The following is a 57671-nucleotide window of genomic DNA, read 5'->3' on the forward strand; positions in this document are numbered from 1 at the left end:
CTCTTCCACTGCTGGTTTCGCTTCTTTCTTCGGAACAAACAGTTTCAGAATGCCATGTTTAAACTCAGCCTTAATATCCTCCTGCTGAACATCCTCGCCTACATAAAAGCTTCTGCTGCAGGCTCCTGCGTAACGCTCCCTGCGGATGTAATGACCGGATTCTTTCTCCTGCTCATCTTTGTCCAGACCTTTCTCAGCGCTGATGGTCAGGTAGCCATTCTCCAGGGAAGCCTTAATCTCATCTTTGGTAAATCCTGGAAGATCGACTACCAGCTGATAACCGTTATCCATTTCCTTAATATCAGTCTTCATAACGTGGCTGGCTCTCTTGCCATAAAGCTTCTTCTCGGTATCTTTCATTGCTTTATCATCATAATAGAATGGAAAATCATTAAAGAAATCATCAAATAAGTTCTCTCCAAAAATACTAGGCATTAACATAAGTCATCTCTCCTTTTTATATATGCTGTTTACCTTGTTTCTTGGAACTCGGGTGGTAGGGAATTCATAAAGCCTTTCGCTTTTGCTTTCTTTTTATCCCCTTCCTTTGTTCTAGTTGTAATATAGCACATATTGTTAGCACTGTCAATAGACGAGTGCTAATTTCACATTTTTTTCACATTCTAACATTTTTCTCTTTTCCTACAGCATCTCCCTCAGCTGATAATTTGTATACACCTGTTCATAATCATATTCCGAATCATACCTGGTAAGTGTCACCATCGGATCTGCACCTGGAATGATCTGGTAGCTATAGGAAACTTCGTAATCCTCATCTATAAATTTCACAGCCCCCTGGTTTTCAGAGCCTTCTGTGATTTCCGTCCTGTAAGCTGCGAAAACACGTCCGCTGTTTATATCGTTTGCTATGGCTGTCATAACTTCGGCCAGATTTCCAAGATCCTCATTTATCGTAAACTGGTTCCAGCGGTCTACCAGAACCGCACCATAGCATTTATCGCCATACTCACTGGTGGCCTCTCTCCAGCAAATGTTGATATAGTTATCATCCGTTATTCTGTAGCTTCCAACATAGTCCCTGGGATCATAATATTCATCTCCTGCCCAATGAGCTGTAAAGGTTCCATTGTCCTCATCCAGGGAAACTTCATAACCTTTTTCCAAATTCGCAGCCCCAAGATAGCGGGCAATGATCTCCTCCAGATTGTCTGTTTCCGGATGATAAATATAGGGATTCTCCTTTGGAATCTTAGCCTTTTCACTATCTTCCAGATCGTCCAGATTATCCAGACTCTGAGATTCTCCTGTCTGCACCAGTTCACGTCCAAAAATTACCTGGGTATCCTCATCCAAGCTCCCCACAAACTCTCCGTCCACCGTATCAAGATAAATGTCTCCTTCCTCCAGGGAAACAAGTATTTTCCCATCCTCCAGTTTCCATGAGACCTTCAGAATTTCTGCCGAGTCTGGCTCCTCACTATTGTAGGACATTTCCATGTAAGCACTTCCGTCTTCCATCAGCCTCATTTCCAAGTATTGGTTCAAATATTCTGCTACATTGTGGCGTTCGCTGCTTTCGTCAGAATATATTACATAATTGGCATACCAGATGCCCATATAGTCCTCCGGATTTTCGATTTCTGCATAGGCAATAGCTGGAAACGATGCAGTGATCAGCATTCCGGTAAATATTGCAGCAATTATTCTTCTTTTCATAAGCACCCTCCCTGGATCATATAATTTTTCTGAAAAATATAGTTTCAGCTTTGGTCACTGTTCACAGGGAATGTTTCGCGAGGTGTTTTTTGTGAGCAAAGCTCACAGAAAACCCGAGACTTGCGGCGCGAAATCATGCAAATGCATGATTTCTGTGCATCGCGGAGCGTGTTGCTGTAAACGGAGTGAACAGTAACCAGCTTTGCAGCCAGATACAAAACAGTAACCAGAAATTTTTTCTACAACTGTATCATTCTGCTGTAACTATATTATAAGAAATTCACCCAGGAAAAAGCACTATACTCTGGTTAGTATTTTTCTCATTTCCCATATAAAAAGAATCCTGCTTGCAGGATTCTCCGCCTGCGGCGGGGCCGCCTCGAGCGACAGCTATCCTTCCGCCGCAGTGCGCTCCTGCCCGGTAGGACTTTTAATATAATAGGCAATTCCAATAGAATTTCCTATTACATTAAAAAGGCGTCCCTTGCAAGCTGAACCACTTACAAGAACGCCCTGTACATCGAATATTAAATAACTGCCATATTAACTTGTCAGATTTTCAGACACGCTCTACCACTCTATACCATATTCTATCTCTCTAAAAGCTTCCCAACCAGGCTTGTCACCAGAAACGCCGCAATATCTACAGCCACAATAGTAGACCCTACCGGCGTTCCGCCAAGAATGGAAACAATAATTCCAAGAAATGCACACAACACGGATAAAATCGCCGAACAGATAATTACAGCGCTGAATCGTTTATAGATTCTCATTGCCGACAGTGCCGGGAAAATGATCAGAGCTGAGATCAACAAGGATCCCACCAGGTTCATAGCCAGCACAATGATCACTGCTGTGATCACCGCAATCAGAAGATTGTACATATCCGTCCTGGTTCCAGTGGCTTTTGCAAAATTTTCATCAAAGGTAACCGCAAATATCTTATGATAAAATACTGTAAACAGTGCCACAACAATAACAGACACCACCACACACAGCCACACCTCAGCTGTGGTCAGGGTCAGGATTGACGTAGAACCAAACAGGCTGCTGCACACATCTCCGGAAATATTAGAGCCTGTGGAAAACACATTCATCAGCAGATAGCCAACTGCCAGGGCTCCGACCGAAATCATAGCGATTGCCGCATCTCCTTTGATCTTTGTACTCTGTCCTGTACGAAGAAGCAGCACCGCACAGATCACAGTTACCGGCATAACGAACAGCATATTGTTGCTGAAATTCAGCACTGATGCAATGGCCATAGCGCCGAATGCCACATGGGACAGTCCGTCCCCAATAAAGGAAAATCGCTTCAGCACCAACGTTACCCCCAGAAGAGAGGAGCAAAGTGCAATAAGCACGCCTACGATCAAAGCATACCACACAAATGGATACTGGAAATAAAATGCCAGTTTTTCAAAAATTCCGCTCATGCTTTTCCCTCCTCTCCAGCATCCACAAGCCTCTTTCCAATCTTGCTTTCCAGATATTCCTCTTTTGTTCCGAAGAAAACCTTCTGTCCAATATGCAGCACATGACTTGCATAAGTCGCTACTTCACTGATATCGTGGGAAATCATGATGATGGTTACTTGGTCTTCTTTATTTAATTCGTTGATAATCTGGTACATATCCGCAGTTGCAACCGGATCCAGGCCAGAAACAGGCTCATCCAGAAGGAGGATTTTCCTTGTGGCGCAGAGAGCTCTGGTCAGAAGCACTCTCTGCTGCTGCCCGCCGGACAATTGTCGATAACAACGGTCAGCCAGATCCGTAATCCTGGTTTTCTCCATCAATTCATGGGCTTCTTTTTTCTCTGCTTTATTGTAAAAAGGACGAAGCCCCATTCTTCCCAGGAAACCGGACATCACAATTTCGTCTACCGAAGCAGGGAAGTCTCTCTGAAGCGCAGTCTGCTGTGGCAGATAGCCAATCTCGTTGATTTTTAAATCGTCTCCCAGAATGATGCTGCCGCTCATAGGGCTCTGAAGATGAAGAAGGGTTTTCATCAGTGTGGATTTCCCAGAGCCGTTTTCTCCTACGATACAAAGGTAATCACCGGAATTTACGCTGAAATTCAGCCCGGACAAAATCGCTTTTCCTTCATATCCCAATGTAAGGTTCTCACAAGTAATCAGACTCATAATGCCTCCTTCAGAATCTGGAGATTATTTTCCATGATGGAAAGGTATGTGGTTCCCTCTTCCACATCCTTTGTTGTTACGGACTGCATGGAATTTAATGTCAAAATCTTCTGATCCTTAGTATTTGTATTTTCAATTACTGCTTTCGCCACTTTCTGATCGGAATTCTCGATAGTGAGAACAGCCGGAAGGTTCAGCTCATCCAGCTTACCAGCCAGAAATGTGATGGTCTCGAAGCTGGCATCTGTTTCTGCGGAACAGCCGGCAAATGCAGCGTAATAGGTAAGATTATAGTCGTCAATTAAATAGCGGAACGGGAAACGATCCGCAAAAAGCAGGGTTTTTGACCGGGATTTCTCCACTGAAGTCTGGTATTCCTGATCCAGAGCTGCCAGTTTTTCTTCATAAGCCTCGGCGTTCTGCTGATAAAGCTGGGAATGCTCCGGATCAGCATCAGCAAGACTACTGGCAATGGTGTCGCAAAACAGAGACGCATTTTTCAAGGACAGCCAGACATGCTCATCGTATTCCAGATCATCATCGTGGGTATGCTCTTCTTCGTGAGTGTGGCCGTCTTCTTCCTGCATTCCCTCTACAAGCTCTTCCTCCTTCACCTGATCTCCCAGCACATCCATCAGGTTGATTGCTTTTCGGTCTGGGTTTCCGGCGCCCTTCAATGCATCGGCTACCCAGGAATCAGACTCACCGCCTACATAAATAAACAGGTCACAGGTGGATACCTTCAAAATATCTTCCATGGTAGGCTGGAAACTATGCATGTCTGTTCCGTTACCCAAAAGCAAGGTAAGATCCACATTCTCAGCCTGGTCACCCAGGATTTCCTTTACCCAGTCGTATTCTGGAAAAATAGTGGCTACAATCTGAAGCTTCTGACTATCTGTGCTGGCATTCTCCTGTTCGCTGCCATTTCCCCCGCTCTGGCTTTCCGTCACACCGGAATTGTCAGTTCCTGCCGCCGCACCTGCACCGCAGCCTGCCAAAAGGCAGGCCGTACCTATTGTGGCAGCTGACATGAGTAGCCTTTTGAATTTATTTTTTAATTTGTGCATGTTCAACCTCATTATTTTCCTCTACACTCCTCACAGATTCCATAAAACACCGTCCTGGTAAAATCCCACTGAAATCCATGGTCTTCCAGCATATGCTCGCCCAGATGTGTCATTTCCCCGCATTCCAGATGAATCACCTTTCCACACTTCTCGCATTTGCAATGAAAGCATATATGCTTATGACAATGCTCATCATGTCCCAGATACTCGAAGCATGCACTGCTAGTGCCGTCTACCACATATTTAGCAACCAGTCCCTGCTCCACCATCCGGTCAAGCTGGCGGTACACCGTTGTGGTTCCGATAGAAATCCCCTGACTTTTAAAGTATTTGCATATATCGCTGACTGTAACATGTTTTCCTTCCATAGAGCACAGATAATTCTCCAGCTCTGTAATCTGTCTGGTACGATATTGTGCTTTTTCGCTCATTTCCCGCGCCTCCAATTTGAAAATCATTTTCATATTATAGCAGATTCTTTTTCAAAGTCAATATGAAAATCGTTTTCATTTTTATCATTCCGTATTTTTTATAGTGCAATCCAAAATTCTCTTGTTTCTGCAGCACACAAGTGCTATTCTTATTCACAAAACAGACATGCCGTCTATCGGTGACATCACTATATATGAAAGTTTACATTTCTAAAGGAGCCTGACATCATGGAAAATATAAGTTATGGAAAAATTGTTCTGATCGGCGCAGGTCATGTGGGATCTGCAATTCTGGACTCTCTTCTGCGAATGAATCTTGCAGATGAGATCGTTGTCATAAACAGAAATGAAAAAAAAGCATTAGGAGTCGTACTGGATGCCAGCCACACCACCGCCTTTGCATACAGTGCCAACGCAAACATCCGGGTGGGTACCTACGAGGACTGTAAAGACGCCCAAATTATCATCAACACCGCAGGTCCCAGCATTCAGCCGGGTAACTCCCGTGACCGCATGGTGCTGCTGCAGACCAATGTGCAGGTGATGAAGGAGATCATGACACAGATTACCACTTACACCCGTTCTGCCATTATTATCAATGTTTCAAATCCAATGGACATTCTTACTTATATTGCACAGAAGGAATTCAACTATCCCCGAAATCTTCTGATCGGTACCGGTACTCTTCTGGACACCGCCCGCTTCAATAAAATGCTTGCCGACCTGTGCGGCGTAGATGCCAAAAATGTCACCGGATTCGTTCTGGGCGAACACGGCGGCACAAGCTTTATCCCATGGAATGCGGTTAATATTGTAGGAATTCCTTTCCATGATTTTCAGAAGCAGTTTGGTCTGAAAGAGCCTGTTGACTGTAAAAAGCTGCTTCACGAGGTGAAGGTCAGCGGTCTGGACATTGTAGAACTGAAGGGCTACACAAGCTCCGGCATCGCCCTCAGCGTCTGCCGTCTTGTAGGAGCCATTATGCGAAATGAACGTGCCGTTGTACCGGCTTCCGTTGTTCTGGAAGGGGAATACGGATTAGAAGGAATCGCAATGAGCCTTCCATGCGTTATTTCACGAAATGGCGTGGAACGCACACTGCAGATTCCGCTGGATAAAGAGGGTGAGAAAAATCTTAAGATCTGCTACGAGTATCTCCGTAATGTAATCGAGAGTATTTCCTGACACCATAAATAATAAAAGCTTACTACAACTTAGACATTTATTTTTTCAATGTCTAAATCGCAGTAAGCTTTTTTACTTATAAAGCATACATAAAGTTAATCCCCATAAAAATGGTAAAAACATTCCTGTTATCTCTTGCACCCACTTGCAATGGCGTGTACCGGACATGCCTGCTTACACCGTCCGCAACGGATACATTCCGGACTGTTGGGGTTTTCCACAGGGTTGACCACCATCTGGCAAGCCTTTGCACATTTTCCACAGTGAACGCATTTTTTCATATCTACACGGTAGCGGTAAATGGAGACCTTATTGAATACGGAATAAAATGCGCCAAGCGGACAAATATAACGGCAAAATGGTCTGTAAATAATAATGGAAAGAACAATTGTCACGATCAGAATTGTATTTTTCCATATGTACAGCCAGCCAATGGCACCGCGCATAGCCTTGTTCAAAAGTACCAGCGGCAATCCGCCCTCCAAAGTTCCGGCCGGACAGATCAGCTTACAGAAATAGGGTGCTCCCTGGCCCATTATATCTGTGAGAAACAGGGGAAGCAGAATTACAAACACCAGAAAAACCACGTATTTCAGCTTTCGAAGAAGCTTGTCCCCTTTGAAGGTACGGATTTTCTTTGGAAAAGGAATCTTGTTCAGCAAATCCTGGATCAATCCAAACGGGCAGAGAAAACCACACACCAGCCTTCCCAGGATCGCACCTACGAAAATCAGAAATCCGATTACGTAGTAGGCAAATTTAAAGTTCCAGCTTCCAACCACAGCCTGTAAGGAACCAATTGGACAGGCTCCTGCTGCCCCGGGACAGGAATAGCAATTCAGTCCCGGAACACAGGCATTTTTCAGCTTTCCTGTATATATTTTTCCAGTTACAAATCCGGATATATGGGAATTTGTAAGTGCCGCCCAGAGTGCCTGTATGGTATGTCTGGGCCAGTTTTTTATGTTCATTTTCTTATCATCCAATTCCAATACACTCCATACAGATATTTACAGCTTTTGTAAAAACAACTTCCATTTCACCCCGGTAAATACCAAAGGCCATCATCAGAATCCCCACCGCTGCAAGGGCGATTCCTGTCCATTTGGACTGGGTGATTTTATTTATATAATTTTTCATCCTACATTCCCTAACCACTTTTTATTTTCCGGAATTAATTTTTTCCAGTGCATCCTCTACAGCTGTTTTCCAGTCTTCCAGATTTTTGCTGCCCATGATCGGATCTCCTACAATGTTTCCATCTTTATCTACAAAGAAGGATTCCGGGAAGCTGCTGAGACCGCTGATACGTCCATTCATGTTTCCTGCATCCGGAATCAGAAGAGGATAGGTAACTCCTGTTTTTTCCTTGAGAATCTGCGCTTTTTTCACAGTATCTTCATCTGTAGTTCCGTCCTCGCCTACAGAATCGATAACCATTCCAACTACGCCCACACCCTTTTCCTTCATTTCCTGATAAAGCTTGTCAAGGTCTGGCATTTCATTTACACATGGAGAGCACCAGGTTGTAAAGCAGTTTACAAGTGTCAGGTCATAGTCACTGAATACTTTTTCTGTATAGGCATTTCCATCAATATCTGTTGTCTCAAATGCGCCTACATTTTCTGCATCTGGGTTGGCATTTTCTGCCGGCATATCAAATACGGATTTGCTTGGATCAAAGGCTGTCATTTCTGTGATCGTAGTCTCAATTTTTTCGATCTCGTCTGTCAGGTCAGACTCTGCATCTTTATTAATGCTGAGATAGTACTTATAATTTCCATCCTCACTTGTTCCCAGCTCTTTGTGCTCATTGCAGCCTGTGATGGAATCCAGATCATCGATCACGTCCTTGCTGTAAACACCAAGTGTGCCAACTCTTTCAATGCTCTTAAGCCAGTCCTCATAGCCGGTTCCAAGAAGGTTTACATCTTCGTTTTTCTGATCCTCAGTAAGCTTATTCCAGTGGAAAAAGGCATACTTGAAGCCAGTACTGTCATCATTCCATTCTTCCTCTGTGATCATAAGCATGTCGGAGTTTTCTATCTGTTTCTTCAGTTCTTCCGGAAGGACTGCCTTTAAGCCAAGGAATGGGAAATCGTAGGAATCCTGCACCTTCATATTAATATCTGCTGCTTTTACTGTTTTTTTCACAGGTGTGCCATCTTCAGAGAAAACAGCTGTCTCAGAACCATCACCGGCTACCACTGCGCCAGCTTTGTCTGCAGAAACTGCTGCTCCGGCCTCATCTGCAGAAACTGCTGCGCCAGCTGCATCCGCAGGTACGCTCATGCCTGCTGCATCTGCCGGAACTGCCATGCCAGCTTCTTCTGCTGATACGCTTTCAGCCTTAATCATAACCGGATTGAAAGATGTTGCTGTCAGAACTCCTGCTGCCAGAATTGCCATAAGTCTTTTTTTATTCATCATTTTTAATTTTCCTTTCAGCGTTTTTTATTTGTCTGAACGTATTTTAACATCTTTCCTATAAAATCTGTGTTAAGATTTTTATTTTTTTCAAAATATGATAATATTTAAATTATAAATACTCTCTTTTTTGCGAGTATCTGATCTGCGCAAAATCATATTACGAAAGGAGCAGTTATGCACATTTTAATTATAGAAGACGAAGAGCAGCTCTGCCGCTCTGTTGCGGAGGGACTTCGCATAGATGGTTATGAAACAGATATCTGTTTCGATGGAGACGAAGGGCTTTGCCTGTGTATGACAGAAAATTATGACCTGATTCTGCTGGATCTGAATCTTCCCGGCACGGACGGTCTGGAAATTCTCCGCCAGTTCCGGGAGCACAATACCAATACCCCGATTCTGATCCTGTCCGCCCGGGATCAGATTGAAGATAAAGTAAACGGTCTGGATCTGGGAGCCAATGATTATCTTACCAAACCCTTTCACTTCCAGGAGCTGGAAGCCAGAATCCGAAGCCTTACCCGGCGGAAATTTGTCCAGGAGGATGTATGCCTGAAATGGAATCAGCTTACCTTTGATACCAGAACAAGAGAAGCTTCTGTAAATGGAGTGCCGCTTTCCCTTACCAGAAAAGAAAGCAGCCTCCTGGAATATTTCCTGCTCCATCAGAACCGGGTGATTTCACCGGAAGAAATGATTGAACATATTTGGGATGGAAGTGTAAATACCTTCAGCAATTCCATCCGTGTGCACATTTCATCTCTGAGAAAAAAACTAAAGGCTGCAATTGGATTTGACCCTATTCAGAATAAAATTGGCCAGGGCTATATATTGGAGGAATACAGATGACAAAAAAACGTTTCCACACCTCACTTCAGCTGAAACTCACTTTATTGCTGTCCTTACTGATGATTGTCTCCTGTGTTCTTATGTACTTCTTCATCAGCCATTCTGCCGTATCGGGAATGGACGGATTGCAGAATTATATGATCAAGGTGGATCCACAGGATGGAGATTCCCCCATTACCTTTAATGTAGATCCCAAAGCTCTTTTTCCTCAGTTTGAACAGGAAATTCAGGAAACCAAGGAGGATTTTCTTCTCCGAAGTGTTATTGCCACCACGATCATTATTCTTCTTTCCAGCGTGTGTACTTATTTTCTTACAAAAAAGACCCTTACGCCGCTGCAAAAGCTAACCAGTGAAGTCAGTCAGATCCAGGCGCAGAACCTTTCCACCCAGCTGGCAGTTCCCAATTCAAAGGATGAAATTGCACAGCTGACCAGCTCTTTCAATGAAATGCTGGCCAGGCTGGACAATGCCTTCAGTACACAGAAACAGTTTTCTGCAAATGCAGCTCATGAGCTGCGGACACCACTTGCAGTATTGCAGACCAACCTGGAAGTTTTTGAGAAAAAGCAGGAACCGGAAATGGTTGAATACCAACAACTTTTCACTATGATCAAGGAACAGACAGCAAGGCTTTCCCAGCTGGTGGGAACCCTTCTTGACATGACGAATCTGAAGTCTGTTCCACGAACAGACCATGTTTCACTGGAAGAGCTTGTAGATGAGGTTTTCTGCGACCTGGATCCAGTTGCAGAAAAAGCAGGGATTTCAATTCATTTTGATGACAGCTCCAGTCAGGATTGGCATACTGATGTCCACACGCCTGATGCATCTGCACTTAATAACAATATTCGCAATATCACCGGCAGCTATGTACTTCTTTATCGTGCAGTCTACAATCTTGTGGAAAATGCCATTAAATACAACCGTCCCAATGGCTCTGTCACAGTTTCGGTGAAGGAGAAAAACGGTCAGGCTATGATCCTGGTAAAAGACACTGGCATCGGCATTTCACCTGAAAATCAGAAAAAAATCTTTGATCCTTTTTTCCGTGTAGACAAGTCCCGCAGCCGGGCCATGGGAGGTGCCGGACTGGGGCTGGCGCTGGTTGACTCTATTGCCCGGGAACACGGTGGCTCAGTGAAAGTATTAGAAAGTAATGAAAAAGGCAGCATAATCGCACTTATGCTGCCCGTTAGTAGTTTAAAAAATTAAATTTCATAATCCGAAAACGGCGCTGGATCCGTAGATACATCATAAAAATGCCACCATTCACATTCATATGCCTGGAAGCCTACGGATTCCATTACTTGTTTCAAATACTCGCCGTTTCTTCTTCCGGTTTCGGAATGACCGGAATAATTCAGTGAAGCGCGTTCATCCATAGCGTCAAACGGAGATGGCATTTCGATTTCATTGCCCTCTTTGTCAGTTAAGGTGACGTCAACGCACATTCCGTTCATATGTGTAGGACGGAATTTTTTGATCTTCGTCATGTCGGGCGGACGGGCGATGAAGTCGTCGTTTGGCATAATTTCCCAAAAACGCTTCTGGGCACGGATGGGGCGGTAGGCGTCCCATATCTTTACCCGATAACCATCCTTTTCGAAAATTTCTTTGGCTTTTATCAGGATCTGCGCTGTGTGCTCATCCAGCCAGCAATCCGCTGACTGGTACACCTGCACGCCAGTGAAATTATCCGGCGTGGCATATTTCAGGTCGATGATGAAATCGGAAGACAGGTCCGTAAGTTTAATTAAGTTTCCTTTTCTTTCCATTAGACTTACCTTTTCAGAACAGTTACCTTTATGTTTTTAAAGTTCACTGGTTATCAAACAATTAATGTTCTTGAAGCTTTTCCTTGAAGTTCCGGAGCGTGTTTGAAAAAGGCTCTAGAAACCAATTCCAGTTGCAATTCCCAACAAAATCGCCTGTGTCACAAACAAGATCAGAAACAGCGGTGTAAACCACTTATACCATTTCTGCAGGGAAATTCCACCAAGGCCACAGATGATAACGATATCTGCCGTCGGCCAGAAAATATTGGAAAGTCCATCGCCAAACTGGAATGCAAGAACTGCTGTCTGTCTGCTCACACCAATAATATCTGCCAGCTGTGCCATGATCGGCATGGTTGCAGAAGCCTGGCCTGTTGCAGATGGTATGAAGAAGTTGATCAGAGTCTGTACTACAAGCATTACCTGTGCAGAAACTGCATGAGGCGCATTTTTCAGCACATTTGACAAGCCGTAGATAACAGTATCCATAATTTGCGCATCTTGCATAACAACTGTGATAGCCTTCGCAATACCAGTAAGGATACATCCCCACATTGCAGTCTTTGCGCTGTCAATAAACTCACTGCACCATTTATTCGGAGACCACTTACAGATTGCTGCAGCAATCATAGACATAAGAAGGAACAAGCCACAAAGCTGCGGGAAATCCCATCCCCATTTGATCAGACCCAGCATAAGAACAACCAGCACTACAAGAACATCCAGAAGAACCAGACCATCTTTTAAGGTAAAGCTGTATTCATTTAACTCATCTCTGTCAAAGGCATGAATGTTTTTTTCGCCAAATACAACGGATGCACCTGGATTTTTCTTAATTTTCCGCCCGTAAACCATTACATAGATAATGGAAATTGCCATGAAGATCACGAAGCAGATCGCACGGTATCCGGTTCCGGAATAAAGCTCTACACCTGAAATTGTCTGGGCAATTCCTACAGAATATGGATTCAGTGTCGCTCCCATAAATCCAACAAACTCTCCAACTGCAATAATGGCAAATCCGAACATTGCATCATATCCAAGAGCAACTCCCAGACCTACGATCAATGGATAAAATCCGTAGAATTCACTTGCCATACCAAACACGGAACCGCCCAGTCCGAAGATCATCATGATGATTGGAACAAGCAGAATTTCTTTTCCCTTCAGTTTCTTTAAAATGGTTCCGATTCCTGCATGGAAAGCACCTGTTTTCACCACAACACCGAAAGTTCCGCAGCAGCAGAGGATCATGAAGATTACATCAGCAGCCTCCACGCAGCCTCGATACAGTACACTGAAAAATCCAAGGAATCCGGTTGTGGTAACTTCGGATTTATCAATTGTGTGATAAGTTCCATCAATAGCTACGTTTCGAATTCTTCCATTGATGTTCATTTCCTGATAATCGTAGGTTCCGGATGGAATGATCCATGAAAGAATCGCCACCAGAAGTACAACGGATGCTACGATGATCAGGGTGTCTGGCATTGCCAGTTTTCTTTTTCTCTTTCCCGTCATAAATGACTCCCCCTTTAGATAGATGGATTATAAAAACTATTCGCTTTGCCTGAAGAGTTTTACACTTTTTTCTTATGTATACCCCATACATGTATCCACTCCGCAAACAGCAATTATAAATTCATAATACACTGCATATACTATGGAGTCAATCAAAATTAACGTGTTAAAGCGTTATTTTTCAGACTAAGTTGACATATTGTTTCAAATTTATAGACAAATTTAACTAACATTCCAGTCAACACTGTAACGAGATTCGTATTTCAAATAATCAAAATGCCCCGCCGGGGAAATGATGAAGCTTCCCTTTGACGAGGCATTTAAAACCTTATATTGAACTTCTGGTTCACGTGTCTTTCTCTTCCTTTAAGACTACCGGATTATGTTTGAAACAGGCTCTATGTTATTATTTTAATGTAATCGTGTTATCCTTCAGATTATACCCGATCACATCATCCCAGTTTCTCCGAAGGGCAATTTCTGCGGTGAGATTGGTATCATCATAAACAATAGACCACTGGGTATTACTGGTAACTTCCTCCTCTGACGGCTCCTGTGATGCGGCCTTCAAAGCCTCCCATGCAACATCACTGGTGTAAACTTCCTCATAGTCAAAAATAGCTTCCATTTTGTCATACCGCTCTTTTCCGTGACCGTAAATGCCATTCTTCTGATTCGGAAGGACTTTATCCTTATAGAGTCCAAAGAAATTCGTGATGGAACGAATTGGTGTGGCAACCATTTCTCTGGTTTCGCTTTCACAGTCATACTCCACTACTCTGCCATCACCGGAAGCATCTGTGATATAAAAGTGATAATCTCTGCCGCTTGTAGCAAACATGTCATACTGGTTCAGAAGCTCTACGGCTTCTTCTGTAGTTGCCGCGCGGTCCAGAATCAAACGGATCACAAGCGTGGTTCCGATCACCGGCCTGCCTGTATTCTGGTGAACCGGTTCGCTGTCCAAAGTAAGGACTGCAATAGATACCCCTTTTTCATTCATGCCGTCCAGGCAGATAAATGGTGCTGTTAATGTGGCAAGCTTTTTCTTCATACTCGCATCCGGAATATTTGCAGAGATATTATCCAATGCTGCGAAAGCCACGGATTTGTAACCACCCTTCGGTTCACAGTAAACCAGCATTGCGGAAGTATCCCGTTTGAAATCATAGTTTCTGCCCATCAGCACATTTCCGTCTGCTTCCTGCAGGGTAAAAGCACTGCAACCAAAATCCGGTGCTTTAATATGTACTGGCAAGATAGGAAGTGCCTCTTTCACAATGGCATCAACAAAGCTCTGGTTATCTGTTATGCCGTATTCGATCAGTCGATCCAGATCATAATCATATTTCACATCCATGCGATACAGATTATACTCGTCGTAATCTGTCACTTTCTGAATACTGCTTATGGTTTGAAAGCGACCCTCATACACTGAAATAAAACCACCCGCAGCCACTATCAGAAGCAAAAGAATCACCAGTAAAACCGTACGGATTATCTTACGTTTCTTCGATTGTGTCTTCATCTGCATCCCCCCTCCTGTAATATTTTTGATATAATCATTATACTGGATTAAATAATAGGTATGCAAGATAATTATTGGATATGACTTGTTTTTCTGTTGAATTAACCTGTTTTATTCATAACCTAACCCCTAACCATGGCGCGTTTAAAAACTGAAATCAAACGCGTTCTATGAATTTGGCTCACTACCTTATAAACAACAAAGAGCCGGATTTCTCCGACTCTTCGTTTAACTATTTCTGATTTATTTAATTTCATATTTTCAAAAACATTTTCCTGTTTCATTCCAAAACTTCATAAACTATTGTCTCATACGGTTTCATGCAGATTTCACCATTTGCAATTACATTATCATATAAGGACCGCATCTGCTTTTTCAGCACAATTTTTTGTTCTGAACCCATATAGTTCAGGACAAAGAAGTATTTCTTATTTCCTTTCACACGCTGAATGACTTCCACCTCCTGTGGAGCTTCAAGCATAGCCTGGAATGGTTCCAGAATTCCTGTGTATTCTAACAGCACCTTCATGCTTTCTCTGGAAAAAGTACTGCCAAAATGAATTGCATATCCCTTTCCTGTATTCTTTCTGATTACGGCTGGTTTTCCTGCGTAATAGCTATTGTCGTAGAAAGCCAGAGTTTCTCCCTCCTCTACAGGCTCCATAATGTCGTTAAATATTGGCATGTCAATCGTCTGACCGTCCCAGTTGGCGGTGACAGACGGCTCTGCTGGACTTGTGAATGTAAAATCTCTCACATCTGAACCAGTAATTTTCTGCAAAAGTCCGGGCTGCGGAAGCATAACACATTTGCCATTTTCCTGCTTATATCCGGAACGGCAGCCTATGATCAGGATTCCGCCATTTGCTACATATTCTTTAAGTAAAGCAGCTCTTTTTCCCGTCATGATAACAGGATGTGCATAGATGAGCACCGGATATTTCTGCAATTCCTTTATATCTGTATCCTCGTTCAGATATAACGTATTATATGGGGTGTGATAAATTTCAGAAGCAATAAAGATTTCTTCTGAGCTCTGCGCTTCCACCCTTCTATGCCATACATCTACATTCGTATCCCACATATTGTCGTAGTCTTTTAATACTCCAAATGCAGCTGTATAATCCGCTCCGCAAACTTCATCCAGACACTTTAATTTATTATAAAAGTCTTTTACCTCTGCCAGCTTACGGTTATCCCGATTGTCATAATCCAAAATTCCATGCCAGTACATTTCTGTACTAAAAGTACAGGTTCTCCACCTGAAAAAAGAAATATAATCTGCGCCATGGGCTACACTCTGCATTGCCCAAAGTGTAAGCTGACCAGGTCTTGGTGCCGGACCTTCCATTCTTGTAGTCCATCCACCTGCCCCAGACTGCTGTTCCATAATACCAAAATGAGGACATATGGAACGTACTTCCGTTAGATTTTTACTCCAATGACGGTCATTCAAGTCTTTCGCGGTCTTCGGATCTCTGTTCAACCCAAATGCAAAACTTGGATAGGAATCATATGTATAAACATCCAGGCATTCCTCTGCCATCTTGTGATTATCCAGATTCCAGAACATACCATTTGTGGTGATATAGTCTCCGTCTTTCTTATATTTCGAGATTATTTCTGCCTGCATTTTACAGAAAGAAATTGTACTTTCTGAAATAAAGCGGTAATAATCCAGCCTGAGATGTGGATTGCAACCATTATTTAACACCGGTCGCGGAACATAAATCTGCTCCCAGTCTGTATAGGTCTGATTCCAGAAAACAGTTCCCCATGCTTCGTTGAGGTTATCCAGAGTTTTATACTTTTCTTTCACAAAATTACGAAAGGCAACAGAATCTGCCTCTGAATAAAATTCATCCACCTCACAATTCAGTTCATTGTCAATCTGCCATCCCACAATTGCCGGATGTTTGCCGTAATGCTGCGCCAGCTTTTCTACGATCCTTGCAGATAATTCTCTATATTTTGGTGAATTGTAATTGTAATGTCTTCTGGCTCCATGACGATATGGAACTCCATCTTGACGGCAATTTAAAACTTCCGGGTATTTTTCCGTAAGCCACGCTGGTGGTGTGGCAGTAGGTGTTCCAAAAATCACCTGCATTTCTTCCTGTTTACATAACTCCATAAATTCATCCCAGAAATCAAAGGTAAAAACGCCCTCTTCCGGCTCCACTTTGTTCCAGGCAAACTCTGCCACACGGATCACGGTAATCCCTACCGCCTTCATTCTCTGTAAATCATCCTGCCACAGTTCTCTACTCCAATGCTCCGGATAATAACAGGTTCCCATGGTCATTTCTTTCCATTGAAAATTTTGTGGTTTTCTCATATTCTGCTCCTTTTTAATTCAATTCTTTTGAAACAAAGAGTCGGAATTCTCCGACTCTTCGCTTCGCTTAATTCACTTTATTTTATTCCATATTCATCCATCAGTTTTTCACGATATCCAGGATCGTCCAACGCCAGTTGCAAGTCAGCCATTCTAGCAGCTTCCAAAAGCTTCTTGGTTAATGATGCCATTCTATCACTTCCTTCTACTCTTCCTTCACTTTTTCCAGCTTTTAATCCATCATCGTACAACATCTGACCTAATCTTGTCATCGCTACAACCTCCTTTAGCTCTTCCAAATCACTTCCCCGCAAAAACTTATCCGCCATTGTATATAATATTGCTACGGTCTTTTCTGCGGTTACTCTGGTATCCTGTTTTGCAAGTAATATAGCTATTTTTATAGTATCTTTCCGATCTTGTTCGCTACTTATCAACGGTGTTAATGAGTTCAATATAATACGGACAGATATCCTCATACTCCCCATTTTTCAATCTGAATCCTCCCGGAATCACACCCAGCTGGCGAAATCCAACTCTCTCATAAAGATGTCTTGCATGAACATTGCCCGCCACAACTGCGTTAAACTGCAGTACACGGAAACCATGCACTTTTCCCTGGGCTACGCAATCTTTTACCAGCTTTTCTCCAATATGAAGTCCGCGGTTACCGTGGGATACGGCGTAGCTGGCGTTGCAGATGTGTCCGCAGCGGCCTACATTGTTCGGATGAAGAATATATAATCCCAAGACCTGTCCGTTCTCCCTGTTCTCGGCTACCGCCGTATAAGTCTGCGCTGCGAAAAACTCCGCGCCGGTTTTCTCATCCAAACATTCTTCCTGTGGAAATGCCACGCCATCTTCCACAACCTCATTCCAGATGCGGATCATAGCTGGAAGATCTTTTTCCTCGTATTTTCTTACGATAATTTTGTTTTCCATAATGGTTCTCCTCAATTTCAGCTTATCTATCAGTGTACTCTTCTCTTTTTGTTGAAAAATCTGGCGAAGTTTTATTTCCATACATTGCAAATTACTTACCGTGAATGGAGTAACCGACAGCGACTCCTTATAGCAACATAAAAGACCACCACTTTATCTTATGATATATTTTGTACCTCTTCCTCTGCCCTCAACTGTTATAATGCCTTTTTGTCCCATACTCTTCAGCAACTGCGTTGTCTTGGATTTTCCAAAAGGAATATATGGTGCAATTTCACTAATTGATTTCATCAAATTCTTGCTCAAAATTTTATATACAATTCTTTCATCTTCCGTTAAGTCCACATCTTTTTCAAAATTCGGGAGTACAATCTTAATAGAATTTTCTGATACTTCAAAATCTGGTTTACTGAATCCATCTTCATATAGTTGTTTGATTCTCATAACTCCAGTTCCAAATATCTCAACAAACCCCAGCCGATAAAATACATTTGCAAGATTTCTATTTCTTAAAACAGATAATTTCCCAGCTAAATATTCCTCTTCTGTTATTCCAGATGGCAACCCGCCTGGAGAAACAATTTCTATCCTGTCATCAAACATTAAAATTCTGATTCTGGCCTCTATGTCCCAGGCTCTGTGGATCAACGCATTTGCAACCGCCTCTCTGAACGCAGCCTCTGGTATTTTTTCTACCTTTTTCCTGTCAGCCCCCTCAATTACTTCATATTGATAGTAATCTCTGAATATATCAATTGTCTTATCGTATACTTCAAGAATTGATATATTTTCAAAGGTTGCTCTCCTCTGAATAATGCTGATATTTTCGCCAAACTTCATAATGTCAATCCCTGGAAAATGGTTTTCGTCAGCCAGAAGACCTGCTGCATTATTATATCCATTCGTATTATTATATAAATTCAATGTTTTTAAAGTATCCTGATCAAAAGTCTCAAGCTGAATGCATTCTTTTAATTTATGATATAAGATTTCAAACGATAATTCCTGATCTTTGCACGGAAGCTCTTCAAATCTTATATTTTTCCCCTCCAGGATCAGTCTTGACAGTTCCAGCGTGTCTACTTCTATCGTAGCAGTATCGTTTCTTTTATACGCCTTGGATTTATACAAATAAGGCTTATGAACGCCACTTTTGACAACCAGTTTAATTATATGATCCTGCTGCACCTCAAGTGTATAGTCTGGTTGAGGGTAAATACTATCGTTAATTTTATTTTCAATATCCAGACATGATTGCTTTTCATCTGGTAACCCTTTGGCAACACCATTATCATCAACGCCAAAAAGAATCATGCCGCCATTGTAATTTGAAAAGGCACTAACAGTTTTCAAAAAAGTATTTGTGACAGTTTCTTTAAACTCCATTGTTCGTGTTTCCTTCATACGATTCAGCTCCTTTTCAATTATATTTCTATTATTATATGCAAAAACGCGCAAAAAAACAATCGTATTTTTTTACGATTGTTTTTTTGATTGATTTCAATTATTTCTATCATTATATCGAAGTAGCTTTATTGAGCCTCATCCCAGTAATCCTCCGCATCTCCATATTCGTCAAAATCATCTTCATGATCATAATAGAAATCCTCTGGATCATCATAATCATATACATCATATTCATCTTTTTTCTGTGACAATTTATTGTTGGAAGAGGATTTACTGCGTGACGAATATTTATTGGAAGAACTACTATAACTAGAAGAAGATTTCTGTACATATCGTATAAGGTCCGTAACTTTTCCATCCCGGCAGACTGCTCCATTTCTGTACGCGCCATCGCTTCCCTTCCACTTATACGTATTCTGCACTTTCACCTGTCCATTACTATCTCTGTAATTTTCTGACTCTTTTTTATCATAAAAACCCCAGATAGTACTTGTAATGTATTTCTCATCCATTCCTCTATACGGCTGATCTTGCTTGATTTTTTCTCGCTCTTTCTTTTCTTTCTCCTTCTTTAACCGCCGTTCTTCTGCTTCATTCTCCTTAGCTGCTGTTTCCCTGGCAATTTTCATTTCTTCTGCAAAATCTCCCGTATACATATCACCTTCATGAGGCAACTCCCACGTTATCCGATACTGCGTATGTATTGTTTCTCCATCGGCTACACTTTTACAATACTTTGCATAAACCAAAACATATTCCTTGTCCTTAAAGTTCTCTGGCAAATTCTCCAATAGCTCTACTGCGGTATTATAATCCTGCATCAGAATAGCATTCTCCGCCTTTTCATACTTCTCCAAATACTCCTCCTGCTGTCGTTGCAGTTCTTCCTGCTTACGTTTCTCTGCCTCAGCTTCCATATAAACTGAGGCACCTATAACTGTAAATAGCGCAGCGAGAATAAGAAATGGGGTAATAGGTATTCTCTTCATTTTGAAGTCTCCCTCAGTTTTAATAGAATTATTACACCGTAAATGGATATTACAATTACAGCCTCATATTGCTTTAAACGTTATCATAATTCATCTAGCAGCTTTATAATATGAGTATTCATTTTATCATATGAATTCCAATTTTCCTCTCTGATATTAATCTTCACTCGCGAACAAATGTATTTTATAAGCCACATAATTTCTGATACACTTTTTCCGGTCTGTTCTTTGACCCATTTCTCTGTCACAGATACAATATTATGAGCGGCAATATTTCGTGTGTTTTGTTCCACTGTAACCAACTCTCTTGCTCGTTGTTTCAATAAGTCATCAGAACACTTCGCTTCTATTAAATTAACTAATTGAATAGAATATACTGGTCCAAAATTAAACCGAGAAAAATCACCTTGCAAAAGCGGCAATATTTCACTACTTTCCAGTTTTCTCTGATTCCACTGCTTAGCAGAATTCTTTCCCTTATAATAATCCGAAATGTTCACTTCACAATATTGCTCAATTACAGATTCCATTAGATCAACACCCAAAGGCGTAAACGCTCGAATAAAATCCGCATATTCTCCTCTTTTTAGCTTCAAATCCAAAATTAAAGTATATTCAAAGAGGGAGCGTTTAACATCATCTGTTTTCACTGGCGTAACAATACCATTTCCCTTTGGAAGCGCTTTGTTCATTTTATTCCAATCTAATACCGATCTTGCCGCCGCTGCTTCTAGCCAGTTATAAATTTCTGGACTAATATCATCCTTTATATCTTTTCCCACTTCTAAAGCAGCACGATAATCATAAGAAAGCAAATGCTTTTTTATAATATCAATCTTTAACAAGCGCATTAAGTTCATACACTTTATTTCATGGCATCGATTTTCCGCCTCGCTTCTATTATCTTCGTTCAGTTCCCAGTTTGTTTCAACATCATAATCGTCTCTGTCTTCGTATTCCAGATTTCCTTTTTTCTTTGGTGTGGAAACCTGTATTGGAATAAATCTATATTCAGCTAATGTTGCCATAACCAGGAGAGCACTTTTCATTGCCGGTGTTCCCGATGCCATATTTACCAACAATATATCTTCGTTGTTCTTCTGTTTTTCAATTTCTCCTATAATTTTTCGAAATTCAGTAAAGAATACATCATATTGCTGAACGTCAATCATATCACTGTTTTCAATCACATGGACTTCAATGTTATGGTTGATTTTTTCACTCAATAACTCCACTGATCTTACATATCGATTATCTTTTTTATGATTCTCAATCATTTCTTTAGACAAATACAAATAAACAACATCTGGCTGGTAATGTCTACATATGTGCAGTAATGAACCATCATGAAAATACTTAATTGGATCCGTATTTCCTACTGGTGAAAATAAATACTTCTTTCCCATTTTCATTTTCCTCTATACTAAAATTATCTCTTCCTCAGAAACAGGCTCTATTCCCCAGGACTTGACTTTTCCCTTTCCTGTAATTTTGTAAACCCGCACACTATCCTCTCCATTTCGGTCAATGTATGCTGGAATCTGATCAATCAGCTTGTAATAATTTTTTTCTGAAAGCATTGCCTCAAATGCTGATTTTTGAACCCGTTTTCCATATCCTTCTAATAATTTGGCAAACTTGGTTCGACGCTTATTGTCAACAATATCATAAATTATCAAGATAAATTGACGGTCACTTTCCAGTTCATCTGTTATCTGAAAATAATATTCCTCATCATCGAATAACAATTGGTTCATACAAAGAAGCATCTCCCTTCTCAATTGCTTTGGTTAACTGCTCCATTTGCAATAAAATTCCACGACGAAAGCTTACAGGATAATCTACATATTTTAAATATCGAATTTCTGTCTGAAATTTACGTTCCAGTTTATTCAAATATAATTTTAATCCAGTCTTTGTTAAATAGCAACCTGGTTGCTCCAAGTTGAAAACAAAATCTTCTTTTGAAATTTCATGCCCATTTATCATGCTCATAACCGTTGCGTCCACAATAACAGCGCGCCACTCTTCCATCATATCACTTGCCAATGTGGGATGCTTTTCAGCATCTCTATGTATAAATCCGAAGTATGGATTTAACCCCTTCATTTCTATTTTACAGTATAATTCATTCATCAAAATAGAGTACCCTAAACTGATCATTGAATTAAATTCATCTTTTGGTGGGCGTCTACTTCTTCCGTTAAACTGAAATTCTCTCTCAATGCACTTTGAAAGACCTCTAAAATAGAACTTCGCAGCTTGCCCTTCATAGCCGATAATTTCTTCAATACGTCTGGAATTTTCTATTTTTCCTCTGCATATACTTAACATTTTTTGTTCTTCCTCAAGACGTATATTTCGACTTTTTTCATATCTTCTCAATACAACACTCTGATTTTTAATCTTTGCGCTTAAAATTCTTTTTCCAAGTTCTACCGCGAATTCTGTGTCATATAGTGCACTTTGCATTCTTTGTCTTCCAGCGTTTATATGGCTTGTAGACATTACACGACCAAAGTATACCCCACCTTTTGAAAAATAGACGACCGGAATTCCTCTTTTCAGACATTCTTCGGTACATTTTGCCGTCATCTGTGATTGCCCCATAATAGTGATACCCTCTAGAGATTCAATAGGAATCAATTTTTTCAAACCATCTTTATAATTTACTACACATTTATTTGCTTCATAACCAATCTGAGCTCCATTTTCATTAACATAAAGTAATCCCATTGTGTTCCCCCTTTGTTTTTCTCGTCCCCTATTGGGGGCTTATATTTCTCAATAACACGCCAAAAGACAATCAGAGAATTGTAGACGAATGGTTTTCGTCCCCTACCGGGGACTTATATTTCTCAATAGTAAAAAAGATTTCGTTGGAGAATTACAAGAAGTGTTTCCGTCCCCTACCGGGGACTTATATTTCTCAATGGCATTCGGCATTCTGTACTTTGCTACGAAAATAAAAATCGCAGCCAAGACTTGAACCTTGACAACAAATGTTTTCAACAATTATGAAAGCATCACTATAAAGCAGTCATAATAATGGCTGCCAGCAGTGAAATATGATTTGTACAAAAGATGGATTATACTTGAGCTTCAACCGTATAGCCATGTTTTTCTAATTCTCGTATATAACGGGAAAGTTGTTTTTGCTCACAGTTTTTGCGCCTGACTTCAAAACAGTTTTCATCAAAATTAGTGCCTTGTTTTAGCATTGTATAAATGATAACAAGTAATTTACGAGCAAGAGCAACAATGGCTTTTCTGGCTCCTTTTTTCTGCTTGATTCTCCAATACCAGGCTGAAAGATATGTGTTTCGTTTGCCGGCAATTACCCAGGCAATCTCACAAAGCATACTTTTTATATAAGGATTGCCTTTTGTGATAGAGGTACTTTTTCTTTTTCCGGCACTCTCGTTATTGCCGGGACACAGACCGGCCCATGAACAGATGTGTTCTGCAGTTTTAAATGGTTTCATATCTGTACCGATTTCGGCAATGATTGCACAGGAAGCAGTTGTACTTATTCCATAGATAGTATTTAACTGTTCAATTTGTAAAGCGAATGGAAGCATATCTTCCTGAAGATGAGTTTCAATTTCAATAAGATGCTCTTTCATGGAATCATAATGACACATGAGGATTTTTAAGAAAGATTTTTGATGTTCTGAAAGAGTCCCATTTACAGACATGAGGATTTCATCAATGCGTTTTCTGGTTTTTGTTTTGAGATAAGAATCCAAAGATATTTTATCAATCTGTCCATGTTCCATCAAATGTAGAATAATGTTTCTGCCGGAAGCACCAAAAATATCAGAAATAAAAGAAGACAGACGAAAACCGGAACTCTGCAGGAATTTTTCAACCCTGTTTTTCTGGGAAGTAATATCGCGGATAATACTCTTGCGATAACGGTTTAAATCACGAAATTCACGAATCCTTTTTTCTGGAATAAAACTTGCATTAAGGAGTCCTGCACGTAGTAATGTAGAAATCCATTCAGAATCACGCATATCAGTTTTTTTGCCAGGAACGTTCTTCATATGGCGGGCATTAACAACTAATAAAGTGATATCTCCAGAGAAAGCATCTTCTAATATTTCGTAAATTGGAATCCAATAAATGCCAGTGCTTTCCATTGCAATATGATGGCAATTCTCTGAAATGATCCAGTCTCGTAAAGCAAGCATATCAGGAATTAAAGTGGTAAATTCACGAATTTCAGAGTGAGTAGGTTTACCTAATGGACCAGTTAGGATACATGCAACAATTTTTTCTTTGTGGATATCCAAACCACAGGAAATTTCTAAAAGATCTTTCATACAGACAGCCTCCTTTATAATAGAATTGACAGGAGATTTGCCCGAGATAATATGGACTTTGCTACTCGTGCTATCTGTAAAAGATGCGACAATATGCTGTACTCAAGGGCAAAACATTTACGTTGAAAAACGGGGTGAAAATCCTCCAAGGTACAATCAAACTTAATCCTGTCAATAACTATTGTAAAACAAGGCAGGAAGTAAAAAAAGTAGTGGAGGTCAATCCTCTATTTTCATTATAGGCTGTGATAAGCTTTCATGATTCGTTGAAAATGGCATACGGGTTTCCGTCCCCTACCGGGGACTTATATTTCTCAATTGTTCCGGTTTTAACTTCGCACGCGGGTTTGAATCCGTTTCCGTCCCCTACCGGGGACTTATATTTCTCAATTGTTCATGTAAAATCCGAAATCACTGATTTTCCATCATTTCCGTCCCCTACCGGGGACTTATATTTCTCAATAGATGGTCAACTCTTACTATACATCAGTAAAGGAAACATTTCCGTCCCCTACCGGGGACTTATATTTCTCAATATTTATTGGAGTAGTAACAATAGTAGGAACTAGTTTCCGTCCCCTACCGGGGACTTATATTTCTCAATACCATCTCCGCAATTCCTTGTAAACACTGACTGTATTACGCAATTTGCGTGGGAAATGATTTTTCAGAAATATAAGTTTATTTTTCATTATAAGAAACTCTCCAAATGCCTATTTTATGCGGTGCGCGGGAAAACTAATATATTTTGAATTTACATTGCCCCATCATATAAGTTTTCCCACAATATTTCGTACATTTTAGGACATGAGGAGAAACTCCCAGTCTGCAATCTTTGTAATGCTTATGTTCCTTTGGCACGTAAGTTTTATCAAAAATATCCTGCACAGCTTGAACTCCTTCTCTTTCTCCTAACAGAGAATATATCACAGTTTTTGAGACAAATCCACTTCCGCCACCAAGAAATACCGTTTCATCAAACATCTGATCTGCAATAGGATATTTGCTCTGAAATACACTATAGTAAAATTGATAAAATTTTTTTACTGCTTCCATAATTTTCTCACTTGTAATCTGATTGATTGATTCGTCAACTTTCATACTCGTCTTTATCACAGTTCCTGGCTTGACACATTCACGAAGCAGATTTAGTGTTTTGCTGCTACCATCGATATGATATTCCCATTTCTGACAAAGTATCATATCTTCATTGCTCAGTGGTTTACTGTCACTGATTATAATTCCTGACATAATATCATTCACTGCATCTTTGCTTTTTTCTGTTCTATTTAATTTATGAAATGCTTTTTCTTCAATTCCCCCTATATTTTTTTGTAAAATATTTCTATTTCTAATCGGTCCATCCAATTCCATTTTTATCTTCTGGACATCTTGTTTATAGTACAGTGGATTTTTCATAATATCTGCTGCAAGTAAAATTGTACGAAGCATTCCCTTTATTGAACTGCCAGGAATATATGGATTTCCATAAGGATCTCGCATGAAATTCATAATTTGCATGCGCCCTTTTTCCATCTGAATATCTCCTACATTTATTTTATACTTCATACAGCACTTGATTTCATCCAGAGAAATTCGATTTCTTTCAACCCAATGCTTCAAATCTTCTCTTCCATCTACAACCATAAATTTTTCAAACTCAATTTCCAAGTGCTTTTTCTTGGCTAACATATACAACTTATCAATATCTATAATACCAACTGTATTTCTATTCAAAAAAAGATATTCCTTTTTCTGAATTTCCATGCCACTTCCGACATAAACAGGTCCGCATACCTCTAATTCTAACTGATATGTTTTTAATACTCTTTTCATATGTCTACCCCCAGAAAAAGTGCTTTCTCATATCTGAATATAGGGTGTGTTCCACGATTCTTTTCTGTTATCACAGTTCCTTTAAATACTTGCTGAAAACAAGATCCCGGTATAAAAACATATCTTTCCTGTTTTCTCATCTGTTGTTCTGCATATTTTTCCGAATCTATAAAGCCCCCTCGCTTTAACAGACTATAATAGGCACAATCAAGAATCTTCTCCAGCTCCATATCTGCTGCCATCGCAGTAGAAAGCAATATATTTATTTTTCCAGCTTTTTGTAATTTTTTTTCTAAATTTGTAGAAATTTCACTTTCCTGATATTCAAAGCGCCCTAATCCTGTGCTCTTCTTTCCTCCAACTCCAGTATACGATAAACTTTCTAATAATTCTTCAAACAAATTTTTCACTTTTTCATCCTGAAAACCAACTATAATATATAGCCCGTTTCCATCATTGAAATAAAAAGCATTTACTCTATATGGCTCTGGATCCTCATTGCCACTGATTCCAACAGATACTCTCATTCCTGATTTTCCTAGATTATGGAGTAAATCCATTTGATCTAACGGAAAATCTCCATTTATGTATTCTTCCAAAAGCTCTACTGGAATATATTTCATATTTTTAATCAACTTTTTTTCTCTCGAATCTCCACGCGAAGCTGAACTTTTTCGTTCAATTTTTAACATTGGTTTTGGAATAAAATATTCCTTTCCAATATAGGGAAATCCATCTGAAAATAATAACCTATCATTTTCTACAAATTCCAAAAATAAATTTTCCTTATTTAATTTTAATGCTTCCTGATAAAGAGCCGAAAAAAGAGTATCTGCATGAAATGATATATCTGTACTGTCGAGATTCCCATGTCCAAATCGTACTCCATTAAAGAATTCCAAACGATAACTTGTGTAATTCAATGTTTTCTCCTTTCAGAATTCACTCCTGAATTGCTTGTGATAATATCTTATTACACTGCGCCAATAATTCTTCACTTACCTCACCTACAACAGTTTCCGCAATTATATTCTCAAATGCAATTTTCCCATATCCCCGTGAACCACTTCCTCCAATATAATCGTATTGAAGCAAGCGCATACCCTCTGCCAGCGTTTCCACATCTTCTATCATTTCTTTTTCATCTTCCACTTCGTATATTAAATCTAACTCAAAAATAGAACCTCGAACAGCTCTCTCTATTTGTCTTGGGTTTGCTACTGCAGTAAGTCTGGAAATCGAATTCTCAAATTTCACCTCGGTCATACTCTGCAGACCTGCTCGTCTTAATTCTCCTTCATTCGCCAATACCATATCTGAAAATAACAGCCTGCTTCGCTTTACGTTTCCCTTCTTAGCTGAACCAAATAAACGTACAATTCTTTCATGATCATTATCTGGATCCTGAAGACTTTCATTAAATTCCTTAGCAAGTAAACTCCTCATTTTGCCTTTTAAAGAACTTCCAGGAAGCAATGGAAGATTTGATCTTACATCCCTTACTATTGGAGAATCAACTGCTCCAATTGCCGCAAAAGCACTGCTTCCTCCAATATGCATACCGGTTTTCACTAAAATATCCCCATTAATTCTAATTTTTGCGTACATAATGCTCCCCCTTTACTGTTCTTTTCCACCATAGTACTTATGAAATGCAATAAGAGCTTCCATATATCGACTAAAAAGCAAATAGTTCTTTTTACTTGCACCAATTTCTTTCAAACATTCAATTATTTCAGCCTTTTTTATAAACTTTTCTACCTTGTGCTCATTATCACGCCCACATTCATACATAACCCGAACTCTTAAATATTCTATTCTTCCTAGCAGTTCATCATCAAGCCTCTCCGACGGATAAAGTAATACCTGATTATATATATCAGCTGTCATTGCCAGAAGATTTCGAAGTTTAGAGGTCGTTACAATATTTACACGCCCTCTGTTCTTCACCTTTGATTCTTCTGCCAGATCCGAAATTACTTTTTCAGCCTTATCGACATAATTTTTCTCATTTATTCGCATATTAATGAGCCCCCTTCTCTCTGTGCATATAAGCATATAGATTTATTGCTGTTTTCAATTCTCTACAGTCTTTTTCAGATTGCACCCATTGATACATTTTTCTGGAAAACTTGCGATATTTTTCTTTCTTTTCACCTTCTTTATCTGGCTCCAAGCGAGACAGAAGATAGACAAATCTTGCAAAGTTAATTTTCTCCTTCTGATTTCGGATCAGTTCCAGCATGCGGTATAAGAATGACATTCCTCTTTCATCTGATTCTCCAAGAAAATCTTGAATTACATCATATTTTTCTCCAAGAACACTCTTATATAATTCTTCCCACCGATAAGTACCATCGCATATTTCAAGTTCATTAATCAAATGCGTCTCACCATCATCCATTAACGTCACAGAATCTTTTTCAGGCATTCTTTTTGACTCCGCTTCCATTTCCCCAGTTTCATTCGCAATGGCACCTATCGGATATGTACATTCATAAATTCCAATTCCAGACGATATTGACAAGGTTCCTTGCGTGTATTTTTTAAATTTTTCCTGTAAATCAATTGATAGCTCGATTACCTCATTCCACGCACCTACAATAAATACGTCATCTCCACCTGAATATACAATAGTTGCATTTCTTTCTGTCAACTTCTTTTCTCCATCAATATGATACTCTCCATTTTTTAAAATTGAACGAATATAATATTTAAAGAAAATTGATAACTGCCTTGAAAGTGCTGCTGTTCTTGACAATGTCGCATATTTTCCAGCAAATCCAGCAACAAAAGTCTGTCCTAAATTATCCACATCAGCTCTCAAAACACCAATACGTTTAATTCCTTCTGCCTTTTGCGCAAATTTTTCAAATGTATCCCCAGTAGTGTAATCTCCTACCCAAAGCTTTGTGGCAATATGTTTTCCAGTATACATCTGATTTTTTGCATATACCCTTACGAAATATGAATCTTTTTCCATACGTTTTGATAACGTTTTTTCATCATCTGCAAGAAGTAAATATCCCCCTGGAAGCGGAAGACCATCCGCTTCTCCTTCTAATACGACAGAAAAGAAATCACTATACAATACATTATTGGATAATTTCTGTATTTTACTGCATAATGGACATAGTCCATCTTCGCTTACTTTCCCAACATGCTTACATACTTTACATTCTTTCGTATAATCATCAGCCTTTTGGCTATTTAACCAAATAATTTCGTCCGCTTCATATCGATGCATTTTTTCCGCTGACAGTTTTTCTCCCACCCCGCGAAACATTTCAGAATAACTTCCCTCAGGAATATTCCTCAGAGAATTAGCACTACATTTGACATATCCACATGCAACGAACAGTTCATTTTGAAAATGCTTTAGGAACCATAACTTTAACTCTTTTTTCCAATCTTCCAATTTATGTAGCGTATCTTCCGTATTTGCCAATAAAAGATAACAATGTCCGCCACCAGAATACAATAAATTCGCTCTGGATAATTCTAATTTTTCAAGAAGCGTATCAATAATGTGCTCCATCATTATTTCTAAATAAAAAGAACGTGCTCTTAATGTACGTAATGCATTTTGGGAAGTAATTGTATAAATAAAATTCTGAATACCTGAAATATCTAAAGAGCAAAGTAAAAAAGCCTGTCTGTCATAAAATTCTTTCTCTTTCGTGAAAAGTTCATCCTTACAATTCTTTTTTCCAGCATTTAAATAATCATAAATGCAACTGGCTACTGCTGCTGTAAATTTTACATGATCAAATAATGAAATATCTGCCAGCTCCGCCTTTGCTGTAGATGACGGTACATATGACAAATTTGCCTCCATTACAGCCAACAGGGAATTCACATATTCATCATTCCAGTCTATTCCTCGAAGATTATCCGTTATTCTCTGACGGATTTTTATATAAAATGTCTGTGAAAAGTTTTTCTTCTCTTCTGACGGATAATTGATTCCACTTTCCGGATCCATGTCTCCCGGTTGATAATAATATTCTTGTTTATTTCCATTTAAAATATTAAAAATGCTTTGAAGTGGAACCGCGATTTCAAATCCTTTGTCATCGACATTTTCTTTTTCTCTTCTATCTGCAAATGCCGCGATATTATCAGCTATATATGTTATATACGCCAGGTTATCATCTTCAAGATTTGCACTCTTTAATAGCAGTGCATGATGATATTTAACACAATCCAAAATTTCCTTTTCTTTTATGTCAGCTTCTTCTTTTAAGTAATCATATCCACTTACGCTGTGGTTTCTTTTGTCACCACCTTCTCTGTAGATTACTTTTCCAATATCATGTAAAAGGCTTCCTATAATCAGCTTCGCTTTTCGATCATTCATCCTTTTTCCCTCCGCATCTTATAGCTCCCATTCCCATTCCAGTTTTTATTCCCACTCCTGAAAATTCCCCGAAATGAAAAAGAAGCCTTATATATCTTGCTATAGTCTCTGAACCTTTCACTTTAATTCCAATTTTTCCAACAAACCCAGTCACGTTTATTTTTTCCAATGGAAATGGTATTGTTTGTAAACGATAATTTACGACTTCACTGCTCCTGCACAGTTCCTCTAAAGTGTCTTTATCTTCCATTGTCATCTGCTGTGAAAATGCACTATATTTACGCATTAAGCTTCCATATATCAGACTTAAATCCGGATAAAAAATATAATTTCCATCATGCTTAAATGCTGTAGGTGTTAAAAAATATACCTCAAAATACCTAGAGCATTTCTTGTCATAAAACTCATCCAATAGAGTTTTCGCTTCCATCATTTGTATTGTTTTTTTCTCAGGAACAATTGTAATTCCTCGTTTTCTTAGTGTAATCTCTTTCAGCTCGGACATTGGAAGTATAATATTCTTATATGCTTCATCTGTAACAGTCTTTATATGCCAAACTACACCGTTCTCTTCTTTTGACACATATTGACTATACGGATTAAGCTGATTTCCATGAAGAATTCCCGCATACTCCGTGCTTATATTCTCCATAATGACACCTTGTAAATTTGAAGATTGCTGAAAATTTATTTCTGTTTTTCCAAACTCCATGCATAATTCTACATACATGTTTCATTCTCCGTTAAAATAATTATCATTTTGGTCAAGTATGCAAATATTATAATACAAACGCACTATAAAATCATTGTTTTTTTGCATTTTTTGTATATTTTTATATTATTTAAAGTGTCTAATCTATTATCTTGCAAAAACATGACACAAAAAACCGTTACCTATGTCTGCTCAAAACATAAATAACGGTTATGCCTACTTTGATTTTTTCACTCTCCAATATTCCAACATTTTTCAGTCTTCTATCTTTCATTCATTACTATTAAACAAAGAGCCGGATCACTCCGACTCTTCGCTCGTTTCAGCATATAAAATTTTTACAACCGCTTATTTCTCCAGCATATAATCCTTAATCACATCATGGTCTCTCAGTACCTTCTCCACTAAGGTTCCCTTGATTGCTTTCAGCAAAGGTTTTTTCACCAGATTCAGCGGTCCAGGAAGCTCGATTTCAAGTGGGGATCTGCCATCCATAAGTTTTACGCTGGCATCGAGGAGTTCTCTTACATCGTAAACGCTGCCCCATACTTCCGGAACACCACGATCTACGCCCATAAGTCCGTATACAGCTTCCATTGCGGTACGAACAGAATATTCTGTGGTGAAGATGGTGTCTCTTGGAGTCTCAGCAAACTGTCCAAGGAATGCAAAGTTCACGCAGCCATCCGGGATAACGTCCGGTCTGTCGCCTTTTGCTCTTGGCATGAAGAATGCAGTGATGTAAGGCATCATGGTCGGTACGCAGACTGCGCTGTTTTCAGCCAGATCCTCGATCTGATCCGTCGGTACGCCCATATGGTACAGCCACTCTTCCGTGATTTCTTTACCAGTACACTCTTTCATCGGTTTCTTTACATAATCGCCAGGTACATCTGTGAAGAGACCATATACCCAGACGCAAACCTTATCTTTGTCCTGATCCTTGAACTGACCCTGACGGTTGATGGTCCAGCTTAACAGCCAGCTGGAATCCTGGCAGCTTACGATACCGCCGGTAACAACATTGCCGCTCTTTGGATCTCTCTTGCAGATGTCGGTAATATAAGGAATGATCTTGTCATCCAGTGTGGTAACAGTTGCAGATTCCCAGTTGGTCTTCGCAATGTCGGAGCAGAATTTCTCCGGATGTCCGAAAGACGGATCCTGTTTTGCAATATTTTTCCAAAGGCTCCAGCAGCCGCTTGTACGAACCTCAGCATCTCCGTTTGGAGCGTGGTTCTGGTCACCGTAGATAGTTCCCTCTGTACAGCTTCCGTTGGTAACAAATACGTAGTCATTCTCAGTAAGAAGGATTCCCTTCTCAACACCCTTTACCTTGCACTCAATGGCAGTTGCCACTTTTTTGCCATCATGGATATCAAAGATTACATTGGTAACCTCTGTGTTGAACTGGAAGTCAACGCCTGCATCCTCCAGATATTTCTTCATTGGAAGGATCAGGGACTCATACTGATTGTATTTGGTGAATTTCAGAGCACTGAAATCCGGAAGTCCGCCGATATGATGGATAAAACGCTGGATATAAAGCTTCATCTCCAGTGCGCTGTGCCAATTTTCGAATGCAAACATGGTTCTCCAGTATAACCAGAATGTGGAATTCAGAACCTCATCATCGAATACATCCTCGATGGTCTTATCGTAAAGATCCTCGTCCTTTGTGAAGAACAGCTTCATGATCTCCATGCAGCCCTTCTGGCTCAGGTTGAATTTACCATCTGTGTGAGCATCTTTGCCCTGATTTACAGTAGCACGGCAAAGAGAATAGTTTGGATCATGTTTGTTCAGCCAGTAGTACTCGTCCAGAACGGAGGCACCTGGTTTTTCCAGAGATGGAATGCTATGGAAAAGATCCCAGAGGCACTCGAAATGGTTTTCCATCTCACGGCCGCCTCGCATAACGTATCCTCTCATCGGATCAAAAATACCGTCGCATGCACCGCCTGCAATGTCCATCGATTCCAGAATGTGAATGTGATCGCCAGGCATCTGTGCGTCTCTTACAAGGAAGCAAGCTGCTGCCAGAGAAGCAAGTCCGCTTCCTACCAGATATGCATGCTTGTCATCTACGCCTTCCGGTTTCTCCGGGCGGGCAAATGCTTCGTAGTTACCGTTTGTATAATAAATGCCCTTGCTGTTTTTCTCATTTTTGCCACGCTCTGTATTGCGGTAATTCGGGTCTACGTGTGCTTCTGTGATCTGTTTCTCCTCGCGGCTCTTGTTTGCCAGAACTGCTGCTCCTGCACCTGCTGCGGCAAGTGCTGCCATGCCTAATACGGAATGTTTTTTCTTTGACATAAAAATTACCACCTTTCTGAAATTTGCCGTTACATTATTTCCGGCTATCTGTGTTTATTCTTGTTTTAACTTTTCGAATCAGCTTCTAAGCTTTCTCAGTTTTGTTTCCTAACCTTCAGATAAAAAGCTTTTATTTGACTAATTCGAAATTCTGCTGCCTTTTATTTAGTATTTCCTGTTTCTGAGTGTATTCTACGTCAAAAAATAATTTTCCTCAATTTACAAAACAAGACGGATGACAAAAAACTTATCATCCGCCTTACTTTGTAAAGTTGATTTCGAAAACTTTATGTCCCGCCCTTTCAGGATTAAAGCTGCTATGCCATAGTTATCCCTTATTTTCCGGATAAACTTAATCTTTATTGCCCTTCCTTCTCCATATTCCGCAGAGAATTCCCAATATTTCCATGCATGGTCACGCAGACCATATTCGCGATTTCTTCTGGGGCTTCCTTCATTCCTCTCTTGATCCAATCAAGCATAACACCTACGAAACTGTATTTGTAAAAATCCGCAATAAATTTCTTCTGTTCCTCTGTAACCCTCAGATTCTCGCTCTGCTCTTCCACCACTCCTTCGATCAGCTGATAGGTCAAGCTGTACAGATAATTTTCCACCTGCTCTCGTTTCACAGAGCGATACACGTTCAAGATAAATGGTTTATTTTCCAAAACAGCCTCAAAAATCTGCTGAAGCCCTTCCTGCCAGGTGTCGTAAGTCTTTTTTCCCTGCAAAGCCCGGGAAGCGTCCTCAATACAGGACCATTCTACCAGGTCATAAATGTCTTTAAAATGATAGTAAAAAGCCATTCGGCTAATTCCGCAATCTGTAGTCAGGTCGCTGATGGTGATCTTGTCCAGAGGCTTCTGAAGGAGAAATTTCTTCAAAGACTCTTCCAGTGCATTTTTTGTGATATTGTTCATTCAGATGTGCTCCTCTTGATGATTTTATTATGCAGTACGGCATCATGCAATCCATGAGGTCCGCACAGATTCTAGAGCGTGTTTGAAAAATCATTCCTGCAATCTGCAGGCTCTAAGGATTTTATAAATCCTTTTTGATTTTTTGTCAACAGGAGCATTGTTGAAAAAGCCGCTTTCACACCATTTTCACAAAGAAATGCATGGGAAAAGCCCCCTTTCGTGGAGGGCACATGAAGTGCTTTTCCAGAAAGGGGGCTAAGGGGAAGCCTTATTTCATTATATCTTTTTCATCTTTCTTCTTGAGAAAAATGATAAGAAGGATTGCAGCGGAGGCTGCGAAGAGCATGAATGCAAGCTGGGTAAGAGGTGAATCGTCACCGGTCTTGACGCCATTTGTTGTAACTGCCCTGTCCTCTGGCTGCTGTGTGATCTGAGGAGCCTGGGTGGGCTCTGCAGGAGCTTCTGTAGGTTCCTGTACCGGCTCTGCTGTCGGTTCCGGTTCTTCCTTTCTGGATGTGTTGATAATAAGGACTGTTGCATCTTCTGATGTCTCAGAAAGTGTTACAAAGCCGTCATTTATTTCCACATCATATTCAAAGGTATCGTTTAATGCTACCGGTGTACCATCTGCTGTAACCTCCGTTACATACAGTTTTATTTCTTCGCCGCCTACAGGAACTGTAACTTCTGTTTTTGCTGTTGCAGTGGATTCACCGTCCATAACAAGTGGAACAATGTTCTGGCTTACGCCGTCTGCAAGCTGTGTACAGTCTTCATCTTTGAAAATTCCTGCATAGAAGGTCTCTTCAGATTTCAGGTCTTCGCCGTTTTTCTTAACAACTGTCTTATTAATTGTGATGGTTTTCACAATATAGTACTCGTCTGGCAGAAGCAGGAACTGATTATCAAACTGGAACTGTGCTGCTGTTCCGTTCTCCGTAATCTCTACTTTATTGCCTGCCTGATACTGTGCTACATAAGAACCATTGTTGTAGGTACCCTCTGCAACGACTTTGCCTTCTGCGTCGGTCTCTGCTACATAGTAGGTACCGCGTTTCAGCTGGTCAAATGTTACCGAAGAGGTTCCCTGATTTTCATCAAAGTGAATCATCTTTGTGTCAGCTGCCTTCTGAGTCATTGCCTCGTCGGAGAACAATGTCACATAGAAGTCTGCTGCACGGACTGCAAGGAGTTCACCCTGGATATTTGTAAGCCGTTTAGTTACTGTAATACTGCAATTTGCCGGATCTTCTGTTGGAACTTCTTTCTCATCTTTGCCTTCCGGTTTCGGGGTGTCGGCCGGATTCTCCGGTACGTCACCTGTTGCGGTTGCTGTATTGAGAATGGATTTTCCAAGGTCAGATTCTTTCACCTGATAGGTGTAGGTTACGGTCTTTGCCTCTCCTGCTTCCAGGATGCCAAGGTCAAAGCTCTGACCTTCTGCAAGCTGGATTCCTTCTAGACTGTCTGTAATCTTCACATTTGTGAGTTTCATGTTTCCGGTATTGGTTACAGTTACGTTGTAGGTAATGATGTCGTTCAGGTCTGCTTTTCCTGCTTTGTCCTTCTGGGTTCCATCTGCTGCTGTGATGGAAACAATGTCTTTCCTCACTTCAAGCTTCGGATTTTCTACCGGGTTATCTGTGTTGTCTCCTGGCTTCTCGCCATCTGGATCCTCTGGGTTTGCAGGAGTTCCCACTGCTGCGTTACTGATCGTATTGCCTTTATCTGCTTCCTGTACCACATAGTCATAAGTGATGGTTGCTTCTGCTTTTGATGCAAGGCTACTGATTGTAAAGATTGTTACCTTTCCATCCTGCTTACTGTCTGCGCCCTGAATGTTGGAAATCGTTCCGGCTGCATTCAGAGTATCTGTGATCTCTACATTTTCCAGAGTCTGGTTTCCTGTGTTGGTCACAGTGAGGGTGTAATGGATGGTTTCGCCTGCTTTGAACATTCCATTTTCGTGAGTGCTCTCACTGGATTTCTTGGTGAGTGTATAACTTCTTACCGGGTCAACGGTGATTACTGTATCAGTGTTTTCAAATGATTTACCACCCTCGAATTCCACTTTTACCGTATTTACAAAGCTTCCGTTGGCAATGTCTGTCTCTGTAATTTTATAGGTTGCTGTTGCTGTAACAGTTTCACCTGCAGGAACCTTCTCGACTGTGAGAACGTTCGGAGTCTCCTGCGGTGCACCTTCAATTACAACACCGGGAATTTCAATGATCCTTACGGTTTTCGCTTCGTCATAGATATTCTTTACATTGATTGTAAATGTAACATTCTCATCCAGATCATAGGTTTTATCCTCATGAGTCTTGGTTACAACCTGGCCTGGATCTACCGGATCTTCTTCGCTTCCGTCTGTAACCTTCAGAAGTCCTGCAAGAAGAATAATGGAATAGTTCTTTGTCACATCCTGTGCTTCTGTCTCGCTACCCTCAGTTTCCTGACTTGCTGCATTTACAAAAATCTTCAGATCTGTGATCTTATTCTCGCTTTCGCCAACCAGTGTCTGGCTTCCTTCTACATGTGCGATTTCCTGCTGGCCATCTGCCAGAGTTCCATCTGCCAGTTTCCATGTAGGAACCGTAAGCTCCTCGCCGTCATATTTCTTCTCGCCGCTGTCAGCCTGGAAGGTTACCTGGCGTCTGGTGATTTCAAGAGCTCCGTCCTCCACCTTAAACACAACGTCTGTAAAGTTCGGGTTGATGTTCTGGAAATCTTCTGCCTTCAACTCCATATCGTAGATTCCAGCATCTGTTCCTTTTACCTCATCATTTCCAGTGAATGTGAAATCTTTGTCCGTATACAGCTTGTTACTGATGTCTGCTACAGTGTAGCCGGTAACTGTTTTCTCTGTTCCGTCATAGACTTCTGTACCACTGTTTTCTTTCAGTGTTACCACAACCTGATCTGTTACAGGTGTAACAAGCAGGCTGCCATTCGCAGTTTCAATGGTGTAGTTATCAGCGTTGGTATTTTCATTCAGCTTATAGGTGAATGTATTCTCGCTGTCACCTACAGTTGTCTGGGTTCCAGTTACATCATAGGATGCGCCTTCGCCCTTGACAAATCCATCGCCACTTACCGTTACATCCTTTGCTGTTAACTCTGTTCCATTGTAAACCTTCTGGGCACTTGCACTGGTAAGAACCAGATTACGTTTTTCGATTACAAGAGAGCCATCAATTACGTGGAAGGTAACTTTTGCGAAGTTCTTATTGGTATTTGTAAAGTTCTCTTCACTCAGTCCCATCATATAAGTATCTGCATTTGTTCCTTTTACAAGAGCTGTACCCTCAAAAGTGAAATCGCTTTCTTTATACAAAGGACTGGTGATGGATACTGTGTAGCCTTTTACTGTTTTCTCTGTTCCATCGTACTTCTGAGTATCTTTGTTACCTGTGATTGTTACTACTACTTCATCTTCGCTGGAGGAAACAGTAAGGATTCCTTCAAATGGTGTGATGTTGTAGTTATCCTGTTTGGTATTATCTTTCAGCTCATAGCTAAAGGTATTGTTGCTGAAGCCTGCCTCTGTCTGACTTCCGGTTACGTTGTATACTGCACCTTCTCCTTCTGCGAAGCCGTCACCGCCAACTGCCACATTATCATTGGTCAGTGGCTTTCCATCATATGTCTTGCTGTCTGTTGCACTGGTCAGAGTCACATCTCGTCTGGAAATATTCAAGGTTCCGTCTACGATTTTGAAGGTAACACTTGCGAAGTTATGGCTTATGTTGTTAAAGTCAGATGGTTTCAGTTCCATGTTGTAAATGTCTGCATCTGTTGCTTTAATAACATCATTTCCACTAAATGTAAAGTCATTTTCTGTATACTGTTCATTGTCTATTGCTACGTCATAACCGGTTACTGTTTTCTCAGTGCCATCATATTTGGCGCTGCCACTGTGTTCGGTAATGGTGACAATTACGTTATCTGTAACCGGGGTTACCTTAAGGGTTCCCGGAGTAGTTTTGATATTGTAGTTGATTGCCTTGGTGCTGCTGTTCAGTCTGTAAGTGAATTCATTATCACTTGATCCTGCATTTGTCTGGCTTCCGGTTACATCATAATCTGCGCCTTCTCCAGGAACAAACTGGTCACCTGCGATCAGAATGTGATTCTTAGTCAGCGGAGTTCCGTCGTAAACTTTCTCGTCAGAACCACTGATCAGTTCCACATCTCGTTTGGTAATCTCAAGCTGTCCGTCTACAATTTCAAATACTACATTTGCAAAGTTTTTATTCTTGTTTGTAAAGTCTTCTGCTTTCAGATTCATCGGATATGAACCAAAGTCAGTTCCTTTCGCTGTGGCATCTCCGCTGAAAGTGAAATCAGTTTCTTTATAGAGGGTGTTGTCAATTGCTGTGTCATAACCTGTAACAGATTGTTCCGCTCCGTTGTATTTCAGGGAAGCGCTGTGCTCTGTGATGGTTATGGTTACTTCGTCAACAATTGGAGTGATCCTGAGGGTTCCAGGTTCATACTTAATATCGTAGTTTTCCGCTTTATAGCCAGTTTTCTGAGTAAAGGTAATTTCATTCCTTACATCCTTATCACTTACATTTAAAGCACTTCCAATTGCTTTGACATCAGACACTTCGCCATTTACGAAGCCATCCCCACCTATAGTTACATCCGGACGGATTAATGGAGTTCCGTCGTAAATCTTGCTAGCACTGGCGCTGGTGAGGAGTACAGAACGTTTATTAATCGTTACAGTTGCTTCTCCCTGAACGGATTTGTAACCATACAGGCTCGCCTCAAATTTCACAGTTGCCGGAGTATCTGCCACATCCCTGTATTCAGGTGATTCGTCCAGATCATATGCATTTGTCTTTTCATTCCAATATTTGATTGTTATATTTGGATTCTCAATTTCTGCATTTTTAATCCGTGCTGTCGCTGTTACTCCATAGCTGTTTCCATCGTATTCCTTTACTACATCTGCTGCACTTACTGTCAGACCATTTTCATTTTCGAAGATGGTAAAGTCTGCAGGGATAATGGTAAAGGTGTAGTTGGTATATTCTTTTTCCAGAGCTTCTTTACTGTTCTGGATACTCAGCACATTCTCATGAACCTTTATAGTATCGTCTCCTGCATCACTTCTGATTACTGCAAGATCAAGATCTTTAAGCTCATCTCCTACACTGTTTTCCAATGTTGCCAGGTCAAAGGCAGGATCTGAATTTCCGTATACCTTGCTGGACTCTTTGGCTTTGATGGTTACCGGGCGTCTGGCAATTTCAAGAGTTCCATCTACAATTACAAATTTTACATTTGTAAAGTTTTTGCTGATATTCTCGAAATCCGCTGCCTTCAGTTCCATATTGTAACTTCCTGCATTAGTTCCTTCTATAACCGCATTTCCGTTGAAACTAAAATCTTTTTCAGAGTACAGCGTATTGCTGATATTCGTTACATCGTATCCTGTTACGGTCTGTTTGTTTCCGTCATAAATACCTGTGCCACTGTGTTCTGTGATCGTAACTACAACCTCGGTGTCAACTGGTTTCACTTTCAGTTTTCCATATTTTTTTTGGATTTCATAGTTTTCTGATTTGGTATTTTCCTTCAAAGTATAATCAAATACATTGTCAGATTCTCCTGCTTCTGTCTGTGATCCTGTCACTCCATAGGAAGCAATACCTTCTCCTTCTACGAATTCATCTTCTCCACCAACTACAATAGTGTCATTCGTCAGTGGAGTTCCGTCATAGAATTTTTCGTCCTTTGCACTTGTAAGTGTTATTTTACGCTGTGTAATACTTATCTTTGCTTCTACTGCAGGTCCCACATTTCCATTATTAACAACACGAACCTTTATTACAGTAGTTCCGCAATCTTTATATTTCGGAAGATTGGTAAAATTGTCATTGAGATCAGTCCACTGACCGTCTCCGATCTGATATTGAATCACATCTCCCTCAATACCAGGCGCTGTAATAGTGATGGTATGCTCCTGGCCATCGTACTTGCCAGTGTAATCCTCTACAGAAAGAGACTCTCTGTTATAATAAACTTTAAGGATTAAACCGCCGCCTTTTACTACAGCCCCACTGCGCTCGATTTCTCCACTTACACAAGTAAAGCCAGTATAACCCTTAGGTGTCGCAGATACCCATGCACCAATCTTTTCTGCACCCTGAAGTTCAAATTCTTTCTTATAGTAAGTTCCATCTGGATTCTGAAGCCAATGTTCTACTGTGTATGTTGCTTCTGGGGCTGCATACGTGAAAACGATCTCAGTAGTCTGGCCTTTAATTGCCTGTACTACCGCCGGAGAAGTTAACTGATAACCCTCGAAAACCTTATATACAACAGTTTTCATATTATCAGTTGTGGTCACAGACTCTGCTGTTCCAATTTCTTTTCCACTCTCGTCTACATAGCGAATCGTATAAGTCCAGTTTTCAAGCGGTTTATAGATGAAAACAATCTCCTGTTTATCATTGTTTATAATTACACTCTTTGAAAGTTCCTGCGGATAGTAGTCGTCTATAGGCTGCGCGTTTACACTTGCATTTTTTCCTTTCTCAATGCTCTGTGCTTCGCTTCTCCATAATTCCTTTCCATCTACATTCTTTGCTACAATATAGTAAGTGATAATATCAGAACTTTTCCATTTCGCATAAAGGGTCTGATCTTTTACAATCTGTGACTCTTTTACAAATTTGTGAGTAAAAGATCCATCTGTGTACCAACCGAGGAATTCATCGCCTTCTTTAATTGGTGTTGGTAATGTATCTCCAAGTGTATGACCTTTGGTCACTGTCAAAGTTGACTCAGTTACTGTTCCACCATTTGGATTAAAAGTTACTGTGTATGTTGGGGCTTTCCATTTGGCATATAATGTAATGGTATGGGATGGCATCTTTGTTTGCCAGTCAAATTCTGTGCCATCTTCACATGCCGGGGATGTATACCAACCAGCAAAAATGTAATCACTGTCCACGTTTGCTGGAGGCTGTACATCTTTATCCAATGGTTTATAACCGGAGACATTGGCTTCAAATTTTATACTTGCATCTGCAACACCGGTACAATTGGCAAAATGAAGTACATAGGAATTACGAGAATATTTTAGCCAAAGATTACCTTCTCCCTTTTTTCTCCATGACTTCCATTTGAATCCATCAATTGGCATTTTATCCTCATCGGTCAAAAACATATCTTTGCCTGCTTTAAATGTTGCATATACATTATATTTTTCAGCTACAGCTGTACTATCTAAAGTCTCTGTATAATATATAATGTTTTTTCCAGTTTTCAAATCATACCCATACATCACTAAGTTTTCGGCAGGCATGTTGGCAAGCAACGTATAATATATGTTTGTCCCTTTTCCTGTTGACCATAAATATTGGTTATGCGCAGAATCATTCCACTGTGCTGAAACATCCTCACCGTATCGTGCTGAAATTTCTAAATTACTGTCTACTTTCCAATCAGCTGGATTTCCCCAATAATCTCGTCTTTGTGGAACATAAAATATTATTGTATATGTCTTTCTGTTATAATAAATATTCTTAACAGCCAGCCCATCGGCTGTAACCTGAATATCTCCTTTATTCTTTTCTACAGCAGGTTCAAATCCCTCATAGCGATTTTTTTCTACGCTATAAGAAATATTTTTTCCAACAACATCAGTACCATCAACTATGTCCGCTTCGCCATTCTTGTTCTTAGCCATCTCATATGTTCCTGGAGTTTCCAATGATTCCTGCCAGTAAATAATTCTGTATGCAGCTCTTGTATTAATTTCCCATTTCGCTGTTACAGTAGTGTCTTCTGCCGGCATCGTTGCTGGGCAATTATTCCAGCCTTTAAATGTATATCCAAGCTTAGTTGGCTCTTTCGGCAGTGTTATAGAAGCACCATACAGGATATCACTTGGCTCAACATAACTTCCACCGTCTGTATTCCAGGTAAGACGATAGCTGTTTCTGTCATATTTAATTTCAACGACAGTAGAACCGTCCGCATTTACTTTTGCCTGACTCACCTCTTGTGAGGTAAAGCCTTTATATGCTCTCGCTGCAGCTACAGTTGTAGTTCCTGTAGTACCGTCAATTGTTTCACTAGCATCTTCTGTATACGTTTTTCCATCTGTATTCTGAAGCAAATGCTTAACTGTATAAGTTGTTGCAGTTCCTGTATAGGTAACTGTAATTGTCTGATCTGTCTCTACTTTTCCACTAAAAGTTACTGTTGACTGGTCAACACTAAAACCCTCTAACTGAGGTGAAGTAATCGTATTCTCATAAGTTACACCTTTTTCAAATTCAGCTACCCATGGCTGCGCTGCTACAGTTCCATCTGTATATTGATAAATAATCTGATATTTTACCTTTGCACCAATTTCAGAATACTGAGCTGTAACTTCCATATCTGTTGTTACATTACTGAAATCTTTATCCCATCCGATAAAACGATAGCCATCTTTTTCAGGTGCAGCAGGTGCTACTGCAGCTTTTCCACTTTCTATCTGCTGAGTAGTTAAGGTATGGAGGGTTCCATCCTTATCCTCATATTTAAATACAACTTCATAATAAGTAATAACGTTCTGTTCGTGATCTGTTTCATCAAGCATTAATAATGCGATATTATTCTCTGCAGCTGGTGGCTCTGCCACTGGCTCCTGAGCTACTGCTTTGTATGTAACAGTAACTTTCTCATCTTTTGTTACAGCCTGGATCTCGTAGAGACCATCTGCATTTTTCTGAATATCTGCCTGAGTGTCTGCAAAGCAAACATGGTCTACTTCATATCCATCGTTTGCTTTAACAGAAAAAGCAAAACTTTCATTTTCTTTTACTTCTTTTCTGTAAGAAGAAATATTCTCCACCGGAGCCCCTTCGCCGCGAACCTGGATTTTTCCAAAATCTGCTGCGTGCTCGTCGAAGGTTACATGATAAAGAATTTCTTTCGCTTCTTCTGAAGGTTGGCTTTCCTGAGAATTCTCGGCTCCATTTTCGACATTAGTCTGGTCTTTATTTTCCCCAGAGTCAGATGCAGCAGGCTGCTCTTCTGGTTTACTCTCTTCCTGGCTATTGTTCTGGGCAGGTTCTGCCACTGTCTGACCCGTCGGTTCCGCTGGCTTTTCCACCTCTGCCTGTGTCGCCGGTTCCGCTGGCTTTTCCACCTCTGCCTGCGCTGCCGGTTCCGCTGGCTTTTCTGACACTGCCTGCGCCGCTGGTTCCGCTGGTGTCTCCGCCACTGCCTGCGCCGCTGGTTCCGCTGGTGTCTCTGCCACTGCCTGCGCCGCCGGTTCCGTTAGTGTCTCCGCCACCGCCTGCGCCGCCGGTTCCGCTGGTGTTTCTGCAACTGCCTGCGCCGCCGGTTCCGCTGGTGTTTCTGCAACCGGTGCTGATTCCTGAACTGCCGGTGATGCAGACTCTTCAACCTGAACCCCCGGTTCCTGAGCCTGCTCTTCTGCAACCACAGCTGTATTATCAGCCACATAATTCTCAGCGGTGGTCATCACTGTATTCTGCCCGATCATTGCTACAGCCAGCAACGTTGCCATCGCTCTCCTGAACTGTAAAAACTGCTTTTTCCTCATAATGCTTCCTCCTTTTCGCAACCTTTTTTTGTTGGCAGTTGCTTAACAGTTACTGTCCACCGATAACGTTTTGTATAATCTAAAGCGAACAATAACATTAAAGCATTTGAGATCCGGTGAATCTTTACGGTCCTTCACTGGATGCTCCGGAGCATGCTTGAAAAAGATTTTCTGCAAGGATTGCGGGAATAATTTTTCAAACAGGCTCCAGCCTGTATGGCACTGTGAGCCATACGGCTAAATCTCTACTATGTTTCAATTATAGCACCTCCTTTTCCACTATCCTGATTTTGGGGAATGAACTGCACGCTTAGGGAATGAAATGCACAAAAATTTACGAAAATGTGCATCTTATATTCGTAACTAAGGGCAGATATCCGCCTCCGAACTTATATATGCACATATTTTCTGAAATATTCATCGCTATTCTGGAATGTATTTGAAAAATGTTTTCTAAAAGATGTGCATCACAATTTGTGGGAGAACATCCTCCACTTTACAAGAAAAACTCTCAATGCTACAATATTCCCCAGATATTTGACAAAAAAAGACCCTGTGGGGGAATACATAAGGAGAACACCATGGAATTAAAGTTTGAAAACGGACGTCCCGCAGATACCACGGGCAGACTTGAAAAAGAGATACGTACTTATGATTTTCTTGATGCACTTCAGGTGCCTTATCAGAGGATTGACCATGAAACTCTGATGACCATTGAAGCTTGTAAAGATGTGGATAAAGTGCTTGATGCAGTAATCTGCAAAAACCTGTTTCTCTGCAACCGCCAGGAAACGAACTTCTATCTGCTGCTCCTGCCAGGCGACAAGAAGTTTAAGACAAAGGAAGTATCTTCCCAGCTTGGCGTTGCCAGACTTTCCTTCGGCAATGAAACTTATATGGAGAAATTCCTTGATATTACACCTGGTTCTGTCAGTATACTTGGACTTATGAACGATAAGGAAAATCATGTGCAGCTGCTTATTGATGAAGACCTCCTGAAGGAACCTTACATCGGCTGTCACCCTTGTATTAACACCTCCAGCCTGAAAATTAATATGAAAGATATGATGGAAAAAATTATTCCGGCTATGAAACATGAACCGATTTTTGTGAAATTGGGACAGGAAGAATAAAATTGCAATTAACTAATTTGTATGTTACCCATTCTTCCATTATGCCCAAAACAAAACAGACAGATACACATTTCAATCATGTACCCGCCTGTCTCATTTCATTCTTTATTCAATTTTTATTTGCTCTTCCGCTCCTTTACCAGTGCAAATACACTCTGAAGTACAATGAAGAAGCACAGCAGGATTGCTGTTACAATGTTGGACCAGGAGCTGATCAGTTTTCCATTGGTTTTAACCAAAGTAGAAATCGTACCATTGATCAATACACCAAACAAGGAACCAAGTACATTTCCTACACCACCGGTAAGAAGTGTACCACCGATGACTGCGGAGGAAATAGCGTCCATTTCAAGGCCGGTTGCCTGGGTGGTGGTACCTGCCATGGTATTCAGGCAGTAGCAGATTCCGCCGATGGAAGTAAGGAAACTGGAAAGAATATATGCCTTCATCTGTGTTTTCTTAACATCAAGTCCCATCAGGGTTGCAGACTGCTGATTGCCACCTACTGCGTAAATACTGCGGCCGAAGCGTGTGTATTTCAGCATCAGATAAATAGCAAGAACTACGATCAATGCAACTACAACAGTTACACGAAGGTATGGAAACTGCATGATTCCCTTTTTGTTCAGATACCCTCCAAAGGGAAGGGAAATCTTAAAGCTGGAAAGAGTGGTAAAAATCTTGTCAGAAACAATACTTACCTGCTCTTTACAGATCACAGCTGTCATACCTCTGGCAAAGAACATTCCTGCCATAGTAACGATGAAAGGCTGGATTTCCAGGTAGGAAATACAGAAGCCCTGAACAATACCAAATATAATGCCAATTGCAAGGATCAGAAGCATAAGTACCGGGCTGGACCATCCCCACTGCTCAATTCCCACTGCCAGGATCATACAGTCCATAGCAACCAGGGAACCTACGGAAATATCAATACCGCCAGTAAGCATAACGCATGTCATACCAGCTGTGATGCAGATCAGACCTGCATTGTTGATCAGGATGTTCAGAAATGTCTGGAAACGGGTAAAGCCTTTGTCCGCATATACGATACATCCTGCAGCATACATTACAAAGAATAATACAATGGTGATCAGCAGCAACAGGTTATTGCTGTTTATTTTTTTCTTTTTCATGCCCGAGCTGCCTCCTTTCCTGATTTCTTTGTCAGCTTCTTAAAGAAGGCTTTGGCTGGCTCAGCCTGAATTACTACGATGATAATAACTACGATTGCCTTAAATACCGGTGCCTGTGCAGAAGAAACACCAAGTGCATACAGAGTTGTGGTAATCGCCTGGATGGTGTACGCTCCAATGATGGAACCTGCCAGGGAAAACTTACCGCCGCCAAGGCTGTTGCCACCAAGTGCTACAGAAAGAATTGCATCCAGCTCCATGTTCAGACCGATGTTATTGGTATCTGCTGAATAGATTCTGGAGGTTGCAACCATACCTGCAAGACCTGCACAAAGACCGCAGATTGCATAGCACATAAGGATGATCTTTGCGGAATTAAAGCCTGCGATACGGGAAGCTTTTTTGTTAATACCAACACTCTGGATGTAGGTTCCAAGTGCTGTGTAGCGAAGTACGATAGAAGCAATTGCCACACACACAGCAGCCACAATGATCGGTGTTGGAATGATTCCGCAGTAAGCGCCAAGCTTCTGGAAGGACGGAACACGAACATAAACGATCTGGCTGTTGCAAAGAAGAAGTCCCACTGCTCGGCCTGCTGACCATAGGATCAGGGTGGCGACCATAGGCTGAATATTCATATAGGCAACCAGAAATCCATTAAAAACGCCACAGATCAAAGTGACAAGAAGTCCGGCTCCAATGCCAACCAGCAGCGGCTGCGCATATTCCTGCACATTTACATTTCCGTATCCTGCAAGGATCATACAGCAGACACCTGCGTAAAGACTCATTACGGAACCAACGGAAATATCAGTACCACCGGAAGCAGATACAACAAGTGTCATACCGATTGCCAGTATGGCGATTTCACTTCCACGGTTCAGGATGTCGATCAGACGTCCGTAAAGTACACCATTCTTAATGGAAATCATAAAGAAGGAAAGCGGTGCGCTTCCTGTTGCAATATCATATACTACGTTGATCAGCATGACCAGGATCATACTGAAAACCGGAAGGAACAGACGTTTCTGCGCCAGTTTTTTGAAATTACCCATTACTGCTCACCTCCTGCGATTGCTTTCATTACGTTCATCTGATTCATATCTGCCTCATCAATCTCTCCAACCTTCTGACCGTCACGGAGAACTGCCATACGGTTGCAGGTACGGAGCATTTCCTCAATCTCAGAGGAAATGAAGATCAGACTCTTTCCTTCATCCGCAAGCTTCAGAACCAGCTTCTGGATCTCTGTCTTGGTACCGATATCGATGCCTCGAGTAGGCTCGTCCAGAATCAGGAAATCCGGGTTTGTTGCAAGCCATCTTGCAAGGATAACCTTCTGCTGGTTTCCACCGGAAAGCTGTTTGATCAAGGTCTCACGGCTTGCACATTTGATCTGGAGAAGATCAATATACTTGTCTGCAATCTCACACTGTTTTGCCATAGGGATCTTTTTCAGAATTCCCTGTTTTGCCTGAATTGCAAGGATGATATTTTCTCTTACGGACAAATCTGCAACAATTCCCTCTGCTTTACGGTCATCAGGAAGAAGTCCCATTCCAAGATGCATGGCATCAATAGGATTTTTCACCTTAACTTCCTTGCCTTTTACTTTCAAAGTACCAGTCTGGGCGCGGTCAGCACCGTAAATAGCACGTGCCAGTTCGCTTCGTCCGCTTCCAAGAAGTCCGGTAAGACCGATAACCTCTCCTTTGTGGATATCAAGGTCAAATGGTTTGATGGTTCCTGCGTGGCTTAAGCCACGGGCTTCGATTACCATCGGCTCTTTTCTCTTATCTCCTGTGCTCTCCGGTTTAATGGAAGCAAGATCGTCGAAATCTTTTCCCATCATAGCTGCTACCAGCTTCACTCTCGGAAGATCTGCGATCTCATACTCGCCAACCAGCTGACCATTTCGAAGAACGGTAATTCCGTCACATACTGCATAAACCTGTTCCAGGAAATGAGTAACAAATATGATTCCTACACCTTTCTCCTTCAGTCTGCGCATCATGGTAAAAAGCTTTTCTACTTCACGATCATCCAGTGAAGATGTGGGCTCATCCAGAATGAGCACCTTACAGTCCATATCTACAGCACGGGCAATTGCGATCATCTGCTGCAATGCCAGTGAATATTCTTCAAGATTACGTGTTACATCAACGTCAAGCTCCAGCTGTTTCATAAGGGCAGCTGCCTGACGGTTCATTGCCTTTCGGTTGACCGTTCCAAGCTTTGTCAGCGGCTCGCGGCCTATGTAAAGATTCTCTGCCACCGAAAGGTTTGGACAGAGGTTTACTTCCTGATATACAGTAGAAATGCCCTTCTTCTGGGCGTCCATGGTATCTTTATTTACGATGGGATGATCAAATCCTTTCAGATAAATCTCTCCAGCCTCAAATTTATTTACGCCGGTCAGGCACTTGATCAATGTGGATTTACCCGCGCCATTCTCTCCCATCAGCGCGCGGATTTCACCTTTTTTCAATGTCAGATCCACGCCTTCCAGTGCTTTTACACCTGGGAATGTCATGCAGATTCCCTGCATTTTCAATACTACTCCTGCTTCCAACGCGATTCCTCCCTTCCCGTTATCAACTTCATTTTTCATTCTCCTCGTTGCTCGCGAAAATTAAGGGGAAGAAAATCCGCCTTGGGACTTTCCTCCCCTATTTGTTCATCTTTATCGTTTTTCAGCTGCTTGCTGATAACCAATTTCGATGTTTACGGATTGTTTCACAGCTCTGCTGTTTTCACACTCTCCGATTGATTTTTCTGATTAGTAAGCACGTCCAGCCAGAACTTCATCAGTCATAGTTGTTGCATATTCGCTCTCGATTCCAGGTGCTACGAATGCCTGATCCTCAACAAGTGTTGTCTTCTCAAATTCTTCGCCTGCCTGCATTTTCTCGATTACGCCCTTAACAACTTCAGCCTGGATCGGGTTACACTCAACATCACAGTTGATCTTTCCATCTAATGTATACTGAAGTCCATCATGTGTTGCATCGAAGGAAATAAGAGTTACATCGCCATCAACACCGTAGGTGATACCTGCTGCATCCATTGCATCCATTGCGCCGTATGCTTCGTTATCGTTCTGGCAGACAACTACATTGAACTGTCCCTCATAGGATTTGATGAAGGATTCCATAACTTCCTGACCACCAGCCTGTGTAAAATCACCGGACTGAGAATCAAGAATCTTCCAGTTATCATGCTCGCCAGCTACCTGATTGAATCCTTCTGTACGTCCAAGTGCTGCGGAAGCTCCTACGGAACCTTCGATTACAAGAATGTTAGCGTCTTTATCGCCAAGGTACTCAGCTAACCAGTTACCAGCTGTAATACCTTCGTTTGTTGTGTTTGTTCCAACCCATGCATCATATAAATCGTCGCTTGCTTCGATTTCACGGTCTGCGATGATTACAGGGATTCCAGCATCCTGTGCTTCCTGAAGGACGGTGTCCCAGCCAGCGGACTGGATCGGAGCGATTACGATGTAATCCATATCTTTACTAATGAATGTACGAACTGCTTCAAGCTGTGCAGCATTGTCATTGTCGCAGTCTACAAGATCAAGGCTGTATCCGGCATCTTCTGAGAAAACATCCTGATAGTTCTGGGTGTTTGCTGTACGCCAGTCTGATTCATGTCCAACCTGAGCGTATCCAACTGTTACCAGATCGTCAGCGTAAACCGGCATAGCCATCATGCTGAGTGTTGCTGCTGCGAGTGCCATAACTGCTAATTTCTTTTTCATAGTGATTATTCCTCTCTTTCTTTTAGAAAAAATACTTTTGCAGGTCGCGCCTGCCATTGGTTTCTCGTTCAACACTGATCCGTTTGCTGTCTTAGCTTTCCGTCCGTTCTTTGAATCCGTGTTCTTCTTGATGTCTATAATTTAGCGAAAATCAACATAAATTTCAATATTGTTTTCCCGTCTTTTGGTTGTTTCGTCAGTTCAAACAATACAAATTTGTTGGTTTTCATAGTGAAATACAGACAAATTTATATTATAATGAATTTCAGGCAGGAAAAGGGGTGATATTTTATGATTTCTCATTTAGAAAGTTTGTTTTCTTATGATTTTGTGAAAAATATTACACCTTTTTCTATGTTTTTCGATTTGGCAAACTGTCTAAGCTGGAAAAAAAAGGTTTGATCATTTGAAAAAAGGTATAATATTTTGGGTTTTAGAAGTGAAAAAGCAGAAGATTTATTGGGAAATCATAAATAATTCATGTGAAAATTTTATGAAATAACTATCCCAGCAAAATAAAAAAACCAGAGTGGCGCGACAGATTGCGGGAATACTTTTTCAGACACGCTCTAGAGCGTGTTTGGAAAAGGCTTTCTGCAAGATGTGCGTCACAATTTGTGGGAGATTTTGTCCGGAGGAGGGCGTCGTAGCGGGCTACGACAACCGAATTCGGGCAAAATATACCGCAAAGTGGGGCGTACAGATTGCAGGAATGCTTTTTCAAACACGCTCTAACCTAAGAAAGAGGAACTAAAATATATGGCGATCAAATATAAATGGCTGGTTGAACAGCTAAGAGAAATCATTTCAGATTCTATTCAAAAGGGAATCAACAAGCTTCCCACCGAACAGGAGCTGGCTGTCAGATACCGTGTCAGCCGACAAACGGTCCGGGCTGCGCTGGCGGTTCTTGAAGATGAGCGGGAAATCCGCCGCATTAAAGGGAGCGGAGCTTACATTACCGGACTTTCCAGCCTGGAAGACCGGAATATAGTTGGAATTCTGATTCCCGATGAACAGCAATATGAATATCCTGCACTGATAAATGATATTCGTGTGGCGCTGGCTGCGGAGGGATTTTCCTGCAAGGTTTACCCCACTCACAATCATGTGGACCAGGAACGGCAAATCCTTCAGTTTCTTTTGAAAAGTCCGCTGCGGGCACTTATTGTGGAGCCTGTAAAAAGCGCCTTACCATCACCTAATACAGAGCTTTATCAAAGGCTGATACAAAGGGGAACTTCCATTTTGTTCCTGGAATGTGCTTATCCCCAGTTGTCTCAGATTCCAGTAATCTATGAAGATAATCTATATGGGGCTGGTCTTCTGGTGCAAAGTCTTGTGGAAAAAGGCCACTCTTCTATCGCCGGTATTTTCCAGATGGACGATCAGCGGGGACTTGAACGCTACCAGGGATTTCTGGATGCTATGCAAAATCAGGGGCTGACTGTACCAGACCGCAACATCTGCTGGTACACCACACAGGAACTGGATGATTTCCGTCAGAGCCAGGATATCAGCTTCCTAAAAAAATTTCTAGAACGGATCACCCCCGACTGCACTGCGTTTATTTGTGAGGATGACTTTATTGCATGGCTGTTATGGGAAGAGCTGTCGCTTGGACAGGAGAAAAAGATAGCAACTCATGCTTCCCTTTCATCCTCTCTTCAAAGCACTGGATTCAAGACTACTTCCGCCGACCATAGTTTCGAAACCACAATAGCACTAGCCGCCTTCAATACCAGCTACCTTACCACATCTGGTCTGCTCCGCGCCACAACACTGACACACCAGACACACCAGCCTGGTACTCTGGCCGCCCAAATGAGCATAAACAAATTAAAAGGACTCCCTGTCTCTTCGCAGGAAGTCCCATGGCAGTTATCACTGCCGAAATCACATAATTAATTTTGAATATCATGCAGTCCCCTTACTCCGATATTCCCTTGGGCTGCACCCGGATTTTTTCTTAAACACATAACTGAAATAATGGGGATCCTTATATCCCACCTCCTGTGCGATCTCTCCGGACGACTTGTCCGTCTCGCGCAGGAGTTTTTTCGCTCTGTCAACACGTTTGCAGGTAATATACTCTACAAACGTCTTCTGCATATTCTGGCTGAAAATTGCGCTTAAATAGTTGGCACTCATATTCACCGCATCCGCTACTTCATTCAGGGAAATGGTCTCTTTATAGTAATTCTCATCAATATAATCCAGCACTTTCCTCATGGCGCTGTTGCCCTGAGACTCATTCTTCTCATCCCTGATATCAATGGCACTCTGAAGAATGTCCACACAATACCCTGCCACCTGCGATGCCTTGATACTGGTATCCTGATATTTTCCCTCGATCCGTTCTGTATAACCCTCTTTTTCCACACCAATGGATTCCAGATACATAATAGTTGTAAACCGAATATGAAGCACCACATAATCCCGGAACATTCTGGACTCCAGTGCCTTACTCATTCCACCCAGATATCCCTGAACGAACTCCTGGATCTCACTGCTGCTTCCTTTTGTGAGAAAATCCTTGATGATCTCAGGATTCAGCTGTGAAGAATCCACTGCTGCCAGCCGGTTCTCCCCCTGCGAGTTTACATAACTTTCCAAAGTTTCTTCTGTAAGCACATGAAGCCCCGGCACCATAAAACGATATGCAAAATAATGATTCACACTCTGATAACACTGGGAAAGCAAGCTCAATCTCTCCACTGGTTTTCCTACAGCTACATACCAGTCCATCTGCTCTTCCCCTTCGCAGGTCCGCTTCACATACTCCACGCAATTATCTGTCAGCTCCGGAAGCCGGGACAATTCCCCCTTTACCAGAACTCCGTAACTGTTTACATTCCAGCGGAAAAGCAGATACTGGGGATAGCGGAGAAAATAATGAAGCACTTCATCCTGTTTCCGAAGAAAACCTGCCATCTTGTCCTTATTTTTCTCCTGTAAATACAGGAAAAGCAGATTATATCCTGCTGCCGTAATTTCTATAGACTGACGCTCTGCCTCATCATAAATCTCCTTAACCGACAGCTCCCCCTCCAGAATTTTTTCCATAAAACGCCGTCTGGAAAACTGCTCATACTCCTGGATCTCATTCTGAAACTGGGTGCGGTAGTCCTCCTGCTCCTGATCCTGCTCGATCTTATCTTTCAGTTCAAGAAGTACATTTTTCAGCTTCATTCTGGTAACCGGCTTCAGCAGATACTGGTCAACACCAACTTCAATTGCCTGTCTTGCATATTCAAAATCATCATAACCACTGATAATAATAATCTTCATCCGCGGAAATTCTTTGCTCACAATTTTACTTAAGGAAAGCCCATCCATAAAAGGCATTTTAATATCCGTGATCAATACATCCGGCTTCGTCTTACGGATCAGGGGCAAAGCCATTTCCCCATCTGCTGCTTCCCCTACAAAACGGTATCCGAACTGATCCCAGGGAATCCTGTCTCTGAGCCCTTCGCGGATCACCGTCTCATCTTCAACCAGAAATACCTTCCGTAACATTTTCTTCCTCCCCAACGTTCTCCTGGGTATACACCCGCTCCGGAACATAATATGCTTTCTCTATTTCTTTGCCATCTTCCATATCCTGAATGATCTGCTCCACGTATTTTCCCTGGTCAGGATTACACTGGACATCAATGTTGATCTCCCCGTTTCTCACCAGCTCCACGCCCGCATCCACTGCGTCAAAGGAAATTACCGTAATATCGCCGTCCACTCCTGCAGTTTTTCCTGCTTCTCTGATGGCTTCAAGAGCACCAAAAGTCATGTCATCGTTCTGTGAAACCACCACATCTATGTCCTCATACTGATCCAGAAGCCTTGCCATCTCTTCTTTTCCTTTTGCTGTGGTAAATTCTCCGTCTACCTGCTGCAAAATGTTCCAATTGTGCTGCACCTTTGCCACTTCATTGAACCCACGGGTTCTGCCGATGGTAGCGGAGGCACCTTTGGTTCCTTTCAGCACTACAATGTTAATTCCGTCATCTTCCCTGCCCTGCTTTTTCATGTAATCCTCAAGCCAGTAACCGGCATCCTGTCCTTCGCGGACAAAATCGGAACCAACCCAGGAAGCATAGAGGGAGTCATCATCCACAGAAACCTTACGGTCTATGAGAATTACCGGAATCCCGGCATCCTTCGCCTCCTGAAGCACAGTGTCCCAGCCAGATTCCTCAATAGGAGAAAGTACGATATAATCCACCTGCTGGGAAATAAAGCTTCGGATGGCCTTAATCTGATTGGCCTGTTTCTGTCTGGCATTGTCAAAAATCAGCATGTAGCCGTTTGCCCTGGTGAAAGCGTCCTGAATGGACTGAGTGTGGGCACTTCGCCATACAGATTCGCTTCCCACCTGGGAAACACCTACTACGATCAGATTGTCGTCCTCCGCAGGAGTTTCCTGCACTTTACTGCTGCTCAAAGGACTTCCCAGAAGAACCAGTGCCACAAGCACAAACACAACCGGTGCCACAGCCCAGATGTTTTTTCTTATAAACTGTCTCATACGCCTGTCTCCTCCTGCTGTGGCCGTCCACCCTCAATTATCTTATTGGCATTCTGCTGTTTCGGATTACTTTTTATTTTTTTATTTGCGTCAAAATTCACGCTGTTGCCGCCTTCAGCCACTTTTGCTGTATCATTCCCTGTTTTCTCAACCGGAGCTTCCAGAATAGCCGGAATTACAATCTCCACTGTAGTTCCCTTACCCTTCTGTGACTGGATCTTCATTCCATACTCCGGTCCGAAATACATGTGGATACGCTCATTTACATTTGCCAGACCAAACCCCTTCTCCGTCTCCTGGCAGGGCTTCTCAATCTGCTGACGAAGCTGTTCAAGCTCTTCCTCATCCATGCCCACACCATCATCCCGGACAGTCAGACGGATAATATCTCCCTCTTTCTCCCCATGAATGTGAATACATCCCTTAGCACGCTTATACTTAATGCCATGATAAAGCGCATTCTCCACTACCGGTTGAAGAGTCAGCTTCAGAATCTGATATTTATAAATTACCTGATCCAGCTGAATGTCATATTCCAGAATATCCCGGTAACGCATTTCCTGGATCTGGAGATAACTGCTGATATGCTTCTCTTCTTCCTTAATGGAGATAAATTCCTTCCCTTTGCTTAGGATCTCACGGAAAAAGTCTGACAGGGTAACAACCATGGTCACCGCTTCGTCCGGCTCATTGGACTCGATCAGCCACACAATGGTGTCCAGCGTATTATAAAGAAAATGAGGCTGGATCTGCTCCTGAAGAAGGCGCAGATCTGCTTTTCGCATTTTCCGCTCGTCTTCCTTCACCTTATCGATCAGAGACTGCATGCTTCCTGCCATTTTGTTAAAGCTCACTGCAAGCTCAGCCACCTCATCCTCGGAATCCGCCTGGGCTCTGGCATTAAAATCACCCTGAGCGATTTTCTCCGTAGCCTGGTTCAGCTGACTGATAGGCTGTATAATACCGGAAACGATCATCACCGCGCTGACTGCAACCACAATGATCAGCACGCCGATCAGCACACTGCACACCACCATAAACCGCCTGATCTGATCCTGCAGGGTATCCGTGACCTTGTCCATATAACGTGTCTGATAATAAATATAATACTGAATATCGTCCTGGATTAATTCTGTCAGAATGTAAATATTGTTGTCCAGCTTCTCAATATTCTCATTATATCTGCCACCGGCAGAAATGCTGTCCACAATATCGTCCACCCTTTTTTCCAGGGTATCGATATTGCGAAGAAGGCTCTCCAGCCACAGCTTGCTCTCAGATTCTGTGGTAATGGCTGTCAGTCTGGTAAACTCGCTGCGTAATTCATCTATTAAAGTATATGGATTCTTAAGACTTTTGTCTGTTTCGATGGTATCCAGAGTGACGTAGCCAACAACCAGCTTATACAGGCTCTCGTCCATCTCTTCTTTGAAATTCAGATTGTAATTGTTCGCTACAGTCATGTTGCTTACGATCTCATCGTAGGTATTGCTGTAGCTTGCCATCGAGGCAAGAAGATACATCACAAGAAGAATAAACGGCAGTGTTACCACTGCCGCCAGTGTAAGAATTTTCTTTTTCATAAAGTAAAACTTACCCCCACTCCCGCAGGTCCCCCGACCTGCAAATGCTCCTGTTCACGCTCTTTACCAAAAACACTTCGCCGAACAATACCGCAATATAATACATTATAATAATCCATGCCTACTGCACCGTCTCAATCATCTTCCCCACATAAGAATTCTGCACAAGCATAGGCTGTTCTGCTGCTCTCTTCATTTCCACCTGGATATTGCCTTGAATATCCTGCAAACACTCCAGAAGCAGCGGATTGAAGGTTCCGCACTCACCAGCCAGAATCATCTCCATAGCCTTCTCATGGGAAAATGCTTTCTTATATACGCGCTCACTTGTCAGTGCATCATATACATCCGCAACAGAAACCACCTGGGCTGCAATCGGAATTTCTTCCCCCTTCAGACCATCCGGATAGCCCTTGCCGTCATAGCGCTCGTGGTGCCATCTGCAGATCTGGTAAGCCACCTTCACAAGCTCCTCATCCTGATATACCCCAAGACTCTTCAGCATGGAAGCACCGATCAGGGTATGCTTTTTCATTTCCTCAAACTCTTCATTTGTCAGTCTGCCTGGTTTATTCAAAATCTTCTCGTCGATTCCCACTTTACCAATATCGTGAAGGGCAGATGCTATTGTGATCATGTACTGGTCAGACCATTTCAGATCATATTTGTCTGTTTTCTGCATCAGTCTGTCCAGCAGAAATCCGGTCAACATCTTTATGTGCTGAACGTGCTGACCGCTCTCTCCATTACGAAATTCTACGATATGGCTGAGAATATCTATCAAAATTTGACTATTTTTTTCTTTTTCGCGAATTTGATCCGTTACAAGTGTGATTAGGCGCCTCTGTTTTGCGTATAATTTAATAGTATTATATACACGCCGGTAAACAACTCTGGCATCAAACGGACGGCTGATATAGTCTGAAACTCCCATTTCATACGCCCGGCGTATATATGATTCTGTCTCCTCACTGGAGATCATGATGACCGGAATGTCCTCAATCCAATGGTTCCGGTTCATCTCCTCAAGAACTGCAAAGCCGTCCATGCCAGGCATTACAATATCAAGCAACACCAGTGAGATTCCTGCACCATACTCCCGAAGCACGGAGAGACATTCCTCCCCATTGCTTACTTCCATAGTCTTAAAATCATGGTGCAGAATCTCCGCAAGAATATC

At 41.5% G+C, this 57671-nt stretch carries 43 protein-coding genes, 2 pseudogenes and 1 CRISPR repeat array (2 of these 46 cut by a window edge); of the genes and pseudogenes, 6 read left to right on the forward strand and 39 right to left on the reverse strand.

The annotated features are described in order from the left end of the window. From ABHC48_RS04665 to ABHC48_RS04690, 6 genes are all read right to left on the reverse strand, one after another. Positions 1 to 441, reverse strand: the 5' portion of a protein-coding gene (locus ABHC48_RS04665; protein WP_148461412.1) for an Hsp20/alpha crystallin family protein. The gene continues 27 nt to the left of window position 1, outside the view; only the first 441 of its 468 coding nucleotides appear in the window; the start codon lies at positions 439 to 441; its stop codon lies off the left edge, out of view. Positions 442 to 642: 201 nt separating this feature from the next. Beyond that, complete coding sequence (locus tag ABHC48_RS04670; protein WP_195983073.1) at positions 643 to 1677, reverse strand: hypothetical protein; 1035 nt, start codon at positions 1675 to 1677, stop codon at positions 643 to 645. 590 nt (positions 1678 to 2267) lie between these two features. Beyond that, the gene (locus ABHC48_RS04675) at positions 2268 to 3113 is read right to left on the reverse strand and encodes a metal ABC transporter permease (RefSeq protein ID WP_173716478.1); all 846 of its coding nucleotides are present in this window, start codon (positions 3111 to 3113) and stop codon (positions 2268 to 2270) included. Next, positions 3110 to 3823 carry a metal ABC transporter ATP-binding protein gene (locus ABHC48_RS04680; protein ID WP_195589606.1) on the reverse strand — a complete coding sequence of 238 codons (714 nt, stop codon included), beginning with the start codon at positions 3821 to 3823 and terminating at the stop codon, positions 3110 to 3112. The genes ABHC48_RS04675 and ABHC48_RS04680 overlap by 4 nt, the downstream gene beginning before the upstream one ends. Further along, positions 3820 to 4893 carry a metal ABC transporter substrate-binding protein gene (locus tag ABHC48_RS04685; RefSeq protein WP_148461401.1) on the reverse strand — a complete coding sequence of 358 codons (1074 nt, stop codon included), beginning with the start codon at positions 4891 to 4893 and terminating at the stop codon, positions 3820 to 3822. Before ABHC48_RS04685 ends, ABHC48_RS04680 begins: the two co-directional genes overlap by 4 nt. 11 nt (positions 4894 to 4904) lie before the next feature. Further along, complete coding sequence (locus tag ABHC48_RS04690; protein ID WP_148461400.1) at positions 4905 to 5324, reverse strand: transcriptional repressor; 420 nt, start codon at positions 5322 to 5324, stop codon at positions 4905 to 4907. Between the two features lie 228 nt (positions 5325 to 5552). On the opposite strand from ABHC48_RS04690, the gene ABHC48_RS04695 reads away from it, so the two are divergent. Further along, positions 5553 to 6509 carry an L-lactate dehydrogenase gene (locus ABHC48_RS04695; RefSeq protein WP_195983072.1) on the forward strand — a complete coding sequence of 319 codons (957 nt, stop codon included), beginning with the start codon at positions 5553 to 5555 and terminating at the stop codon, positions 6507 to 6509. Positions 6510 to 6637: 128 nt separating this feature from the next. On the opposite strand, the gene ABHC48_RS04700 is transcribed toward ABHC48_RS04695, so the two are convergent. Genes ABHC48_RS04700 through ABHC48_RS04710 form a run of 3 tightly spaced genes read right to left on the reverse strand, consistent with a single transcriptional unit; the run spans position 6638 to position 8939 of the window. Further along, positions 6638 to 7480 carry a 4Fe-4S binding protein gene (locus ABHC48_RS04700; protein WP_195983096.1) on the reverse strand — a complete coding sequence of 281 codons (843 nt, stop codon included), beginning with the start codon at positions 7478 to 7480 and terminating at the stop codon, positions 6638 to 6640. A 7-nt stretch (positions 7481 to 7487) separates the two neighbouring features. Then, positions 7488 to 7649, reverse strand: coding sequence for a CD1871A family CXXC motif-containing protein (locus tag ABHC48_RS04705; protein ID WP_148461398.1), 162 nt, complete (start codon positions 7647 to 7649; stop codon positions 7488 to 7490). A gap of 21 nt (positions 7650 to 7670) precedes the next feature. Next, entirely contained in the window at positions 7671 to 8939 is a 1269-nt protein-coding gene (locus ABHC48_RS04710; RefSeq protein ID WP_347505171.1) for a TlpA disulfide reductase family protein, read from the reverse strand. Positions 8940 to 9113: 174 nt separating this feature from the next. Between ABHC48_RS04710 and ABHC48_RS04715 the strand changes: the two genes are divergently transcribed. After that, complete coding sequence (locus tag ABHC48_RS04715; protein ID WP_195983071.1) at positions 9114 to 9788, forward strand: response regulator transcription factor; 675 nt, start codon at positions 9114 to 9116, stop codon at positions 9786 to 9788. Beyond that, a complete protein-coding gene (locus ABHC48_RS04720; protein WP_227198959.1) occupies positions 9785 to 11002 on the forward strand; it encodes a HAMP domain-containing sensor histidine kinase in 1218 nt (405 codons plus the stop codon). The genes ABHC48_RS04715 and ABHC48_RS04720 overlap by 4 nt, the downstream gene beginning before the upstream one ends. Here the strand turns inward: ABHC48_RS04720 and ABHC48_RS04725 are convergent. The 21 genes and pseudogenes from ABHC48_RS04725 to ABHC48_RS04825 all read right to left on the reverse strand — a co-directional run bounded on the left by ABHC48_RS04725 (position 10999) and on the right by ABHC48_RS04825 (position 44345). After that, positions 10999 to 11565, reverse strand: a complete 567-nt coding sequence (locus tag ABHC48_RS04725; protein ID WP_195983070.1) for a M15 family metallopeptidase — start codon at positions 11563 to 11565, stop codon at positions 10999 to 11001. The two genes, ABHC48_RS04720 and ABHC48_RS04725, sit on opposite strands and share 4 nt — an antisense overlap. 114 nt (positions 11566 to 11679) lie before the next feature. Further along, positions 11680 to 13086: a YfcC family protein gene (locus ABHC48_RS04730; protein ID WP_118577704.1), complete on the reverse strand. Its 1407-nt coding sequence runs from the start codon at positions 13084 to 13086 to the stop codon at positions 11680 to 11682. Positions 13087 to 13492: 406 nt separating this feature from the next. Continuing rightward, on the reverse strand, positions 13493 to 14614 hold the full coding sequence (locus tag ABHC48_RS04735; RefSeq protein ID WP_173716495.1) for a linear amide C-N hydrolase: 1122 nt from the start codon (positions 14612 to 14614) through the stop codon (positions 13493 to 13495). Positions 14615 to 14894: 280 nt separating this feature from the next. Then, a complete protein-coding gene (locus tag ABHC48_RS04740; RefSeq protein WP_173716469.1) occupies positions 14895 to 16952 on the reverse strand; it encodes a beta-galactosidase in 2058 nt (685 codons plus the stop codon). Positions 16953 to 17029: 77 nt separating this feature from the next. Then, on the reverse strand, positions 17030 to 17224 hold the full coding sequence (locus ABHC48_RS04745) for a hypothetical protein (RefSeq protein WP_173716468.1): 195 nt from the start codon (positions 17222 to 17224) through the stop codon (positions 17030 to 17032). A gap of 154 nt (positions 17225 to 17378) precedes the next feature. Further along, positions 17379 to 17894, reverse strand: a complete 516-nt coding sequence (locus ABHC48_RS04750) for a GNAT family N-acetyltransferase (protein ID WP_173716467.1) — start codon at positions 17892 to 17894, stop codon at positions 17379 to 17381. Positions 17895 to 18047: 153 nt separating this feature from the next. Beyond that, positions 18048 to 19298 carry an ATP-binding protein gene (locus ABHC48_RS04755; RefSeq protein WP_195983069.1) on the reverse strand — a complete coding sequence of 417 codons (1251 nt, stop codon included), beginning with the start codon at positions 19296 to 19298 and terminating at the stop codon, positions 18048 to 18050. 128 nt (positions 19299 to 19426) lie between these two features. Further along, a complete protein-coding gene (locus tag ABHC48_RS04760; protein ID WP_173718036.1) occupies positions 19427 to 20290 on the reverse strand; it encodes a hypothetical protein in 864 nt (287 codons plus the stop codon). 83 nt (positions 20291 to 20373) lie between these two features. Further along, entirely contained in the window at positions 20374 to 21696 is a 1323-nt protein-coding gene (locus ABHC48_RS04765) for a CRISPR-associated protein Csm6 (RefSeq protein ID WP_173718035.1), read from the reverse strand. 12 nt (positions 21697 to 21708) lie between these two features. Next, positions 21709 to 22047 carry a CRISPR-associated endonuclease Cas2 gene (cas2, locus tag ABHC48_RS04770; RefSeq protein ID WP_173718034.1) on the reverse strand — a complete coding sequence of 113 codons (339 nt, stop codon included), beginning with the start codon at positions 22045 to 22047 and terminating at the stop codon, positions 21709 to 21711. Continuing rightward, a complete protein-coding gene (gene cas1 / locus ABHC48_RS04775) occupies positions 22025 to 23026 on the reverse strand; it encodes a CRISPR-associated endonuclease Cas1 (RefSeq protein ID WP_173718033.1) in 1002 nt (333 codons plus the stop codon). Before cas1 ends, cas2 begins: the two co-directional genes overlap by 23 nt. A gap of 455 nt (positions 23027 to 23481) precedes the next feature. Beyond that, positions 23482 to 24618, reverse strand: a pseudogene (locus ABHC48_RS04780) (IS110 family transposase); the annotation flags it as partial. Between the two features lie 284 nt (positions 24619 to 24902). Then, positions 24903 to 25222: direct repeats of the CRISPR family, unit length 35 nt; unit sequence TTTCCGTCCCCTACCGGGGACTTATATTTCTCAAT. 134 nt (positions 25223 to 25356) lie between these two features. Further along, a complete protein-coding gene (csm5, locus tag ABHC48_RS04785) occupies positions 25357 to 26454 on the reverse strand; it encodes a type III-A CRISPR-associated RAMP protein Csm5 (RefSeq protein ID WP_173718032.1) in 1098 nt (365 codons plus the stop codon). Beyond that, positions 26451 to 27377 carry a type III-A CRISPR-associated RAMP protein Csm4 gene (csm4, locus tag ABHC48_RS04790; protein WP_173718031.1) on the reverse strand — a complete coding sequence of 309 codons (927 nt, stop codon included), beginning with the start codon at positions 27375 to 27377 and terminating at the stop codon, positions 26451 to 26453. Before csm4 ends, csm5 begins: the two co-directional genes overlap by 4 nt. 19 nt (positions 27378 to 27396) lie before the next feature. Continuing rightward, entirely contained in the window at positions 27397 to 28062 is a 666-nt protein-coding gene (gene csm3 / locus ABHC48_RS04795; protein WP_173718030.1) for a type III-A CRISPR-associated RAMP protein Csm3, read from the reverse strand. Between the two features lie 12 nt (positions 28063 to 28074). Beyond that, positions 28075 to 28476 carry a type III-A CRISPR-associated protein Csm2 gene (gene csm2 / locus ABHC48_RS04800; protein ID WP_173718029.1) on the reverse strand — a complete coding sequence of 134 codons (402 nt, stop codon included), beginning with the start codon at positions 28474 to 28476 and terminating at the stop codon, positions 28075 to 28077. 1 nt (position 28477) lies between these two features. Continuing rightward, positions 28478 to 30814, reverse strand: coding sequence for a type III-A CRISPR-associated protein Cas10/Csm1 (cas10, locus tag ABHC48_RS04805; protein ID WP_173772960.1), 2337 nt, complete (start codon positions 30812 to 30814; stop codon positions 28478 to 28480). Next, entirely contained in the window at positions 30807 to 31544 is a 738-nt protein-coding gene (gene cas6 / locus ABHC48_RS04810; RefSeq protein ID WP_195379331.1) for a CRISPR-associated endoribonuclease Cas6, read from the reverse strand. Before cas6 ends, cas10 begins: the two co-directional genes overlap by 8 nt. Before the next feature lie 330 nt (positions 31545 to 31874). Further along, complete coding sequence (locus tag ABHC48_RS04815) at positions 31875 to 33842, reverse strand: oleate hydratase (RefSeq protein WP_195379332.1); 1968 nt, start codon at positions 33840 to 33842, stop codon at positions 31875 to 31877. Between the two features lie 359 nt (positions 33843 to 34201). Further along, positions 34202 to 34765 (reverse strand): TetR/AcrR family transcriptional regulator, encoded by a 564-nt coding sequence (locus ABHC48_RS04820; RefSeq protein WP_195379333.1) that lies wholly within the window; start codon positions 34763 to 34765, stop codon positions 34202 to 34204. Between the two features lie 268 nt (positions 34766 to 35033). Continuing rightward, the gene (locus ABHC48_RS04825) at positions 35034 to 44345 is read right to left on the reverse strand and encodes an InlB B-repeat-containing protein (protein WP_227198760.1); all 9312 of its coding nucleotides are present in this window, start codon (positions 44343 to 44345) and stop codon (positions 35034 to 35036) included. Between the two features lie 581 nt (positions 44346 to 44926). Between ABHC48_RS04825 and ABHC48_RS04830 the strand changes: the two genes are divergently transcribed. Further along, positions 44927 to 45478 (forward strand): prolyl-tRNA synthetase associated domain-containing protein, encoded by a 552-nt coding sequence (locus ABHC48_RS04830; protein WP_226836841.1) that lies wholly within the window; start codon positions 44927 to 44929, stop codon positions 45476 to 45478. Between the two features lie 116 nt (positions 45479 to 45594). On the opposite strand, the gene ABHC48_RS04835 is transcribed toward ABHC48_RS04830, so the two are convergent. The 5 genes and pseudogenes from ABHC48_RS04835 to ABHC48_RS04855 all read right to left on the reverse strand — a co-directional run. Then, positions 45595 to 46614, reverse strand: coding sequence for a sugar ABC transporter permease YjfF (locus ABHC48_RS04835; RefSeq protein ID WP_118577724.1), 1020 nt, complete (start codon positions 46612 to 46614; stop codon positions 45595 to 45597). Beyond that, positions 46611 to 47672, reverse strand: coding sequence for an ABC transporter permease (locus ABHC48_RS04840; protein ID WP_195408827.1), 1062 nt, complete (start codon positions 47670 to 47672; stop codon positions 46611 to 46613). The genes ABHC48_RS04835 and ABHC48_RS04840 overlap by 4 nt, the downstream gene beginning before the upstream one ends. Beyond that, positions 47672 to 49228: a sugar ABC transporter ATP-binding protein gene (locus ABHC48_RS04845; protein ID WP_347505182.1), complete on the reverse strand. Its 1557-nt coding sequence runs from the start codon at positions 49226 to 49228 to the stop codon at positions 47672 to 47674. The genes ABHC48_RS04840 and ABHC48_RS04845 overlap by 1 nt, the downstream gene beginning before the upstream one ends. A gap of 168 nt (positions 49229 to 49396) precedes the next feature. Continuing rightward, the gene (locus tag ABHC48_RS04850) at positions 49397 to 50380 is read right to left on the reverse strand and encodes an ABC transporter substrate-binding protein (protein WP_148461385.1); all 984 of its coding nucleotides are present in this window, start codon (positions 50378 to 50380) and stop codon (positions 49397 to 49399) included. A gap of 502 nt (positions 50381 to 50882) precedes the next feature. After that, positions 50883 to 51044 (reverse strand): annotated as a pseudogene (locus ABHC48_RS04855) (DUF6783 domain-containing protein); the annotation flags it as partial. On the opposite strand from ABHC48_RS04855, the gene ABHC48_RS04860 reads away from it, so the two are divergent. Continuing rightward, positions 50982 to 51134 (forward strand): DUF6783 domain-containing protein, encoded by a 153-nt coding sequence (locus tag ABHC48_RS04860; RefSeq protein ID WP_320054993.1) that lies wholly within the window; start codon positions 50982 to 50984, stop codon positions 51132 to 51134. The pseudogene ABHC48_RS04855 and the gene ABHC48_RS04860 overlap by 63 nt on opposite strands. A gap of 5 nt (positions 51135 to 51139) precedes the next feature. Further along, entirely contained in the window at positions 51140 to 52288 is a 1149-nt protein-coding gene (locus ABHC48_RS04865; protein ID WP_227200107.1) for a GntR family transcriptional regulator, read from the forward strand. Between the two features lie 9 nt (positions 52289 to 52297). On the opposite strand, the gene ABHC48_RS04870 is transcribed toward ABHC48_RS04865, so the two are convergent. The 4 genes from ABHC48_RS04870 to ABHC48_RS04885 form a co-directional block, all read right to left on the reverse strand. Next, entirely contained in the window at positions 52298 to 53902 is a 1605-nt protein-coding gene (locus tag ABHC48_RS04870; protein WP_173718023.1) for a response regulator, read from the reverse strand. Beyond that, positions 53877 to 54908, reverse strand: coding sequence for an ABC transporter substrate-binding protein (locus ABHC48_RS04875; protein WP_347505185.1), 1032 nt, complete (start codon positions 54906 to 54908; stop codon positions 53877 to 53879). The genes ABHC48_RS04870 and ABHC48_RS04875 overlap by 26 nt, the downstream gene beginning before the upstream one ends. Further along, positions 54905 to 56491, reverse strand: a complete 1587-nt coding sequence (locus tag ABHC48_RS04880) for a sensor histidine kinase (RefSeq protein WP_173769141.1) — start codon at positions 56489 to 56491, stop codon at positions 54905 to 54907. Before ABHC48_RS04880 ends, ABHC48_RS04875 begins: the two co-directional genes overlap by 4 nt. A 121-nt stretch (positions 56492 to 56612) precedes the next feature. Next, positions 56613 to 57671, reverse strand: partial view of a diguanylate cyclase gene (locus tag ABHC48_RS04885; protein WP_226836839.1) — the 3' portion only. It continues 954 nt past the right edge of the window; only the last 1059 of its 2013 coding nucleotides appear in the window; the start codon falls outside the window, past its right edge; its stop codon occupies positions 56613 to 56615.

Origin of the sequence: Ruminococcus sp. 1001136sp1 (assembly GCF_039841815.1) — a bacterium.
Classification (GTDB): Bacteria; Bacillota; Clostridia; order Lachnospirales; family Lachnospiraceae; genus Blautia_A; species Blautia_A faecis.

What these genes read in the sequence shown, in the direction of transcription:
- ABHC48_RS04670 (WP_195983073.1), bottom strand. Translation starts at nt 1,677, where the DNA reads ATGAAAAGAAGAATAATTGCTGCAATATTTACCGGAATGCTGATCACT.
- ABHC48_RS04675 (WP_173716478.1), bottom strand. Translation starts at nt 3,113, where the DNA reads ATGAGCGGAATTTTTGAAAAACTGGCATTTTATTTCCAGTATCCATTT.
- ABHC48_RS04680 (WP_195589606.1), bottom strand. Translation starts at nt 3,823, where the DNA reads ATGAGTCTGATTACTTGTGAGAACCTTACATTGGGATATGAAGGAAAA.
- ABHC48_RS04685 (WP_148461401.1), bottom strand. Translation starts at nt 4,893, where the DNA reads ATGCACAAATTAAAAAATAAATTCAAAAGGCTACTCATGTCAGCTGCC.
- ABHC48_RS04690 (WP_148461400.1), bottom strand. Translation starts at nt 5,324, where the DNA reads ATGAGCGAAAAAGCACAATATCGTACCAGACAGATTACAGAGCTGGAG.
- ABHC48_RS04695 (WP_195983072.1), top strand. Translation starts at nt 5,553, where the DNA reads ATGGAAAATATAAGTTATGGAAAAATTGTTCTGATCGGCGCAGGTCAT.
- ABHC48_RS04700 (WP_195983096.1), bottom strand. Translation starts at nt 7,480, where the DNA reads ATGAACATAAAAAACTGGCCCAGACATACCATACAGGCACTCTGGGCG.
- ABHC48_RS04705 (WP_148461398.1), bottom strand. Translation starts at nt 7,649, where the DNA reads ATGAAAAATTATATAAATAAAATCACCCAGTCCAAATGGACAGGAATC.
- ABHC48_RS04710 (WP_347505171.1), bottom strand. Translation starts at nt 8,939, where the DNA reads ATGATGAATAAAAAAAGACTTATGGCAATTCTGGCAGCAGGAGTTCTG.
- ABHC48_RS04715 (WP_195983071.1), top strand. Translation starts at nt 9,114, where the DNA reads ATGCACATTTTAATTATAGAAGACGAAGAGCAGCTCTGCCGCTCTGTT.
- ABHC48_RS04720 (WP_227198959.1), top strand. Translation starts at nt 9,785, where the DNA reads ATGACAAAAAAACGTTTCCACACCTCACTTCAGCTGAAACTCACTTTA.
- ABHC48_RS04725 (WP_195983070.1), bottom strand. Translation starts at nt 11,565, where the DNA reads ATGGAAAGAAAAGGAAACTTAATTAAACTTACGGACCTGTCTTCCGAT.
- ABHC48_RS04730 (WP_118577704.1), bottom strand. Translation starts at nt 13,086, where the DNA reads ATGACGGGAAAGAGAAAAAGAAAACTGGCAATGCCAGACACCCTGATC.
- ABHC48_RS04735 (WP_173716495.1), bottom strand. Translation starts at nt 14,614, where the DNA reads ATGAAGACACAATCGAAGAAACGTAAGATAATCCGTACGGTTTTACTG.
- ABHC48_RS04740 (WP_173716469.1), bottom strand. Translation starts at nt 16,952, where the DNA reads ATGAGAAAACCACAAAATTTTCAATGGAAAGAAATGACCATGGGAACC.
- ABHC48_RS04745 (WP_173716468.1), bottom strand. Translation starts at nt 17,224, where the DNA reads ATGACAAGATTAGGTCAGATGTTGTACGATGATGGATTAAAAGCTGGA.
- ABHC48_RS04750 (WP_173716467.1), bottom strand. Translation starts at nt 17,894, where the DNA reads ATGGAAAACAAAATTATCGTAAGAAAATACGAGGAAAAAGATCTTCCA.
- ABHC48_RS04755 (WP_195983069.1), bottom strand. Translation starts at nt 19,298, where the DNA reads ATGAAGGAAACACGAACAATGGAGTTTAAAGAAACTGTCACAAATACT.
- ABHC48_RS04760 (WP_173718036.1), bottom strand. Translation starts at nt 20,290, where the DNA reads ATGAAGAGAATACCTATTACCCCATTTCTTATTCTCGCTGCGCTATTT.
- ABHC48_RS04765 (WP_173718035.1), bottom strand. Translation starts at nt 21,696, where the DNA reads ATGGGAAAGAAGTATTTATTTTCACCAGTAGGAAATACGGATCCAATT.
- cas2 (WP_173718034.1), bottom strand. Translation starts at nt 22,047, where the DNA reads ATGAACCAATTGTTATTCGATGATGAGGAATATTATTTTCAGATAACA.
- cas1 (WP_173718033.1), bottom strand. Translation starts at nt 23,026, where the DNA reads ATGGGATTACTTTATGTTAATGAAAATGGAGCTCAGATTGGTTATGAA.
- csm5 (WP_173718032.1), bottom strand. Translation starts at nt 26,454, where the DNA reads ATGAAAAGAGTATTAAAAACATATCAGTTAGAATTAGAGGTATGCGGA.
- csm3 (WP_173718030.1), bottom strand. Translation starts at nt 28,062, where the DNA reads ATGTACGCAAAAATTAGAATTAATGGGGATATTTTAGTGAAAACCGGT.
- csm2 (WP_173718029.1), bottom strand. Translation starts at nt 28,476, where the DNA reads ATGCGAATAAATGAGAAAAATTATGTCGATAAGGCTGAAAAAGTAATT.
- cas10 (WP_173772960.1), bottom strand. Translation starts at nt 30,814, where the DNA reads ATGAATGATCGAAAAGCGAAGCTGATTATAGGAAGCCTTTTACATGAT.
- cas6 (WP_195379331.1), bottom strand. Translation starts at nt 31,544, where the DNA reads ATGTATGTAGAATTATGCATGGAGTTTGGAAAAACAGAAATAAATTTT.
- ABHC48_RS04815 (WP_195379332.1), bottom strand. Translation starts at nt 33,842, where the DNA reads ATGTCAAAGAAAAAACATTCCGTATTAGGCATGGCAGCACTTGCCGCA.
- ABHC48_RS04820 (WP_195379333.1), bottom strand. Translation starts at nt 34,765, where the DNA reads ATGAACAATATCACAAAAAATGCACTGGAAGAGTCTTTGAAGAAATTT.
- ABHC48_RS04825 (WP_227198760.1), bottom strand. Translation starts at nt 44,345, where the DNA reads ATGAGGAAAAAGCAGTTTTTACAGTTCAGGAGAGCGATGGCAACGTTG.
- ABHC48_RS04830 (WP_226836841.1), top strand. Translation starts at nt 44,927, where the DNA reads ATGGAATTAAAGTTTGAAAACGGACGTCCCGCAGATACCACGGGCAGA.
- ABHC48_RS04835 (WP_118577724.1), bottom strand. Translation starts at nt 46,614, where the DNA reads ATGAAAAAGAAAAAAATAAACAGCAATAACCTGTTGCTGCTGATCACC.
- ABHC48_RS04840 (WP_195408827.1), bottom strand. Translation starts at nt 47,672, where the DNA reads ATGGGTAATTTCAAAAAACTGGCGCAGAAACGTCTGTTCCTTCCGGTT.
- ABHC48_RS04845 (WP_347505182.1), bottom strand. Translation starts at nt 49,228, where the DNA reads ATGAAAAATGAAGTTGATAACGGGAAGGGAGGAATCGCGTTGGAAGCA.
- ABHC48_RS04850 (WP_148461385.1), bottom strand. Translation starts at nt 50,380, where the DNA reads ATGAAAAAGAAATTAGCAGTTATGGCACTCGCAGCAGCAACACTCAGC.
- ABHC48_RS04860 (WP_320054993.1), top strand. Translation starts at nt 50,982, where the DNA reads ATGTGCGTCACAATTTGTGGGAGATTTTGTCCGGAGGAGGGCGTCGTA.
- ABHC48_RS04865 (WP_227200107.1), top strand. Translation starts at nt 51,140, where the DNA reads ATGGCGATCAAATATAAATGGCTGGTTGAACAGCTAAGAGAAATCATT.
- ABHC48_RS04870 (WP_173718023.1), bottom strand. Translation starts at nt 53,902, where the DNA reads ATGTTACGGAAGGTATTTCTGGTTGAAGATGAGACGGTGATCCGCGAA.
- ABHC48_RS04875 (WP_347505185.1), bottom strand. Translation starts at nt 54,908, where the DNA reads ATGAGACAGTTTATAAGAAAAAACATCTGGGCTGTGGCACCGGTTGTG.
- ABHC48_RS04880 (WP_173769141.1), bottom strand. Translation starts at nt 56,491, where the DNA reads ATGAAAAAGAAAATTCTTACACTGGCGGCAGTGGTAACACTGCCGTTT.